Source organism: Aerococcus sp. 150760013-2 (assembly GCF_053627715.1).
Genome location: NZ_JBSEYI010000002.1, coordinates 1 through 57671, shown reverse-complemented (window position 1 = coordinate 57671; position 57671 = coordinate 1). Strand labels below are relative to the sequence as shown.

At 39.7% G+C, this 57671-nt stretch carries 58 protein-coding genes and 1 other annotated feature (1 of these 59 running past the window's edge); of the genes, 14 read left to right on the top strand and 44 right to left on the bottom strand.

The genetic code is table 11. The annotated features are described in order from the left end of the window. A protein-coding gene (locus ACUW85_RS01525; RefSeq protein WP_182023053.1) for an ATP-dependent Clp protease ATP-binding subunit crosses the window boundary here: on the top strand, nucleotides 1–898 show its 3' end. Its footprint begins 1337 nt before the window's first position; the window shows 898 of its 2235 coding nt (coding positions 1338–2235); the start codon falls outside the window, past its left edge; its stop codon occupies nucleotides 896–898. A gap of 70 nt (nucleotides 899–968) precedes the next feature. Here the strand turns inward: ACUW85_RS01525 and ACUW85_RS01520 are convergent, their stop codons facing one another. Then, nucleotides 969–1985 carry a YeiH family protein gene (locus tag ACUW85_RS01520; protein WP_165696180.1) on the bottom strand — a complete coding sequence of 339 codons (1017 nt, stop codon included), beginning with the start codon at nucleotides 1983–1985 and terminating at the stop codon, nucleotides 969–971. A 109-nt stretch (nucleotides 1986–2094) separates the two neighbouring features. On the opposite strand from ACUW85_RS01520, the gene ACUW85_RS01515 reads away from it, so the two are divergent. Next, the gene (locus ACUW85_RS01515; protein WP_048726653.1) at nucleotides 2095–2979 is read left to right on the top strand and encodes a LysR family transcriptional regulator; all 885 of its coding nucleotides are present in this window, start codon (nucleotides 2095–2097) and stop codon (nucleotides 2977–2979) included. Between the two features lie 171 nt (nucleotides 2980–3150). Here the strand turns inward: ACUW85_RS01515 and ACUW85_RS01510 are convergent, their stop codons facing one another. Continuing rightward, nucleotides 3151–4725: a peptide chain release factor 3 gene (locus ACUW85_RS01510; protein WP_048726656.1), complete on the bottom strand. Its 1575-nt coding sequence runs from the start codon at nucleotides 4723–4725 to the stop codon at nucleotides 3151–3153. 230 nt (nucleotides 4726–4955) lie between these two features. Here ACUW85_RS01510 and ACUW85_RS01505 point away from each other — a divergent pair, with 230 nt between their 5' ends. Both ACUW85_RS01505 and ACUW85_RS01500 read left to right on the top strand, forming a co-directional pair. Further along, complete coding sequence (locus ACUW85_RS01505) at nucleotides 4956–5408, top strand: GNAT family N-acetyltransferase (protein ID WP_016897691.1); 453 nt, start codon at nucleotides 4956–4958, stop codon at nucleotides 5406–5408. Between the two features lie 262 nt (nucleotides 5409–5670). Then, on the top strand, nucleotides 5671–5964 hold the full coding sequence (locus tag ACUW85_RS01500; protein ID WP_157850735.1) for a hypothetical protein: 294 nt from the start codon (nucleotides 5671–5673) through the stop codon (nucleotides 5962–5964). A 255-nt stretch (nucleotides 5965–6219) separates the two neighbouring features. Here the strand turns inward: ACUW85_RS01500 and yghU are convergent, their stop codons facing one another. Continuing rightward, nucleotides 6220–7020, bottom strand: coding sequence for a glutathione-dependent disulfide-bond oxidoreductase (gene yghU, locus ACUW85_RS01495; RefSeq protein WP_048726661.1), 801 nt, complete (start codon nucleotides 7018–7020; stop codon nucleotides 6220–6222). Nucleotides 7021–7180: 160 nt separating this feature from the next. On the opposite strand from yghU, the gene ndk reads away from it, so the two are divergent. Next, nucleotides 7181–7594, top strand: coding sequence for a nucleoside-diphosphate kinase (ndk, locus tag ACUW85_RS01490; protein ID WP_048726665.1), 414 nt, complete (start codon nucleotides 7181–7183; stop codon nucleotides 7592–7594). A gap of 93 nt (nucleotides 7595–7687) precedes the next feature. Here the strand turns inward: ndk and ACUW85_RS01485 are convergent, their stop codons facing one another. From ACUW85_RS01485 to ACUW85_RS01460, 6 genes are all read right to left on the bottom strand, one after another. Further along, the gene (locus ACUW85_RS01485) at nucleotides 7688–8176 is read right to left on the bottom strand and encodes a redoxin family protein (RefSeq protein WP_026465418.1); all 489 of its coding nucleotides are present in this window, start codon (nucleotides 8174–8176) and stop codon (nucleotides 7688–7690) included. A gap of 33 nt (nucleotides 8177–8209) precedes the next feature. Then, complete coding sequence (metA, locus tag ACUW85_RS01480) at nucleotides 8210–9154, bottom strand: homoserine O-acetyltransferase MetA (protein ID WP_182023052.1); 945 nt, start codon at nucleotides 9152–9154, stop codon at nucleotides 8210–8212. 95 nt (nucleotides 9155–9249) lie between these two features. Then, nucleotides 9250–9482 (bottom strand) — a binding site (T-box leader). 116 nt (nucleotides 9483–9598) lie between these two features. Further along, the gene (gene mgtE, locus ACUW85_RS01475) at nucleotides 9599–10960 is read right to left on the bottom strand and encodes a magnesium transporter (protein WP_182023081.1); all 1362 of its coding nucleotides are present in this window, start codon (nucleotides 10958–10960) and stop codon (nucleotides 9599–9601) included. A gap of 321 nt (nucleotides 10961–11281) precedes the next feature. Further along, nucleotides 11282–12163, bottom strand: a complete 882-nt coding sequence (locus tag ACUW85_RS01470; protein WP_182023080.1) for an RluA family pseudouridine synthase — start codon at nucleotides 12161–12163, stop codon at nucleotides 11282–11284. Nucleotides 12164–12244: 81 nt separating this feature from the next. Beyond that, nucleotides 12245–13084: an NAD kinase gene (locus ACUW85_RS01465; RefSeq protein WP_182023051.1), complete on the bottom strand. Its 840-nt coding sequence runs from the start codon at nucleotides 13082–13084 to the stop codon at nucleotides 12245–12247. A 92-nt stretch (nucleotides 13085–13176) separates the two neighbouring features. Beyond that, the gene (locus ACUW85_RS01460) at nucleotides 13177–13878 is read right to left on the bottom strand and encodes a GTP pyrophosphokinase (protein ID WP_182023050.1); all 702 of its coding nucleotides are present in this window, start codon (nucleotides 13876–13878) and stop codon (nucleotides 13177–13179) included. Between the two features lie 208 nt (nucleotides 13879–14086). Here ACUW85_RS01460 and ACUW85_RS01455 point away from each other — a divergent pair, with 208 nt between their 5' ends. Together ACUW85_RS01455 and ACUW85_RS01450 are read left to right on the top strand one after the other, a co-directional pair. Then, nucleotides 14087–14677 carry a CYTH domain-containing protein gene (locus ACUW85_RS01455; protein ID WP_048726674.1) on the top strand — a complete coding sequence of 197 codons (591 nt, stop codon included), beginning with the start codon at nucleotides 14087–14089 and terminating at the stop codon, nucleotides 14675–14677. 219 nt (nucleotides 14678–14896) lie between these two features. Continuing rightward, nucleotides 14897–15592, top strand: a complete 696-nt coding sequence (locus ACUW85_RS01450; protein ID WP_149315003.1) for a DsbA family protein — start codon at nucleotides 14897–14899, stop codon at nucleotides 15590–15592. Nucleotides 15593–15713: 121 nt separating this feature from the next. On the opposite strand, the gene pepF is transcribed toward ACUW85_RS01450, so the two are convergent. From pepF to trpS, 3 genes are all read right to left on the bottom strand, one after another. Then, nucleotides 15714–17510, bottom strand: coding sequence for an oligoendopeptidase F (gene pepF, locus ACUW85_RS01445; protein ID WP_048726682.1), 1797 nt, complete (start codon nucleotides 17508–17510; stop codon nucleotides 15714–15716). Nucleotides 17511–17577: 67 nt separating this feature from the next. Then, entirely contained in the window at nucleotides 17578–18675 is a 1098-nt protein-coding gene (locus tag ACUW85_RS01440; RefSeq protein ID WP_048726685.1) for a competence protein CoiA, read from the bottom strand. A gap of 336 nt (nucleotides 18676–19011) precedes the next feature. Beyond that, entirely contained in the window at nucleotides 19012–20007 is a 996-nt protein-coding gene (gene trpS / locus ACUW85_RS01435) for a tryptophan--tRNA ligase (RefSeq protein ID WP_048726689.1), read from the bottom strand. A 214-nt stretch (nucleotides 20008–20221) separates the two neighbouring features. On the opposite strand from trpS, the gene spxA reads away from it, so the two are divergent. Further along, on the top strand, nucleotides 20222–20638 hold the full coding sequence (spxA, locus tag ACUW85_RS01430) for a transcriptional regulator SpxA (RefSeq protein ID WP_016897704.1): 417 nt from the start codon (nucleotides 20222–20224) through the stop codon (nucleotides 20636–20638). Between the two features lie 129 nt (nucleotides 20639–20767). After that, complete coding sequence (locus tag ACUW85_RS01425) at nucleotides 20768–21469, top strand: adaptor protein MecA (protein WP_048726691.1); 702 nt, start codon at nucleotides 20768–20770, stop codon at nucleotides 21467–21469. A gap of 135 nt (nucleotides 21470–21604) precedes the next feature. Here the strand turns inward: ACUW85_RS01425 and ACUW85_RS01420 are convergent, their stop codons facing one another. The 11 genes from ACUW85_RS01420 to ACUW85_RS01370 form a co-directional block, all read right to left on the bottom strand. After that, a complete protein-coding gene (locus ACUW85_RS01420; protein WP_048726694.1) occupies nucleotides 21605–22627 on the bottom strand; it encodes a lipoate--protein ligase in 1023 nt (340 codons plus the stop codon). 58 nt (nucleotides 22628–22685) lie between these two features. Continuing rightward, nucleotides 22686–23225: a GNAT family N-acetyltransferase gene (locus tag ACUW85_RS01415; protein WP_048726700.1), complete on the bottom strand. Its 540-nt coding sequence runs from the start codon at nucleotides 23223–23225 to the stop codon at nucleotides 22686–22688. Nucleotides 23226–23551: 326 nt separating this feature from the next. Then, nucleotides 23552–24466, bottom strand: a complete 915-nt coding sequence (locus ACUW85_RS01410; protein WP_182023049.1) for a MetQ/NlpA family ABC transporter substrate-binding protein — start codon at nucleotides 24464–24466, stop codon at nucleotides 23552–23554. 33 nt (nucleotides 24467–24499) lie between these two features. Continuing rightward, the gene (locus ACUW85_RS01405) at nucleotides 24500–25417 is read right to left on the bottom strand and encodes a MetQ/NlpA family ABC transporter substrate-binding protein (protein ID WP_259345330.1); all 918 of its coding nucleotides are present in this window, start codon (nucleotides 25415–25417) and stop codon (nucleotides 24500–24502) included. A gap of 35 nt (nucleotides 25418–25452) precedes the next feature. Then, nucleotides 25453–26130: a methionine ABC transporter permease gene (locus ACUW85_RS01400; protein ID WP_069285620.1), complete on the bottom strand. Its 678-nt coding sequence runs from the start codon at nucleotides 26128–26130 to the stop codon at nucleotides 25453–25455. After that, nucleotides 26130–27203 (bottom strand): methionine ABC transporter ATP-binding protein, encoded by a 1074-nt coding sequence (locus tag ACUW85_RS01395; RefSeq protein WP_154837014.1) that lies wholly within the window; start codon nucleotides 27201–27203, stop codon nucleotides 26130–26132. The genes ACUW85_RS01400 and ACUW85_RS01395 overlap by 1 nt, the downstream gene beginning before the upstream one ends. 332 nt (nucleotides 27204–27535) lie before the next feature. Beyond that, nucleotides 27536–27895 carry a 50S ribosomal protein L20 gene (gene rplT, locus ACUW85_RS01390; protein WP_048726710.1) on the bottom strand — a complete coding sequence of 120 codons (360 nt, stop codon included), beginning with the start codon at nucleotides 27893–27895 and terminating at the stop codon, nucleotides 27536–27538. A 53-nt stretch (nucleotides 27896–27948) separates the two neighbouring features. After that, nucleotides 27949–28149 carry a 50S ribosomal protein L35 gene (gene rpmI / locus ACUW85_RS01385; RefSeq protein ID WP_003142016.1) on the bottom strand — a complete coding sequence of 67 codons (201 nt, stop codon included), beginning with the start codon at nucleotides 28147–28149 and terminating at the stop codon, nucleotides 27949–27951. A 26-nt stretch (nucleotides 28150–28175) separates the two neighbouring features. Beyond that, nucleotides 28176–28697 carry a translation initiation factor IF-3 gene (gene infC / locus ACUW85_RS01380; RefSeq protein ID WP_081453827.1) on the bottom strand — a complete coding sequence of 174 codons (522 nt, stop codon included), beginning with the start codon at nucleotides 28695–28697 and terminating at the stop codon, nucleotides 28176–28178. Between the two features lie 269 nt (nucleotides 28698–28966). After that, a complete protein-coding gene (locus ACUW85_RS01375) occupies nucleotides 28967–29407 on the bottom strand; it encodes a hypothetical protein (protein WP_182023048.1) in 441 nt (146 codons plus the stop codon). A gap of 97 nt (nucleotides 29408–29504) precedes the next feature. Next, nucleotides 29505–30320: a MetQ/NlpA family ABC transporter substrate-binding protein gene (locus ACUW85_RS01370; RefSeq protein WP_149358383.1), complete on the bottom strand. Its 816-nt coding sequence runs from the start codon at nucleotides 30318–30320 to the stop codon at nucleotides 29505–29507. Between the two features lie 197 nt (nucleotides 30321–30517). Between ACUW85_RS01370 and ACUW85_RS01365 the strand changes: the two genes are divergently transcribed. Continuing rightward, nucleotides 30518–31051: a DNA-3-methyladenine glycosylase I gene (locus ACUW85_RS01365; protein ID WP_149358384.1), complete on the top strand. Its 534-nt coding sequence runs from the start codon at nucleotides 30518–30520 to the stop codon at nucleotides 31049–31051. A gap of 116 nt (nucleotides 31052–31167) precedes the next feature. Beyond that, a complete protein-coding gene (locus ACUW85_RS01360; protein ID WP_048726727.1) occupies nucleotides 31168–32358 on the top strand; it encodes an HAD family hydrolase in 1191 nt (396 codons plus the stop codon). Nucleotides 32359–32678: 320 nt separating this feature from the next. Here ACUW85_RS01360 and thrS read toward each other — a convergent pair whose 3' ends face one another. The 12 genes from thrS to ACUW85_RS01300 form a co-directional block, all read right to left on the bottom strand. After that, entirely contained in the window at nucleotides 32679–34607 is a 1929-nt protein-coding gene (gene thrS / locus ACUW85_RS01355) for a threonine--tRNA ligase (protein WP_182023047.1), read from the bottom strand. A gap of 427 nt (nucleotides 34608–35034) precedes the next feature. Beyond that, nucleotides 35035–35487: an Asp23/Gls24 family envelope stress response protein gene (locus ACUW85_RS01350; protein WP_149315012.1), complete on the bottom strand. Its 453-nt coding sequence runs from the start codon at nucleotides 35485–35487 to the stop codon at nucleotides 35035–35037. A 94-nt stretch (nucleotides 35488–35581) separates the two neighbouring features. Further along, nucleotides 35582–35788, bottom strand: a complete 207-nt coding sequence (locus ACUW85_RS01345) for a DUF2273 domain-containing protein (RefSeq protein WP_059349071.1) — start codon at nucleotides 35786–35788, stop codon at nucleotides 35582–35584. 44 nt (nucleotides 35789–35832) lie between these two features. Beyond that, complete coding sequence (gene amaP / locus ACUW85_RS01340; protein WP_149358385.1) at nucleotides 35833–36405, bottom strand: alkaline shock response membrane anchor protein AmaP; 573 nt, start codon at nucleotides 36403–36405, stop codon at nucleotides 35833–35835. A 109-nt stretch (nucleotides 36406–36514) separates the two neighbouring features. After that, nucleotides 36515–37459, bottom strand: coding sequence for a primosomal protein DnaI (gene dnaI / locus ACUW85_RS01335; RefSeq protein WP_003142001.1), 945 nt, complete (start codon nucleotides 37457–37459; stop codon nucleotides 36515–36517). A 2-nt stretch (nucleotides 37460–37461) separates the two neighbouring features. Beyond that, a complete protein-coding gene (locus ACUW85_RS01330; RefSeq protein ID WP_182023046.1) occupies nucleotides 37462–39012 on the bottom strand; it encodes a DnaD domain protein in 1551 nt (516 codons plus the stop codon). A gap of 22 nt (nucleotides 39013–39034) precedes the next feature. Further along, nucleotides 39035–39547: a transcriptional regulator NrdR gene (gene nrdR, locus ACUW85_RS01325; protein ID WP_016897724.1), complete on the bottom strand. Its 513-nt coding sequence runs from the start codon at nucleotides 39545–39547 to the stop codon at nucleotides 39035–39037. A 79-nt stretch (nucleotides 39548–39626) separates the two neighbouring features. Continuing rightward, nucleotides 39627–40235, bottom strand: coding sequence for a dephospho-CoA kinase (coaE, locus tag ACUW85_RS01320; RefSeq protein WP_182023045.1), 609 nt, complete (start codon nucleotides 40233–40235; stop codon nucleotides 39627–39629). A gap of 18 nt (nucleotides 40236–40253) precedes the next feature. After that, a complete protein-coding gene (gene mutM / locus ACUW85_RS01315; protein ID WP_182023044.1) occupies nucleotides 40254–41108 on the bottom strand; it encodes a DNA-formamidopyrimidine glycosylase in 855 nt (284 codons plus the stop codon). A 172-nt stretch (nucleotides 41109–41280) separates the two neighbouring features. After that, nucleotides 41281–44004, bottom strand: a complete 2724-nt coding sequence (gene polA, locus ACUW85_RS01310; RefSeq protein ID WP_182023079.1) for a DNA polymerase I — start codon at nucleotides 44002–44004, stop codon at nucleotides 41281–41283. Next, complete coding sequence (locus ACUW85_RS01305) at nucleotides 43955–44500, bottom strand: hotdog family protein (RefSeq protein ID WP_149256166.1); 546 nt, start codon at nucleotides 44498–44500, stop codon at nucleotides 43955–43957. The genes polA and ACUW85_RS01305 overlap by 50 nt, the downstream gene beginning before the upstream one ends. Before the next feature lie 199 nt (nucleotides 44501–44699). Then, a complete protein-coding gene (locus ACUW85_RS01300; RefSeq protein WP_220456884.1) occupies nucleotides 44700–45950 on the bottom strand; it encodes an ArgE/DapE family deacylase in 1251 nt (416 codons plus the stop codon). Nucleotides 45951–46232: 282 nt separating this feature from the next. Between ACUW85_RS01300 and ACUW85_RS01295 the strand changes: the two genes are divergently transcribed. Continuing rightward, entirely contained in the window at nucleotides 46233–46904 is a 672-nt protein-coding gene (locus ACUW85_RS01295; RefSeq protein ID WP_149315019.1) for a histidine phosphatase family protein, read from the top strand. 196 nt (nucleotides 46905–47100) lie between these two features. Here ACUW85_RS01295 and ACUW85_RS01290 read toward each other — a convergent pair whose 3' ends face one another. Genes ACUW85_RS01290 through ACUW85_RS01265 form a run of 6 tightly spaced genes read right to left on the bottom strand, consistent with a single transcriptional unit; the run spans nucleotide 47101 to nucleotide 51347 of the window. Next, a complete protein-coding gene (locus tag ACUW85_RS01290; RefSeq protein WP_048726772.1) occupies nucleotides 47101–47634 on the bottom strand; it encodes a dihydrofolate reductase family protein in 534 nt (177 codons plus the stop codon). Nucleotides 47635–47670: 36 nt separating this feature from the next. Continuing rightward, nucleotides 47671–48180 (bottom strand): 2-amino-4-hydroxy-6-hydroxymethyldihydropteridine diphosphokinase, encoded by a 510-nt coding sequence (gene folK / locus ACUW85_RS01285; protein ID WP_048726774.1) that lies wholly within the window; start codon nucleotides 48178–48180, stop codon nucleotides 47671–47673. 2 nt (nucleotides 48181–48182) lie between these two features. Next, complete coding sequence (gene folB / locus ACUW85_RS01280; RefSeq protein WP_182023042.1) at nucleotides 48183–48584, bottom strand: dihydroneopterin aldolase; 402 nt, start codon at nucleotides 48582–48584, stop codon at nucleotides 48183–48185. Between the two features lie 12 nt (nucleotides 48585–48596). Further along, nucleotides 48597–49436 carry a dihydropteroate synthase gene (gene folP / locus ACUW85_RS01275; RefSeq protein ID WP_182023041.1) on the bottom strand — a complete coding sequence of 280 codons (840 nt, stop codon included), beginning with the start codon at nucleotides 49434–49436 and terminating at the stop codon, nucleotides 48597–48599. A gap of 33 nt (nucleotides 49437–49469) precedes the next feature. Further along, the gene (gene folE, locus ACUW85_RS01270) at nucleotides 49470–50027 is read right to left on the bottom strand and encodes a GTP cyclohydrolase I FolE (RefSeq protein WP_310648929.1); all 558 of its coding nucleotides are present in this window, start codon (nucleotides 50025–50027) and stop codon (nucleotides 49470–49472) included. 42 nt (nucleotides 50028–50069) lie between these two features. Next, nucleotides 50070–51347 carry a bifunctional folylpolyglutamate synthase/dihydrofolate synthase gene (locus tag ACUW85_RS01265; RefSeq protein WP_182023039.1) on the bottom strand — a complete coding sequence of 426 codons (1278 nt, stop codon included), beginning with the start codon at nucleotides 51345–51347 and terminating at the stop codon, nucleotides 50070–50072. Nucleotides 51348–51823: 476 nt separating this feature from the next. Between ACUW85_RS01265 and ACUW85_RS01260 the strand changes: the two genes are divergently transcribed. Continuing rightward, on the top strand, nucleotides 51824–52780 hold the full coding sequence (locus tag ACUW85_RS01260; RefSeq protein WP_154836994.1) for a glutathione S-transferase family protein: 957 nt from the start codon (nucleotides 51824–51826) through the stop codon (nucleotides 52778–52780). Nucleotides 52781–52876: 96 nt separating this feature from the next. Here the strand turns inward: ACUW85_RS01260 and ACUW85_RS01255 are convergent, their stop codons facing one another. The 3 genes from ACUW85_RS01255 to ACUW85_RS01245 form a co-directional block, all read right to left on the bottom strand. Further along, on the bottom strand, nucleotides 52877–54157 hold the full coding sequence (locus tag ACUW85_RS01255; RefSeq protein ID WP_154836992.1) for an MFS transporter: 1281 nt from the start codon (nucleotides 54155–54157) through the stop codon (nucleotides 52877–52879). Nucleotides 54158–54512: 355 nt separating this feature from the next. Then, nucleotides 54513–55109, bottom strand: coding sequence for a uracil-DNA glycosylase family protein (locus ACUW85_RS01250; protein WP_059134685.1), 597 nt, complete (start codon nucleotides 55107–55109; stop codon nucleotides 54513–54515). Between the two features lie 115 nt (nucleotides 55110–55224). After that, the gene (locus ACUW85_RS01245; protein ID WP_182023038.1) at nucleotides 55225–57027 is read right to left on the bottom strand and encodes a M3 family oligoendopeptidase; all 1803 of its coding nucleotides are present in this window, start codon (nucleotides 57025–57027) and stop codon (nucleotides 55225–55227) included. A 137-nt stretch (nucleotides 57028–57164) separates the two neighbouring features. Between ACUW85_RS01245 and ACUW85_RS01240 the strand changes: the two genes are divergently transcribed. Further along, nucleotides 57165–57344, top strand: a complete 180-nt coding sequence (locus ACUW85_RS01240) for a hypothetical protein (RefSeq protein ID WP_149358393.1) — start codon at nucleotides 57165–57167, stop codon at nucleotides 57342–57344. The last annotated feature ends 327 nt before the right edge of the window (nucleotides 57345–57671 follow it).

Here is a 57671-nt window from a genome sequence, read left to right as displayed (position 1 = left end):
TGCTAAAGCCATCCGCCGTAATCGCGTTGGTTTGAGCCGTCAAGACCGTCCGATCGGATCTTTCATGTTCGTCGGGCCAACTGGTGTTGGTAAGACTGAATTAGCTCGTCAATTGGCCATCCAATTATTTGGTCGCAAAGAAGCCTTAGTCCGTTTTGATATGTCCGAATACATGGAAAAGCATGCCGTGTCTAAACTGATCGGTTCACCTCCAGGATACGTGGGCTACGATGAAGCTGGCCAATTAACTGAACAAGTACGACGTCAGCCATATTCAATCATCCTATTAGATGAAATTGAAAAAGCCCATCCAGATGTCTTAAATATCTTCCTACAAATTATGGAAGACGGTCGTTTAACAGATGCCCAAGGACGGACTGTATCCTTTAAAGATACCCTAATCATCATGACATCAAATGCCGGTTCAGATAGCGTGGAAGCAAGTGTTGGTTTCGGGGCAAGCAAACAAGGTAAACAACAAAGTATCATGAACAAGATCGGTGACTACTTTAAACCTGAATTCTTGAACCGTTTCGATGCGATTATCGAATTCCAACCGCTAACTAAAGCAGAATTGATTGTGATTGTTGACCTACTATTAGACAACATGAACAACTTATTAGCCAACCAAGACATCCATGTAAATGTTGATGACAAGGTCAAAGAACGGTTAGTTGAACTTGGCTATGATGCAAAACTTGGTGCTCGCCCATTAAGACGTGTCATCCAAAGTCAAATCGAAGACCAAGTTGCTGATACCTATCTAAAAAACAGTGATATTCACGAAATTAATTTCACAACAAATACTGACGACGAAATTGTAGTAAGTGTCAGTGAAAATGAAAATGAAAATAAAAATTCATCAAACTTAGAATCAGACGATAGTACAACTAAATAAACAAAAAAAGGAATTGTGGCTTCATTGCTACAATTCTTTTTTTTTATAAACAATACTTATTCTTTTATCGTTAGAAATGCTTTGTTAGAAATAGAACAACAATGGCAACAACGACAACAAGTGAATCAACTATAAAACCTAGAATCATCGGCTTAGGACCAATTTTTTTAATATCTTTAAAGCTAGTCGTTAATCCAATTGCAGATAAGGCCATGATCATGCTGAATTTTGATGCACTAGAAATAGATGGCGCAATCGCATTCGGTATAATGCCAATGCTTCGCAAAGCCACAACGACTAGAAATAAAATGATGAAATACGGAAATATTTTTCGTAAATCGACAGGTGTATGGGATTCTGTTCCCTGTGCCTTATTTTCTAGCCGTTCATTAATAACAGAGAAAATTAGCACATATGGGATGATGAATAGCGTACGTGTTAGTTTTACAATAACCGCTACGTTCCCACCAAGTTGTGAGAAAGCATAACCAGCAGCTACTACAGAAGAGGTATCATTCACCGCAGTACCAATCCAATGACCATACCCTGTATCAGACATCCCCAGCGCAATCCCTATCCATGGAAAAATAATTACTGTAATAATATCAAAGATAAAGGTAGCAGAAATTGCATAAGTAATATCTTCATGTTTCGCCTTTATAACAGGTCCAACCGCTGCAACCGCTGATCCTCCGCAGATTGCTGTACTCACTGCTAATAAGTTTGTTAGCTTCCAATTTATCCCAAAAAACTTACCAATCAAGTTACCTACACCAAAGGCTGTCAACATTGTAAATATCATTAAAAAAAGTGCATATTTTCCAACATCCCACACTTCAGCAAAGTTCAGATTCACGCCCATCAAAATAATTCCTAATCGTAAGATTTTCTTTGATGAAAAAGTAACCCCTGAATATAGCTGTTGATGTTTCATGAAGAAAGGATTTAATGCCATCCCAACTAGCAGAGCCATCACAGTCGCACCAATGATATCACCTGGTAATAAGCTACTCAGCACTATGGCTATCACTGCAACTAAGGCACTAAGTGATAAGCCTGGTATTAAATTTTTTCCTTTTTCTATCATAATTCTCCTCCAAATCATTATTCATATCTTGAATATAGCATACGGTTTCCATAAAATATAATTATCATATTTTATATTTACATAAATAATTATTATAAGGATGGTGGATATGCTAGATAATCGTTTACAAACTTTTTTAACCCTTTGTGAGCAAGGGAGTTTTACTAAAACGGCTGAAATCTTAAACATGACTCAACCTGCTGTTTCTCAGCATATACAATATTTAGAACACTACTATCAAATCATTTTAATAGCTGAAAAAGGCAAAAACTTCTCGCTTACTGAAGAAGGTAAAGCTCTTCAACAATATATCAAGTTATTAAAAGCAAATGCTGAACGTATATTGCCACTGCTCCACCGTGTAAAAGATAAGGTTTATCCTCTACACTTTGGTGCAACCCTAACCATTGGTGAATATACTATGCCGCCCATTCTACATCAGATATTTGAAGAAAAACCTGCTACAAATATTTCAATGTTTGTTGAAAACACCCATATTCTACAAGAGATGCTTTGGGACGGTAAGATTGACTTCGCTCTATTAGAGGGCCATTTCAACCAGCAGGAATTTGAACATAAGTTGATTTCAAATGAAGAGTTTATCGCTATCTGTTCGCCTGAAAATATCCTAGCAAAAAAAGCCATTCTTTTAGAAGATTTGCTTGATCAGCAACTTATTTTACGGGAGCCAGGGAGTGGTACACGTGATATTTTAGAACAAGCTTTATATAACCAGAATCTTCATGTTGACGACTTTATTGGTAGAACTCAAATCACAAATATGAATGTCATTAAAGCTTTATGCCATCAAAATATGGGTATCACCTTTATGTACCGTGAAGCTGTGAAAGAAGAATTAGCAACTGGTTATCTTGTTGAAATTCCATTAGTAAACTTTAATATTCAACATCCCTTTAATTTCGTTTACTTAAAGGATGTACCTGACAAACAGCAAATCGAATCTTGGTTTGAAACAATTATGCGTCTAAGATAGTCTTAGTCTTCTATACTCAACAACAATAACAGGCGATATCTATAAATAAATATATGTCATGAGCTATACACGTTACAAACTAAATAAAAAAAGCCACTAAATGATCACAACATAAATTGTCATCGTTTAGTGGTTTTATATTGCTCTTTTCTTGCTATTGAAAACTATTTATTACAGTAAAGTTTCTAAATGCACATCCGGATACTTACCTTGGAACCAGTTCACGGCAAAGTTGTTTTCAAATAGGAAAACAGGATTACCATGGATATCCTTACATAGTAAGTTACGGCTTGAGGACATCTTCGGATCCAACTCTTCTTCAGAAATCCAACGGGCGATTTTATTGCCCATTGGTGACATGTCAACTTCTGAGTTGTATTCATTTAATAAGCGGTATTGGAAAACTTCGAATTGTAGTTGCCCAACAGCACCAATAATATACTCTTCTGAATGCCATGTTCTATAAAGTTGGATGGCACCCTCTTGGACTAATTGTTGCATCCCTTTATGGAATGATTTTTGTTTCATGACATTTTTAGGTGATACTTTCATGAATAATTCCGGTGTAAATTGTGGTAGTGGTGGGAATGATACGGCCTTTTTGCCTGTATAAATGGTATCACCGATTTGGAAGTTCCCTGTATCATACAAACCAATGATATCGCCGGCTACAGCTTTTTCAACGTTCTCTCTTGAATCGGCCATAAATTGGGTTGTATTGTTCAATTTGATTTTCTTGCCAGTACGCGTTACTTTAACATCCATTCCCTCTTCAAAGGCACCTGACACGATACGAACAAAGGCAATCCGGTCACGGTGACGAGGGTCCATGTTGGCTTGGATTTTAAAGATAAAACCAGTTAACTCAGCATCTGTTGGTTCAATTTCTTCCCCTTCTTCAACAGTAGCTACTGCAGAAGGTGCTGGCGCGAAATCAACGAAGGCATCTAGGAAGGTTTGTACACCAAATCCTGTTAAGGCAGATCCAAAGAATACAGGTGTTAATTCACCGGCATCAATGGCTTCTGCATCAAAACCGTTACCAGCTTCACGCATTAATTCTGCGTTTTCCAAGGCTTCGGTATAAATAGATGATTCTTTAAATTTAAAGTCGCCTTCAACTTCACCGTCTTCGTTCAATGGTAGGAAGTCGTTACCACCATTTTCTTCCGGATGGGTTAATTCAACACGGTTGTTGTAGAAATCATATAAACCAAGGAATTGTTTCCCCATACCCATTGGCCAGTTCATTGCATAGGCATCGATGTCTAACACTTCTTCAAGTTCAGCAACTAAGTCCATCGGTTCACGGCCATCACGGTCTAATTTGTTCATGAAGGTGAAAATTGGAATTCCACGCATACGACAAACTTGGAATAATTTCTTAGTTTGAGGCTCGATCCCTTTACCTGAGTCAATTACCATCACGGCCGCATCTACAGCCATCAAAGTACGGTAAGTATCCTCAGAGAAGTCCTCATGTCCTGGGGTATCCACTAGGTTGATTTGGTAACCATCGTAATCTACCTGCATCACTGAAGAGGTAACGGAAATCCCACGTTGTTGCTCAATTTTCATCCAGTCAGACTTGGCGAATTTACCTGATTTTTTCCCTTTAACAGTACCCGCTTGACGGATAGCACCTGAGTATAATAATAATTGTTCTGTAATCGTCGTTTTACCAGCATCCGGGTGGGAAATGATGGCAAAGGTACGGCGTTTTGCTACTTCTTGCGTTAAGTTCATCCTCTTCATCCTTTTTCATTTTTATTATTGATTATGTCTTTCTAATTTGTTGGGCGTATGATTTATATAGCGTGCTAAGCTAAACACACCTCCTGAAATATGCCTTTCTATAATACCACAGACATCAAGTAATTTAAAATTGCAAATCACATAATAATTATTCCCGCTTATGTTATAATGAGTCTATCATTTTTAGCACTAAATTCATTTTTTATTGAAGGAGAAATGGCATGAAGACCGTTTGGACCAATGATATCAATTCAGAGCCCTATAGGGACGCTTTAAAAGTTAGAAAAGAAGTCTTCGTAGACGAACAAGGTATCGATATTGACGAAGAAATCGATAAATACGAAGCAGATTGCTTACATATGGTTGGCTACAATAGCGATAATGAACCCGTTTATACAGCGCGGTTACTCGCCTTAACACCGAATGCAGCCAAATTACAACGTGTAGCAATTGCTCAAAAATATCGTGGCCAAGGATTAGGCCGTGAGTTGATGGCCGTTGTTGAAGCGAAGGCCTTAGAGGAACATTTCTCACAAATCATTTTAGGTGCACAAGAGCATGTAACAGGTTTCTACGAAGCGCTTGGCTATGAAAACATGGATACACCCAAATATATGGACGCAGGCATCATGCATGTCGATATGGAAAAAAGTATCGGTCACGTCAACGAATGACTACTAGACTAAAATAACCCAGCAAAAAGCTGCACCCCTTTGTTAATAAACAGGCGCAGCTTTTTCTGTGTGTCAATTTAAAGGTTAATCCATTTTGCCGAAATGCGCCCCGTTAACTTGCTAACATTTGATACCTACAATTGTATACAGTAAATTTAAGTCAAATTAGTCGGGCCTTTTTTCAAATGAAAATGCGCACTCTCCCTCAGTTGTTTCATCGAAGGATGGTTGTATGCAAATAAACGAACAGGTCCCCTTGTCGATGAGAATCCAGAAAAGTCTTAAAGAATATTTGATTGATTACCTGATCATTATCATTCTACTGGTGATCGTGGCAGTCATTTGTATCATTATCTACGCTGTGATGAGTGGCATCGCTGAAGTTAGCCTCCTTCAATCCAACTTGTTATCCTTCTTTACTAGTGTCTTACCAGTTGTGTTGATTTTCACTTATATGGATTATACAGGTGGTAGTTTCGGCAAAAAGAAAGCCTATATCAAGTTAGTGTTTCAGCAAAAAAACAGTCGCCAAATGCACTGCCTCGAAATATCGTGAAGTTCATCCCTTGGCAACTAGGCCATATGGCGACTATTTCAGAGATATTTTCTAATTACGAATCGCTATCCAACCAAATACTAACGCCCCTATTTCTTGACCCGCTTTTCCTGATTATGGCTATGCGAATCTTCCGTCCAATCAGCCGCCATATTGGGGACTTGATTGCGGGCACTCAAGTAAAATTTGTATAATAACAAAACCCTGTAAAGTCAGATTTCGGTCTAACGATACAGTTTTTTTTTCGTGTCTATTCTACGCTTGGTCTAATGGTTTGTATTCTGCTGCCAAACCACGTTTAACTGCTGGGCGTTCATTGATTCTATTGGCCCATTCAACCACGTTTTTGTATGATTCAGCATCCAAGAATTCTTTAGACCCTTCATATAATTCACCAAGGACTAAACGGCCATACCATGACCAGATTGCGATATCCGCAATCGTATATTCATCACCCGCGATAAAGTCGCGTTCAGCCAATGTTTGATCTAGTAAATCTAAATGACGTTTGGTTTCCATTGTAAAACGGTCAATTGGGTATTTTAATTTTTCAGGTGCGTAACTAAAAAAGTGACCAAAACCACCACCAACATAAGGACCAGCACCGATTTGCCAGAATAACCAGTTCAAGGTTTCTGTACGCCCGTGGATATCTTTAGGTATTAAGTGACCAAATTTTTCAGCTAAATAAAGTAAGATAGAACCTGATTCAAAAACGTTCAAGGCAGGTTCTTGACTTTGGTCTACTAAAGCTGGAATTTTAGAGTTTGGATTGATATCAACAAAATCTGAACCAAATTGATCCCCGTTTCCAATATGAATTAAGAATAGGTCATATTCAGTATTTGACACGCCCAAGTCTTTTAATTCTTCTAGTAGAATAGTAATTTTAATCCCGTTTGGTGTACCCAAAGAATACAACTGTAAATCAGCCTCTCCAACAGGCAGTGTTTGTTCAAAACGGCTACCTGCAGTTGGACGGTTACCACCTAGATTCTTGATTTCTTCAGCTTCATTTTCCCATGTCCATACATTTGGTACAATATACTCGCTCATTTAATCGCTCCTTTTTTAATCCTTACTTGCTTACCTAAATATACCACTGCCCATGTAGTAAAGTTAAATCATTCGCTCATTGAAAGGGTTAAAAATCCGTAAATTACTGGTAAATTTCAGGGAGTTACTTATAATAGTAAATTAAAGGAGGCTTTTCATTATGCCTGAACAAAAAACTTTTATTATGTTGAAACCAGATGTCTTAAAACGCGGCTTGATGGGTGCCATTATCTCGCGTATCGAAGATCAAGATTATTTTATTGAGCGCGCCCAGGTCATGGAATTAGATAAACAAATGGTGGCCCACCACTATGCCCACTTATTGAATGAGGATTTTTACCCTGAGCTTGAATCTTATATGCTTTCTGGCCCAGTCTTTGCTATGGTGGTTACCGGCGATAACGTCATTGATGGGATGCGGAAAATCATAGGTACTACCGACCCACGCGATGCAGCGCCTCATACCATTCGCGCTGATTTCGCCAGAAATGTGACTGAAAATGCCATTCACGGTTCAGACACAGAAGAAAATGCGGCCATTGAAATTACCCGTTTCTTCAATTCATACGAATAGAAAATACACAAAAAGAGTCTACAACAGCCTGCAATCCCCATTATTATATTGGGCATTAGCAAGTTGGTGAGTGCTCTTTTTTCAAATCGTCATTTAAATCAGCTGGTCAGCGGCAGCAAGTACGGCGTCATAATTGGGTTCGTCTCGCATGTCCGCAACGATTTCGATGTATTGGATTTGATTGGCGTCATCTACCAATAGGACGGTCCGTGCCAGTTTACCATTCTCAACCATTTCAAGTCCTGAGGCTTTGGCAAAATGGCCCGCCTGGTCAGAAAGGTAAGTCATGTCGACATTGTTGGCCTGGCACCAGTTAGTGATATCTGCAGGGTCGTTAAAAGAAATGGTCAAAATCGGATAATTCTTTTCTTTAGCTAGCGCTGCGAAACGGTTGGTTTGAATGTCACAAGTCTTAGTATTGATATCTGGGACAATGGAAATGACGGTTAACTCTTTGATATAGTTGCCCAATTGAACCACTTCTTTATCGCGGTTGTATAGGTCGACTAAGGGTAATTGGTCGCCTTTTTGTAAGGGTTGGCCCGCTAAATGAATGATCTGGTCGCCTCTTTTGATTTGCATCATTTTTCTCCTTCATTTTAATTAGAAAAGCGATTAAACGTTCTTTTTGCCTTGCCAAGAGTCACTAATTTGTTCAATGACAAATGGCGTTACTTGGTAAACATAGTAGTTTAACCAGTTGGCATATATGGTATTGGCTGCTGTCCGCCACTTCAATTTCGGCGTCTTTTCTGGGTTATTGCCAGGATAGTAGTTGACTGGCATTTCAATTGGCTTACCAGCTTCAACGTCACGCTCGTATTCCTTGCCTAAGGTTTCGGCGTCATATTCCGCATGGCCAAAGATAAATACAAAACGCGAATCAGTGGACTGAGCAATTGAAACCCCTGTTTCTTCTGAACCAGCTAGAATTTCTAAGTTTGGTGCCTGTTCAAAAGATTCAGTTGGCACAGTCGTGTGGCGAGAATGTGGCATATAGAAAAGTTCATCCATACCTCGTACTAAAGATACCTTTTTATCTCTCAACTCTTGCTCGTAAATACCAAATAGTTTTTTGTCTAAAGGTTGTTTACCGATGCTGTAATGGTGGTAAAGGGCTGCTTGGGCGCCCCAACAAATATGCAAGGTTGAGAAAACATGATTATTTGACCATTCCATAATGGATACCAATTCGTCCCAGTAATTCACTTTCTCGAAATCTAGGTGCTCAACCGGCGCGCCAGTAATGATCATCCCATCAAAGTAGCGGTCCTTAATTTGGTCAAAGGTTCGGTAGAATTCTTTTAGATGGTTTTCTGAAATATGGGCCGCTTGGTGTGACTGCATGTGGATAAAGGTCACGTTCACTTGCAGGGGTGAGTTACTTAATAACCGCAGCAACTGCTCTTCCGTCGCTTCTTTAGTCGGCATTAAGTTCACAATAACCACTTCTAAAGTACGAAAGTCCTGCATGGTTGCACGACGTTCATCCATAACAAAAATATTCTCTTGGGTTAATTTTTGTAATGCTGGTAAATCTTGAACAACTTTAATTGGCATTGATATTCCCTCCATTTTATCATCCTAGCTTCATCATGCTAGCTAAGCGATTCTTCACTTTACATAAAAAAAGTCCTTATAATACAACACAGTATTATAAGGACGTCTGAAACGTGGTACCACCTTACTTTGCGAACACTCGGCTCGCCTCATTCGTACAATCATACGAAGATAGGTTATCGACTATCAATCGCAAGTGCTAAAGGTAAGTACATTCTACACTCGTCACTCCCAGACCATTTTCAAAGGAAATACTTACACCTACTCTCACCAACCGTAGATTCTCTGAGCAAAGATTTCCATTTACTTATCTTTTCAATGTGATTCATTTTTATGTTTATCATCAAGTTCTTATATTTCTATAAGCAAATATTAAAACAATCTACTCAAACTGTCAACCGTTACCGGTTCTCCCTATTACTTATTTGTGATAATTAATTGCATTTACACTAAAAATTGGAGGAATTGTGAGGCGATTGAAAAATAAATTAATACTGACGTTAAATCGGACAGGGTTGTAATAAAGGGCCCTGATGCAACCGCAGGGTCAAAACCAAGCTTATCCATCAAAATAGGAATCAATGATCCAGCTAAGTTAGCCACTGTAATCGCCGCTAACATGGAGACACCAATTACCCCACCTAATACAAAATTGCTTTGCCAGATACCGACAACCGTCATTATGACTAATCCTGTCACGGTACCCGAAATTAATCCTGTCATAATTTCACGTAAAATCATTGACCCCATAGTAGAGGCCTCATCTTCTGGTGTCGCCAATTTACGAACCGCAACCGCTAAGGACTGTGTCCCCGCATTCCCTGAAGTACCCGTAATCAATGTAATAAATAAGGATAAAGTCGCTACTTCAGAAATCATGCCTTCATATTGGCTGATCAAAGTAGAAGTTCCCATTCCTAGAAATAGCAAGGTAATCAACCACGGCAGACGTGATTTCGCTGAATTCCAGGGGGATGAATATTGCTCGTCCACGTCTACCCCGGCCAAACCAGAGTAGTCTTGCATGGCTTCATCATTCAAGACGTCGATAACGTCATCGACGGTTACGATACCAATCAATTCCCCTGTTTCTTCAACAACGGGCACCGCTAGGAAATCGTAGTCTTGAATGGTACGGGCAACATTGATTTGGTCTTCATTAACATCTACCGATACAACACGATCAGACATTAACTCATTAACCATCACATTACCATCATTCACGATCAAGTCACGAAGAGATAGTACTCCGACTAAACGGTTATCATCATCCACAACATATAGGTAATAGATTGTTTCAGCATTTGCTGCTTTAGCACGCAACATCGTCATCGCTGATTTAACAGTTTGATTGGTTGTAATCGACACGAATTCAGTGGTCATAATTGACCCTACAGTCTCATCTGCATAATGCATCAACACTTTAATATCATCTGCCGCCGCTTTTGGCATTAAATGCATGTAAGTCCGTACTTTTTCAACATTTAATTCATTTAAAATATCTACTGCATTATCGGTATACATGTAGGAAAGAACATCAGCTGCATATTTATCATCCATATCATATAGGAAGGTCAAAATACGGTCGTGATCGTCTTCATCAATAATATCGTAAACTTCAGCTAGTTCTTGTGGCGCTAAATAATCATGCAATTTCACCCGCTCAGCTGGATCCAAAGTCAGGTAAATCTGTGCTTGATCATATGTATGGTTTTTGAAGAATTCTTCTCTAAACCGGTCTTGGTCATTATGATGCAGTGCCTCTATAATACTTTCATAGATTTCCTCATCAGTAGGCTGACTCATCTCAAAGATTTCCACTTCTTCGTTTTCTGTTTCTCGATTATCTAAGACTTGTTTATTTTCATCGCGACTCATATTCTCACCCCTATGTCATTTTTTTTGATATGTTGTCATTTTGATTGAGGCTGTAACACAGCTATCACACTTGCTGTTTGTATCTAACAAACAGCATAATATCGGGCGCCAAAAGTCAAACTCTTCCGATACTTCCCAAAATACGCCGATCACTTGCAGTAATTGTTCGGCTTTTGGTCCAGTCCGTTGAGTCTGAACGACTTTTGTCACACCATCTATTTTAACACATGCCAACCATTGTAATATAACCTATAGGTCAAAGCAAGCAGAAATATCTTCCGGCAAAGGTGCCTGGATTTCAACCATTTCACCGGAAAATTGGTGTTTAAATTTTAGGGACCGACAATGCAAGGCTTGTCTTTGAATGCCATGGTCCATTTGACCACCGTACAAGTCGTCTCCAATAAGTGGTGCATCATTAAAAGCAAAATGCACCCGTATTTGATGGGTGCGTCCAGTATGTAACTGTACTTTATAGACTTTTAAGGCGCCCACTTGTTCAGCTAGCCAATACTCTGTTAAAGCTGATTGTCCTGATTCGTGAACCCGTCGTTCAATGATTGACCGCGGACTTCTAGCAATCGGATCATCAATAAAACCATGGTCAAGGTCAGATACTTTTTTATCCGAAACAGCTAGATAGGTCTTTTCGATGCCTTTTTGCTGCATTTGCTGATCAATTAAGCCATGGGCAAAAGCGTGCTTCGCAAATAACATGACCCCACTCGTATCCCGGTCCAACCGCGTCACCACATGGATGACCTGGTTGTCATAATCCTGACGCTGGTAATAGGCCTTTAAAATATTAGCCATTGACCCCTGAGGATTGTATTGGGACGGAATAGAGGTGTAGCCAGCCGGTTTGTTGACGGCGATATAATGGTCATCTTCAAACAAAATATCAATCGGTAGATGAATGGCCTCGATGATTTCTTGCTTCCCCTCATTCGGCAAAATGACCGTCACTTTATCGCCGACGGTCAATTGGTGACGGACATTCTCTTCTTGTCCGTTTACTAAAATTTGTCCTCCATGAAACTTGATTCGGGACAATAGTCGCCTAGAAATCCCCCTGTGTTTCAAAAAGGTACGTGTTAACAAAGCTTCCTCCGCTTGCCATTCAAATACCATCATAAAAATTGTCACCTTTCATTTACGCTGCTTTATTTGTTACTTTAATCTATTGCTTTTTACATACCAAATGCTGAAAAACTAATTTTCTTCCTTTGTGAGTTTGCGCTTTGGATAGTCGTTGATGCCGATAAATGAGTTTTCTACTCTATCCCAGAAGTGCATGTGACGGTAACGAGCAAAATGCACGCGTTCCTTGGCTACACGGTAAGTAATTTTTTCAACATCATTCAATGGCATATTCAAGTGGTCTAAAGACAAGAATACGCCAGTCATGGCATGTTCTTTGGCCGGTTTTAAGACAATCCACTCATCTTTAGCGATCAATAAGGGACTGGCTAAAGACCGGTACACGCGGTTATTAATTGAAGCAATCTCCGTCATTTGAATGGTATCTAAACGCGGGTGGACAACGGCCCCACCTAAGGATTTATTTAACCCTGTTGAACCAGTTGGCGTTGAAATACACAAACCGTCTCCTTTAAAGAATTCAAATTTTTCTTCTTTAATGAAAATCTCGCACGTCATTGTCCCCTCATACCGTCTAATGGCAGACTCATTCAAAGCAATGTGCTGGACCACTTGGCCATCACTGTATTCAATTTCGACTTCTAGTAAGGGATAAGACACACTTTCACCTGAATCATTACTTAAGGCTGCAAGGAACTCAGGCAATTCACTCTCTAGCCAATCTGTATAAAAACCTAAGTGCCCCGTATGTAAACCAACAAAACGAACAGAGTCTAACTGGTCCGCATAAGTATGGAAGGTTTTTAGCAAGGTGCCATCTCCACCAACGGAAATAGCTAATTCAGGATTTACATCATCCAATTCAAAGCCTGAACTTGCACAAGATGCATAAATCATATCGCGAATTTTTTTAGAACTTTCAGTGTCACTGTATCGTACTGCCACTCTCATCTACATACCCTCCACAATTGATTTAGTCACCGTTACATTTACATCTTCATTCCCATTGCAACTTGATTCGAATATTTTAATTAATCGTCAAATTATAGCGGGCGTTTATGTTTGTCTTCTATTTGATCTTCTACTGGATTAGGGAATTCCCTCTTCTGTCTACTATTTGACCCAGTCGTTTGAAAATACTTCTGGGCTTCCTTAATTTCTTCACGAATTTCAGACATTTCCTCGTCTAAACGAAAGGCTGCTTCAGCTGCTCTTTCAAGCCTTTGATGCAATTCTAATGGATAATCGCCCGCATACTTGTAATTCAATGAGTGCTCAATCGTCGCCCAAAAGTTCATCGCTAAAGTCCGCACTTGTATTTCAACAAGAATCGAATCTGTCCCCGTAATTCTTTCAATCGGATAAGCAATGACAATATGGTATGATCGATACCCACTTGCCTTCTTATGACTAATATAATCACGTTCAACAATAATGTCAAAATCTTCACGCTGGTGAAGGATTTCAACAATTTGATAAATATCTTCCACAAACTGACACATGATGCGAATACCACCGATATCTTCAATCACGGTTTCAATATTATGTGCGTTTAGGTCTGATACTTCTCTAAATTCAGCTTTTCTTAAAATACTGTCAGGTCTCTTTACCCGGCCAGTAACAAATTCGATTGGCGAATGAATATTTGCTTCTTCAAACTCCGTACGAATACCCTTAAATTTAACTTTTAACTCCTCGACAGCCTGTCGATACGGCGCAAGAAAACTATGCCAATCTTCCACCATCTGGTCACCCACTTTATTTAATCTACTTGCATACACATCCTGTATATTCTATCACAAAAACCATTAATTTATAACAAGAAACTCAAAGATAGCAAGTCACCTTTGTCGTTTTATTCGCCTAAAATGCATGGTACCGCCAACCCCTTTTATTGTAAAAATTAGGTATATCTTGATATACTTAAGGCGGATAAAGAAAAGAGGCGATCCAATGGCAAAAAATTTAGAAATAGAATACAAAAATATTTTAAGTCAAGCAGAGTACCAGGAATTGTTTAACCACTATAATTTCGCGGAAACTGCCCCCTTAACCCAAGAGAATATCTATTTTGATACTGCCGATGGTGAATTGCGTAAACGACATATTGGTTTACGAGTGCGTATAACGGATGCTTATGTCCATTTAACAATGAAACAACCTGTTAAAGACCATCAGAAATTGGAAACAACTGAAAAATTGTCCCTTATCGATGGCGAATCTATTAAAGAATCTGGAAAATTAAGTCATGGCGGTGAGGTTGCTGATTTCCTAGCAACAATTGATATTGCACTTGATGACTTAGTCATTATCGGGCGATTTAAAACTATCAGACACCAACAAGTGGTTGAAGGTCAAGATATGGTGCTGGACCACTGTTTTTTCCAAGATTACGAGGATTATGAACTTGAAGTTGAAACAAGTAATCCAGAAACTGGTCTCCTTTTTTATCAAAATTTATTGCAAAAATTTCAAATTCCGCAACGACCAATTAAACAAAAAATCGTGCGTATGAATCAATCAAAAGCTGATTCCTTACGCTAAATTCAGTTATGCTATCAATCTATTACCTATAAGAAGCTAATGAAATTCTCTTAGCCTAAACAAATAGATTGCAGTTTTAAAGTTGGCCTGTTAGAATTGGTGAATAGTTGAGAACTCGATGTGATTAGATAGTTAGTTAAAACTAATCAATAGACAAGTTAAATAAACAAATGAAATTAAACATGATTGTTTTAAAAAATATGAGTAAAGGAGTAGAGTATGGCACAAAAGATTGTTCAAACAAATAGCAGTAAAAAAACCACGCCAGGCGCCTGTAAGCACAACCATGTGTTTGAAGTTTTTTTATTTGTTAACCCGTTCGGTGACACTTGTTTAAATTGCGAAGAAGAAGTGTTAAAATTTGTACAACAAACGGATAAGAAAGTTTACTTCCGTTTTATCACAACATCAGATATGCAGACCTTTAACAACTACATTAAAGAACTAGATAAACCTTTATCTTTAGCTGATCGTAACAGCTTGTATCTTGCACATCAAGAAGTCTGTAAGGGCTACAAGGCTGCTCTACTACAGGGGAAGAAAGTTGGTCGTGAATACTTGATGAAGATTCAAGATTACTTCGGTCGCCAAGGCAACCCTTACTCACACGAAAAAATGCTAGAAATCGCGCAATCTAACCGTCTTGATACGAACATGTGGTTGCAAGATATCCATTCAGACCTTACTCAAGAAAGCATTGTTGCTGATGCTAAGTTGGCTCGCCAAATGCAAATTTCAGCCAACCCTACTGTTGTTGTATTTGATAATATCAATTACAAATATGGCTTTAAACTTGAAGAGAATATCACTCTTGAAAACTTAGAATACCTAACGGATCAAATGATGGTACCCTCTGAAGAAGCTATGGATCAAGAAATGAGCCAAAAGCCAATATTGACTTGTATTAAAAAATAAAATATCCAAAAGAGGTCGGAAATTTCCGACCTCTTTTTTCGTTTCGTCATTCAGGAATTGAAATCTTAAAACAGCAAGTAAAAAGGACTGCAGTCAATGCTACAGCCCCTTCAATCTATTTCTATTTGTTTAATAAGTCTTTTAATTCAGCTAATCTTTGCTCGAATTGGGCAAAGGTTTCTTCGATATAAGTGGCATTGGTCATATCGATACCCGCTTTTTGCATAACATTAATTGGGAAATCAGATGAACCTGATTTCAGGTAAGTTAAGTACTTGTCAACGGCACCCTCTTCACCTTCTACTAAACGTTTAGCCAATGTGTTGGCAGCAGAGAATCCTGTTGCATATTGGTAAACATAGTAGTTCATGTAGAAGTGAGGAATACGAGACCATTCTAAAGCGATTGTTTTATCCTCTCCGATTGACGGACCGTAGTAGGCCTTGTTTAATTCGAAGTAGTTTTCACTTAAGAAGTCTGCTGTTAAAGGTTGTCCGTTTGCATCTGATTCATGCATGAATTTTTCAAATTCAGCAAACTGAGTTTGACGGAAGATTGTCCCTTTTACCCCATCAAGATAGTGGTTCAAGATATAGATTTGTGCATCCTTATCTTCAATCGTATCCAGTAAATATGAAGTTAATAAATTTTCGTTTGTCGTAGAGGCAATTTCTGCTACGAAAATTGAGTAATCACCATATACGTATGGTTGGTTACTTCTAGTGTAATAAGAGTGCATTGAGTGACCTAACTCATGAACTAATGTATACAAGTCATTCAGTGAATCTTGCCAGTTTAGTAAGATATATGGGTTGGTATCATATGCACCTGATGAGTATGCTCCTGAACGCTTACCTTCATTCTCATAAACATCGATCCATTTCTCATCAAAGGCTTTGGCCAAGTCTTTCAAGTATTGGTCACCTAAAGGCGCTAAAGCTTTAAAGGTAATCTCTTTAGCTTCTTCGTAAGTAAATTTCACCGGTGCATCACCTGTTAATGGTGTATACATATCCCACATTTGTAAGTCATCAAGACCTAGCATGTCTTTTCTTAAGGCAACATATTCATGTAATAGATTTGTATTCTTTCTTACTGTATCGACTAATGTGTCATAAACACTTTCTGGAATATTGTTGTTGTCTAAAGCTTTTTGACGTGCTGAATCGTAGTGACGAATTTTAGCCGTATAATTATGTCCTTTAATATTACCTGACATCAATGAAGCGTTGGTATTTTTAACCCCTTCATAAGTTGCATAAAGTTGTTTAAAGGCATTTTCTCGAACAGAACGGTCTGCACTTTCTAGTAGGACACCGTATGAACCGTGAGAAAGGGTAACATCATTGCCCTCTTCATCTTTGACTTTACCGAATTTTAAGTCGGCATTGTTTAAAAGTGAGAAAGTTGTTGAAGAGACACCAAAGATTTCGCTAGCACCAGCAAGTAAAGCCTCTTCACTTGGTGATAAGACATGCGCCTTCTTCGCAAATAACTCACGGAAGAAGTGACCATATTCAGAGTGGTCTTCCAAAGTTTTTTGTACATCTTCAGATACTGCTAATACTTCTGGTTCAAACCAAGAGATCTTTTCACTAACTTGAGCAAGTAAGGCACCTGCTTGACTGTTGTAAGTTAGGTACTTGTTGTCTCCTGTATCTTGGTCATGTTTTAAATGTGCATAAACGTATAGGGATTCCAATTCACGGCTCACCGCTAATAAGGCCTCTAATACGGTTACCACTTGGTCAGCGCCTTGATCTAGAGTGCCTTTATAGTCTTGAAAAGCATCTGCTTTTTTTGGGAATCCACTTAAAGCATTCTCAAAAGCTCGATCATCTGGGAAGATACTAGTTAAGTCCCATTGAAACGCACTGTCTACTTCATTTCTAGGTTTTACTTCAAAAATTTTTGCCATAATATACCTCCGTTTTTTAATAGTATTTTCATTTTAACACACGAAGGTTGGTTTCTACATTAATATGCTAGCTATTTTCGTAATTAGCAAACAGCCACATCAGCCATGAAATAATGATTTCTTTGGTAAATAATGGATGTTCAATGACCAGCTGATTATCGAATAGTACATTGGCGAATTGGGCAAAATGAGTCCGCTCAAAATCTGGGTCATTCTTTTGATAAATGGCTACATACGCTAGAATAATGGCCCAGTCAGCCACTTTTGAAAACATTGCGGTTGCCTGGTAGGTATATAAATCCGCTGGTGCTTCTTGTAAGTAAACTTGTCGTTGGTAAATGATTTCTAGAATTTTTTGTTGATTAGCTGTTGGACTAACAAGAACTTTCTTAATAAACTTGGCTAAATCTTTTGGGGCTGGACTAATTATGGGATGGTCTTTGCCAAATAATAAACTGGTCAAAAAGTCCCCCTTTTCATAGGTGAAATGGTCATTGAAGTAGTTGATATAGCGTTCAATTGACATCCGAATTTGCGTTTGCCCTTGACCGTATAGGTTGACGGTCAATAAAACTACTTTACCTGAGGCCTCATGCCAAAAAGGCAGATAAAAACCAAACTCGTAATCATACCGTAAAAAGGGACGGACGGCATTCAAAGTCTTAGAAGTGGGTCCTTTGTGGTTGTTATCAAAAATGCTATGATAAGTAGATTGGTAGCCTAATAACCATAGAACACGACAATCTACATCCTGATAATCCGCTTGGCGTTTGAAGACATCTTCAGCAGAAATTGGGGCATACTGTAATTCGATGGCTAGGTTATTACTAACCTTGACTTGCTCGGGCACATAAATATCGGCCCGTCTCACTTGCTTTTCAACTGCATACTCTATATAACCTTCTATATCAACCGTCTTTAATTTGCCATGAATAATGGTCTTTTGGTCAAAATGAATGTCTGATTCATTCACCTTATGATGGTCCTTAATAGTCTTAGCATAGTGAGCAAAATGAGGTCTCGTATCTTTCCCCTTCTTTAAGTAAACAGCCCTCTTACACTGGCTGCAATAATAACTTTCTGTTGTCGGTACTTTTTGACCGTTTTCGTCAATCAGATCTACTGCGAAGACAAATGATTCGTCTTCTTTTTGTGCAAATTTCATCCCTCAGCCCCCTATCGCTTAATTATATACGCCGTAAATATTCAAAAGCGCCGGCCTATTTTTCAAAATAGAAAAAACAAGCTAGGTGAGGTCCTAACTTTGGGAAAATTGGCGGTTATTTAATGAGCTTGTTCGGAGGTTAATTTGCGGTTTAGCCCACTCTTCGCAATCATATTTTATAAGGGTTTACACGTTTAAGCTTTTTGGCAAAATGAACTGTCCCGGTCTATTTTTCATGAAAAAAGTGTGTTGCTAGCCAACAACTTGGTTGGTTGGCTAACACCACACTATGAAAGTTGTTTATTTGAATTGGTAAATTTGATTAGCTTCGTCGGCTTATCTAAATCCGATTGCTTTTTCCATGGCAGCCAGTGTTTCATTGGCTACTTCATTGGCTTTCTTGGCACCATCTGCTAAAATGTCATCTAATTCAGATGAAGCCATCAATTTTGCGTGACGTTCTTGCATTGGTTCAAGGATAGAAATCACGACATCCGCTAAGTCTTGCTTGAATTTACCGTAACCAGCACCTTGGTACTCAGCGACGATGTCATCAATTGGACGGTTGGCGAATGAAGAATAAATCGTTAACAAGTTAGATACGCCGGCTTTATTTTCTTTATCGTAAGAAATTTCACCAGAAGAATCTGTCATTGCAGATTTAATTTTCTTGGTAATTGTTTTTGGATCATCCAATAATGATACGAATGACTTTTTGTTATCGTCTGATTTACTCATTTTCTTGGTTGGTTCTTGCAAGCTCATAATACGGCCACCTTCTTTAGGTGCGTAAAATTCAGGCATTGTTAGAATTGGTCTTTCCTTCTTACCTGTATAACGATTGTTAAAGCGTTCAACAAAGTTTCTTGTTAATTCAAGATGTTGTTTTTGATCATCCCCAACAGGTACTAAATCTGTTTGGTATAAAATGATGTCTGCAACCATTAATGGTGGATAAGTTAATAGACCTGCTGAAACAGATGCTTGTTTAGCTGATTTATCTTTGAATTGTGTCATACGCTCTAGTTCACCTAAGGCTGTATTACATTGAACAATCCAAGCAGCTTGTGCATGGGCCGGTACTTGGCTTTGAATAAAGATCGTCGCTTTTTCTGGGTCAATCCCTAAAGCAATATATAAGGCAGCTAGTGAACGTGTGTTTTTACGTAACTCCTCAGGATCTTGCGCTACTGTAATGGCATGTTGGTTTACGACACAGTAATAGGCTTCAAAGTTATTTTGTAATTCGATAAATTGCTTCATAGCACCAACATAATTACCGATTGTTGGCGTTCCGCTTGGTTGTACACCAGAAAAAATACGTTTTGTCATCTAAATATCCCCTCACTTAAATTCTACTCTAGTATAGCATATTTTTACTGTCTTGTTAGTATCCGCCTTGTTCGAATGACTAGATGATATCTCTATAATAACTTATCTTTGATACGTCAAGATTGGTTAAAAAACCATAGAAATTTCACAAACTCTGTGTTATACTGTATATATGTTAGTTAAGAATTGTTTTTCATACAAAGGAGAGATACACATGGTTAAATTATACATATCACCAAGTTGTACTTCATGTCGCAAAGCTCGAGCATGGTTAGAAGAACATGAAATTCCTTACACCGAAAGAAACATCTTTTCAGAACCATTAACAGAAGATGAAATCAAAGCCATCTTACGCATGACAGAGGAAGGTACTGAAGAAATCATTTCAACTCGATCAAAAGCATTCCAAGAATTAAATGTTGATCTTGATGAAATTCCGTTGAACGATTTATTTGAATTAATCCAAAATAATCCTGGTTTATTACGACGCCCTATTATTTTAGATGATAAACGTTTACAAGTTGGTTATAACGAAGATGAAATTCGTCGTTTCTTACCAAGAAGCGTTCGTAAACTTGAATTACAACAAGCGTTGGCCTCTTACGAAGAACAAGAAGCACACGCAAATTAAATTTTAAAACAAGATAATATGATGGAAAGAGTGCAAATTTCTGTACTCTTTTTATTTTCTCAAACTAAATTACTTTAACTTTCGCATCAATTAGTTTACACTACTTATTAATAGATTGGGGTGATTACGATGGAAATGGAGTATATTAACGAAAATACTATCCGCGTGTTTATAGATACTGATGATTTAATTGAGCGAGGCATCTCGTTTATGGATATCATGAGCAATCAAAACGAAGTTGAGCATTTTTTCATGAGTATCCTTGAAGAGGTCGATGTGTCCCAGAAATTCCAACACACTGAAGCGATCACTTTCCAAGTAATGCCAAAAAGAAACGGTATCGATTTGTATATCAGTAAAGGTTTTGGCGATGACAATGAAGAAGATAGTGCTTTCCAGCAATTAATGGAAACAATTGGCGAGCTTGAAGATGAAGATAAAGAAAATGCAAATGAACGTCAAAACGTCTTAGATGACCTCGCTAACCAAGAGGCAGACGAGAAGAAAAAAGCAGCGAGTGCTGAAACAGAGGAACCTCGTGTTCCTAGAGAAATCACTTTAGTCTTCCGGATTTTTGAAGATTTCCTAGCTTTCGCGCGTGACTTTAAAGATGAATTTGCACAAGTAGACTTATACGTTTATAACGAATCTTACTTTGCCTTGATTAAATTTGAAGCAAACGAATTAACAGATGATGAAATTGAAGATTTAATTTCATTCGCCGAAGAATACGCTGAAGTATCCGCATTGAATGCTGGATTAGTCCGTGAACGCGGTCATGAAATTGCCAGAGGCAACGCGAGTGTCCAAATTCGTCGCGCATTTGGCTAAGACAAAACCATAGAATTCATAAACCAGTTACCCAAATCGGTTGGCTGGTTTTTTTGTGGCAAAATTTGCCTTCAATCAAAAAGACAAGGATCCATTTGAATCCTCGCCCCTTCTTACTTATGTTATTTTCTATTTTTATAATGAAGCTAAGTCAGCTAATTCTTCAGCTGTGACGTTACCAAAGTAGTTTTTAATGTTAATGCTGTTAAAAATATCGATTAAATTTTCACGGCTATATTCTTGCCCAATCAAGGCATTTTCAACGTCAGTAATTTCCCCTAAACCAAAGAAGTCACCGTAGATTTTACATGCTATAATTTTACCTTTTGAAATGTTAAATTGGAATTCGATTTGGCCAGCAGGCGTTCTTTCATCTCTGATGATTTCAAAGTCCGGGTTTTCTCCGTAGTTCCAGTCATCATTATTGGTATATTGTTGACGAAAGTCTTCAATCCATGCCCAGTCATCATCAGTTAAGACATATTCCTGGATGTCTTCAAGATTTTCAACATCGAATATATTACGTAATAAAGCTGTTCTAAAGTCGAATAGAGTCATATTTTGAGCGTTAGCATCCATATGGGGTTTGATATTGGTTACACGAGAACGGATTGATTTAACCCCTTTCGCCTTTAATTTAGCGGCTTTAGGTTTCAATACTTTCGTTGTTTCATCAATATTGACATCAAACATCAAAGTGCCATGTGCTGTCATTCGATTATTTTTAGAATACATGGCATTACCAGAGAATTTTTGGTCACCGATTACAAGGTCATTACGCCCTCTAAGTTCAGCGCCTTCAACACCCATTTTGCCAAGAGATTCAATGATAGGCTCGGTGAATTTCTTAAAGTCCCTAAATGAGTTGCCGTCATCATTAGTGATGAAACAGAAGCAAATGTTGCCTAAATCGTGGTATACTGCCCCTCCACCTGAAAAACGGCGGACAACGTGGATATTGTGTTCTTTCACATAAGGTTCATTAATCTCAGCATGGGTATTTTGATTCTTACCAATAATAATCGAAGGTTCATTGATATAGAAAAGCAAGATGGGTTCATCTAACTTCTTCTCGTTCAATAGAAAATATTCAATCGCCAAGTTAATAGTGGGGTCAAAAATTTCTTCCCCGTTACGTTCATTTTTTACATAATACATAACTTACTACCTCTCAATCCTAGACTATATTTTGAAATGTTATATCTACTATTTTAGTCTAAATTTGGGATAAATCAAATTCGTAAGCGTAGCGCGGACTACCTGATGGCATATAAAGTAGGCCTGTTCTAACAAAACCGTTACGTTTCAAGGTTTTCTGCATCATGACATTGTCTGGATGTGTATCAATTCGTAATGAGGCAATGTTATTGACTACCCCCATTTTTTTGATATCTAAAAACATTTGTCTAGTGACTTTACGACCACGTAAATGTTGGGAAACCATGACACGGTGAATCGCCAGATAAGGGCCCTCTATAGTCCATTCGCCTTTAGCAAGGTTTTCTTCGTATAGTTCATCGTAAGTATCCAAAACACAGAAGCCTGCAATCCCTGTGGTATCGCGTTGCTCCCAGACAAAGCCTTGGTCATGCCTTATCGCATCTAATAGAATTTCGCTGGATATTGATCCCTTTTGCCATTGATCTATGTTATTCATTGCAAGTAAAGCAATCGCATCTTCAAGCATCCCAGTTAATTGCGCCATATCGCCCTCAACTGATCCGCGAAGAGCTAGTCCCATATTAATATGACTCATTCATGTCTTCTCCTAAGTTAATTTTTTACTTTGAATAAATTCAACTTATTTTATCAGAATGAATCTTTAAATCATAGATAGAATATCACTAAAAACCTATAATGAAATAAATTTAATTTTCCAATAATTGCTATATAAAAAGCACAGGTTCCGCTAACAATTGGGTTCTTCCTGTGCTTACTTTGTCGCTATAAAACTGTATTTGCAAATTATTCAGCTAGTTGGCTTTGAAAGACCACTTAATATAAAAACGTGGAAAACAGGTGGTTAACCCATTTTCCACGTTTCATTATTTCTAAAGAAGTGCTTATCACCGAATAAATTTTCTAATTGGTTTGTTCTAACACGTTAGCAAATTCACCTGCAACATCATCACTATCTGACCACGCCGGTTTGTCAGCACCTAATGTTACTTCATCCATTACGGCAGCCGTTTCTTCAGATTGGTAAGCTTCCACGATTTTTTGGAAGTCTTCATTATCTGCATCTTCAGCTCTGATGACAATCGCATTTTTGTATTGTGCGCCAACATTATCTAAGTTGTCGGTATCAACAAAAATGGCATCGTCAGAAGGATTCAATCCAGCATCCACTGCATAGTTTGTATTTGAAACCACTAAGTCAGCATCCGCAAGAGATCGCGGAACCTGTGCTGCATCCACTTCAGTAATGTTTAAGTTTTTATCGTTGGCAGTAATATCACTCACTGTAGGTGAAATTCCTGCAGCTTCATCTAATTCAATCAGACCAGCTAAGGCCAACAATTGTAAGGCACGACCACCATTTGTCACATCATTTGGAATGACAACTGAAGCACCGCCTGCTAAATCATCAATATTTTCAACCACAGCTGAGTAGGCACCCATTGGTGAAATGAAAGTATAACCAATCGGTTGTAAGTCAGCATCATTTGCATTCACATAGTCAGCTATGAAAGCTAAATGCTGGAAGGCATTTAAATCTAGTGACCCATCTGCAAGTGCATTATTGGGGGTTGTATATTCAGAAAATTCTTCAATATTCAGTTGAATACCTTCACCTTCTAAACGACTTGCTACGTCATCCCAAACATCGTGGGCTGCAGAACCCACAACACCAATCGTATATTCAGAAGTTTCTTCTGTGTTGGCTGCTTCACTTGAGGCTGATGAATCTGATTCAGTAGACCCACCATTACCACAAGCGGCTAAAGCGAACACTGACGCCAATAAAGTAGCTGAAAATTTCACTTTCTTATTCATCCAATTTCCTCCTCCCAATACAAATCGAATTGGTTATTCAGCTGGCTCGCTTTGGTTTACAACATCTTCAAAGTCAGCTGCGATGTCATCGTTGTCTGTCCAAGCTGGTTGGTCAGCGCCTGATGTTACTTCGTCAATTTTAGCTGCAGTTTCGTCAGATTGGTAAGCTTCCACAATTGTTTGGATATCTTCATTTTCCGCATCTTCAGATCTTACAACAACAGCATTTTTGTATTGCGCACCTAAAGAACCTAAGTCATCAGTATCTAAGAAAATTGAATCTTCCTCAGGTACTAAACCGGCATCTACTGCGTAGTTAGTGTTGGCAACTACTAAGTCAGCATCAGCAAGTGAACGAGGTACTTGAGCTGCGTCAACTTCAGTAATTTCAATGTTTTTAGGGTTAGCAGTGATGTCTTCAACACTTGGTGTAATACCAGCAGCATCATCCACTTCAAGTACGCCTGCTAATTCTAATAATAATAAGGCACGACCAGCGTTAGTCACGTCGTTAGGGATAACAACTGTACCACCATCAGCTAAATCATCGATGCTTTCTAATGATTCTGAGTAAGCACCCATTGGAGAGATATATGTATAACCAACTGGTTGTAAGTCAGCATTGTTTGATGCCACAAATTCAGCTAAGTAAGCTAAATGTTGGAAGGCATTTAAATCTAATGAACCATCTACTAAAGCAGTGTTTGGTGTTACGTAGTCAGTAAAGGTTTCAACATTTAAGGTGATGTCTTCATCTGCTACACGTTCAGCAACGTCTTCCCATACTAAACGTTCAGTATCACCAACGACACCAACAGTGTATTCTGCTTGTTCTTCAGTTGCAGAATTTGATGCAGCTGAATCACTTTCGTTACCGGTTGTACCACAAGCAGCTAAAGCAATGATTGAAGCAAAGATTGTTGCAGATAATTTTAATTTGTTATTCATCATAATTCTCCTCCAAAATTTGATTAGTGACAGATTTTTTAGTGCTCTACTTTTTTCACCAAGCGATCAGCGATAGCTTGAGAGATAAAGACAATAATTAGGATAATGATTGTAGAAATAATCGTTACATCTGTTTGGAATCGGTTATATCCGCGTGTGATAGCCAAGTTACCAAGACCACCACCACCGATAGTTCCGGCCATAGCTGTTAATCCAATCACATTGATAATTGACAATGCAGATACACGGATAATACCTGGTAAGGCTTCTTTTAAGTAAACTCTGAAGACAATATCTCCAGTAGACAAGCCCATCGCTTGTGCCGCTTCGATCACGCCTGGGTTAACTTCAACCAAGGCATTTTGAATCTGACGGGCATAGAATGGCACAGTAGCTACGACTAATGGCACGATTACTGCAGTTGTACCGATTGAAGTACCAGCGATGAGTCTAGTGATATTAACTAGTAAGGCAATCATAATAACGAATGGAATAGACCGGAAAATATTCACAAACTTGTCTAAGACACCGTAAACGGCAGCGTTGGCTTTTAATCCTTTAGGTTGGGTTAAGACTAACCAAACACCTAATCCAAGACCAAGAACAAATCCCAGTCCTGCAGTCCAAAGTGTCATATAAAGTGTTTCAATTGTTGCTTCTAGAAATTCATCAGGAATACTTGCTGCATTTGGTAAGATACTTTCGATAAAATTCATTATGCATCAACCTCCTCTTGAATATAGTGGTCGCCTTCGACTTTGTATTCTTCTAAAGTGATACCTTCGTAAGTAATAAAATCAATAGCTTCTTGTACGTTTGCATCTTCACCACTTAGGCTTAGTAATAAGGTACCCACTGGAATATTTTGTAAGATTTCAATGTTACCGAATAAGATGTTCGCTTTCACTTGGAATTGTTCTGTTAATTTTGAAATTAACGGATCTCCAGTTGAAGCACCTGAGAAGGTCACCCGGATTACGCGGTCAGCTGGGTGAATATTCAATAATTCTGGTTTGCTTAAAACTTCTTGAATGCCCTTTTCAATTGGAGACGCAGACTCGATAAAGTCTTTGGTCAATTTTTGTTGTGGATTTCTAAAGATATTGAAAATCGTATCTTGTTCAACAACCGCACCATGCTCCATTACCGCCACACGGTTACATATTTCTTTGATTACGTGCATTTCGTGGGTAATGATAACAATTGTTAGGTTTAAACGTTCATTCAATTCTTTCAATAATTCAAGGATTGATGAAGTTGTTTTGGGGTCTAAGGCAGAAGTCGCCTCGTCACATAACAAGACATCTGGATCATTAGCCAAGGCTCTCGCAATCGCTACACGTTGTTTCTGTCCCCCGGATAGTTGGCTTGGGTAAGCATCTTTACGGTCAGCTAATCCAACTAATTCCAACAACTCATGTACTTTCTGTTTCTTCTCTTCCTTAGATAATTTAGAATCCTTCAATGGGAAAAAGACATTGCCCTCAACCGTTCTCGCATTCATTAAATTAAAGTGTTGGAAGATCATCCCAATTTTCTTACGAGAAGCACGTAATTCTGCTTCTGATAAGGCATTAATTTCTTTATCATTTACAATTACTTGCCCAGAAGTTACTGGTTGCAAGCGGTTGATAGTACGAACCAGTGTGGATTTACCAGCACCAGAGTAACCAATCACGCCAAATATTTCGCCCTCAGCGATTGAAATATTGACATCTTTTACTGCATCAACGGTACCATTTGGTGTATCAAATTTTACCGCGACGTCTTTTAAGTCGATAATTGACATCTGCTTCACCTCTACATTAACTTATAAATTTTTCCTTTTTACGCTATCGCTTCATTCTATCATAAGATGACTTACTTTAGTTTAATCTTGATTGAAACCGCCACTAGGCAATAGCATTTTCTATCATCCTCTAATATTCATGATTCATTTTTTGAAAAATGGACCACGGCTCTTTCTAACATATATTTTACCAAGTGTTAGGTGTTTTGGATAATACGAATATTTCATAACCCTTGATAGTATAAATAGAACACCAAAATATTTTGAGCTCATAAACAAAAAAGTCCAGTAGACACTCGCTAAAAGCTAGTGCTACGTGGACTTTGATTGATTTATTTGTTTAAAGCTGTTTTCGCTTGTTCGCAGATAGCTGCAAATGCATCAGCATCGTTAACTGCTAATTCAGCTAACATTTTACGGTTCATGTCGATGTTAGCAACTTTTAAGCCGTTGATTAATGTGCTGTAGCTCATTCCGTTCATACGAGCAGCTGCATTAATACGTGTAATCCATAAACGACGGAAGTCACGTTTCTTTTGACGACGGTCACGGTATGCGTAAGTATGAGATTTCATTACAGCTTGTTTAGCTGTTTTGTATAATTTAGACTTCGCACCGAAGTAACCTTTTGCTAACTTAAGATATTTTTTACGACGACGACGTGTTACTGTTCCACCTTTAACTCGAGCCATTTAATTTCCTCCTTTTGGTACTGTCCAGTCCGTGACTGAACGCTTAGATAATCTTATTTGTAAGTGTCCATCATTTGTGAGATACGTTTAATATCTGTTGAATGAACTGTAGTCGCTTGTTTATGTTGACGACGTTGTTTTTTAGTTTTACCGTGGAAACGGTGAGAACGCTCTGAATGACTACGTTTTAGTTTACCTGAAGCAGTCTTTTTGAAACGTTTAACTGAAGCGCGGTGAGTTTTTTGTTTTGGCATGTTTTTTCCTCCTAAAAAGTGTTCAATTATTTGTCAGCAGTTGGTGCCATTTGAAGGAACATTGAACGTCCTTCCATTTTTGGTCTTTGTTCAACTTCTGCAACATCTTTAAGCTCTTCTGCAAAGCGTTCTAGCACTTCGCGACCGATTTCTTTGTGCGTAATAGCACGTCCACGGAAACGAATTGAAGCTTTCACTTTGTCACCTTTTTCAAGGAACTTGCGAGCTTGACGCAATTTTGTATCGAAATCATTTTGTTCAATCGTAGGAGATAAACGTACTTCCTTCAGACTGACTTGTTTTTGATTTTGACGTTGTTCACGCTCTTTCCGTTGTTGCTCATAACGGTATTTACCGTAATCCATGATGCGGGCAACTGGTGGTTTTGCGTTTGGTGATACTAGTACTAAGTCAAGTTCAACTTGTTCAGCTTTATCTAAAGCCTCGTCTTTACTTAACACACCTAATTGTTCACCTTCAGAATCAATTACACGAAGTTCACGTGCACGGATATTTTCATTTACGAACATATCTTTTGCGATAGTAATACACCTCCATTGATGCTGTATAAAAAGAAATTTTTCTGCAAGATTGCATAAATCTGTATGAAAGAGAAATTTCACATAGAAAAAACGACGGATAGCACAATCACTACCCGTCGTATTAAGCACACAGATCGAGTCTGTGTGAACTGAATATCTATCAACCCGAGGACGTAACTTGTCAACTCAGGTGAGAAACGGGTGTTTCTGCTTCTTTTCTCAACTCCAATAGCATAACACCCTGCAATCTCTTTGTCAATCATTTCTCTCAAATTTTATACTTTAGTCAGCTCGCGGATTGGTTGCCCTTTTTCATCGTAGATAAAGTCCTTGACCCGCTGGCCATTCCCCATTGCAACAAGTAGCAGGTCACGATAAGGTTCTGCTAATTCTTCAAATAGGAAGGTTTCCTCATCTAATTGCGCCAGTTTCCGTTTACTGTCAATCTCACCAGGACTTCTCCACTTACATTTAGTCGATGGTAACTTGTCCAAATGCCGTTTCTCAATACGATAGTAGTAATTGTCATCACCATATGTAATTTCTAGGGCACCTGAATTGGTCCGTCGTTTATTCACATCGGTATACTTTTCTTGATGAAGTGTCCACCAGCTTTGAATCCCCTCAAAGGCCGCTTCTTCGCTAGCATATGATCCATGTTCCTTTCGAACACCATCGCGTCGATTTTCCCAGTAGTTTGTGTAAACTTCCACCATGTACATCACTCCTATTCTCTTGATACCCCTATCATATAGGAAACGGTCTATCGATGTAAACGCTTTCTATAAATATTCACACTTTCTTTCGGATTTCTTAATCTGGAATGATCCAATAAGTTTCATCTGAATTATTATTGATTTCTTCTATTTGCGATTGAAAATCGTCCGAATTATAGATATCCACGACTGCTTGCACCCAATCTTCTTCCGCTGTTTCAGGAGTGGAAACTACAGCTTGCAGTAACAAGTCTTCCCGCACATCCTCCGCTAATAACATAGTTGAGAAGTCAACGCCCGCGTCATAAGCGATTGAGCCTGGAATAATGGCGTAGGCTAAATCTTCCAAGGTTCTTGGGATTGACGCTGATTGCATTGGTACAATTTCAATGCCCGCCGTATTTTCTGAGATGTCATCAACCGTTAAACTTTCTAGGTTGGCATCCTCATTTAATTTGATCCAGCCCGCTTTCCGCAAAACGAGTAAAGCTCTCGTATAATTTGATGGGTCATCCGGGATACCCACACGGTCCCCGTTTGAGACAGCAGCCAAATCATCCTTTGTACCTGGGAACAAACCTGTTGGCACAGTCGGTACCGGTGTCACAGCCGTTAGTTCTGCACCCGCTTCTTCATTGAAGTTGGCTAAATACAAGGAATGTTGGTCAACATTTAAGTCTGCTGACCCTTCTTGTAAGGCAACATCCGCTGACCGCAAATCCGTAAACTCAATTTCTTCAACTGTATAGCCTTCTTCTTCTAACTTAGGGGCCACTTGGTCTATAAATAACTCGCTATAAGGACCGGGTGACGTCGCGACTCGAATAGTAGTGTCCTCACTACTATCACTAGAACACGCTGCAAGCACCATGGCCGATAAACCCAACAACCCCAACTTCACAAAATGCTTCATAATACTCTTCCCCCATATCAAATTATTTTCTTTTCACAACTTCATTATATTGAAGGATTCAAGATATTGATAATACCTTACTTTAATCAAGAGTAATCGTTTATAACGAACCCAACTATTATAATTGGATTAAATTTGCTATAATTTGGACACACTAAGAAATCCTAGTGAAACTTGCAAGGTGAAGGAGTTTTTTCATGGTCATACGCTGTCAATTTGCCAATACCCCAAACATGATTGCTTACCATGATGAGGAATGGGGTCAAGATAAACCCACTAGTCAGGAAGTCTTTGAGGCCCTGTGCTTAGAATCCATGCAAGCTGGTTTATCCTGGGCTATTATCCTGAAAAAACGGCCAGCACTAAGAGCAGCTTTTGCTGATTTTGACCTGGAGGCCTTGGCCAAGTTTGATGAAGCTGATGTTGACCGGCTTATGCTTGATGAAGGGATCATTCGTCACCGCCAAAAAATCCAAGCTATGATAAATAACGCCAAGTGTGCGCTAGCAATCGAGGAGGATACTCATTTCCCAAGTTTTAGAGATTTCATCTACCAAACAGCAAAACAATTGGTGGTCGAATTTGACGGAAAAGAAGACGAAATCAATAAAGCGCTGATGAAATTACTGAAGAAACGCGGGTTTAAATTTGTCGGGCCAACCACAATCGAATCATTTCTAGAGACGATTGGTGTCTATAACCACCACGACCCAGAGTGTGACTTCAGGTAAAGATTTCATTTACTTAATTATGACTTAGATTTTACATGAAATTATTACGCTTACTTTATAATGTGATGTAAGTTAGTGATAAATCAATTTATTTATAAACATGCGAGGAGATTTTTATGCCATTAAATATCAACCAACAAAAATGGGACCCCTTTGTTATCCAACGTCTGAATACAGTGATTCGTGAATCAGCTTCAGAAGCAATTGTAAGCAAGCAAGATACTGAATACGCTATATTTGATTTTGACAACACTACAATCATGCATGATATTGAAGACCATCTGATGATGTATATGATTGATCACTTGGCCTACAAGATGACACCAGATGAATTCTATGACGTCTTAACTACAGGCCCAATGAATTTCAACCAACCTATTTTCCCGAATTCAAAAAATATGGCAACTTATATTGATTTGGCGGACGACATCATCGCCCAATACCAATTCTTATATACCGACTATATCGCCCTAGACGAGAACGAACGCTTGCCACTAGAACAAGTGAAGGAATGGACCCAATTCAACGAATTTGCAGCGAAATTGCGTTTGTTCTACCAACTAGCAGGTAGTGAATTCCGAAGAACCCCAGGCGAAAACTCTCCGATTTACTGGTTTAAAGGCTATACTGTTGAAGAATTTAAAGCCCTATCTGTAGCTGTATTCCAAGATGCTTTGAATAAACCAATCGCCCTACGCCGACTATTTTCTAGCCCACATATTAAGAGCAAGGTCGGAAAAGTAGAAGCCTCTTTCGAACAAGGGATTCGAATCCCAGATGAAATCTTACATTTATGGCAAGTGCTTAAAGACAACAACATCACCATCTATGTCATTTCCGCTAGTCCAATTGACTTGGTTCGTTCAGTGGTCACTGAAGCACCTTTCAACTTAGACGCAAGCCAAGTTTTCGGCCAGTGCTACGACGTGGATGAAAATGGCATTATGGATTCACGTCTAGAAGAAGGCACCTTTATCACTAAGGGCTTGGGAAAAGTAGAAGTGATTAAAAACTTCATGGTAGCTGATCACGGCAAGCAACCAGCTATGGTATTTGGCGACTCTATGGGTGACTACCCAATGATGACGCAATTACCTTTCGTGAAGTTAGCGGTATTATTCAACCGTTATTCTAGTGACCAAACCCAACAATTAATCGTTAAAGGGATCAACATTTACCGTCAAGACGACGCCAAATTGGTAATCCAAGGACGCGATGAAAATAAAGGAACCTTACGCCCAAGTATGGCAACCATTCCATTAGGTCACTTAGAGCCCGTATTACAAGCCGGGGAATTATATTTATAGAAATAGCAGTGAGATTGGGTGAAAATTCAATCTCTCTTTTTATTTGTGCATAGTAAAAAACGCCAATAACAAGTGTTATTGGCGTTTTTTTACCTTTATATCAGTAGGGCGTCGACTCTCTAACCCTGTTTAGTCGGGTGCGCTCGACCATCTCAAGTCCACTTCAGAATAGTTGTTGAGCTTAGCGGTCTCGCTTACACCCTTTAGTCGGGTTCGTCCCTCCAGAAAGGACTGCGTTTCAGATGAAGTTATAGCTGACTGTGTCATCTACTGTCTTCATCTTCCAACGGTTCCTTTCTTAGCGTCGGGGCTCGCACCCTTTATTTATATTCTTTGATGTCTTGTTCTAATTGCGCTAAGAATTCATCAAACGGCATTGATAGTGTTTCTTTTGAACCATAGCGACGTACTGTTACTGTGTTTTCAGCGATTTCGTTGTCACCAAATACCAATTGGTATGGAATTTTAAGGGTTTGTGCTTCACGAATCTTGTAACCCATTTTTTCGTTACGATTATCCACTTCAACACGCATACCAGCAGCCTTCATTCGACGACGGATTTCTTCAACATGGTCACCATGTGCGTCATCGTTAACTGGGATTAATTTCGCTTGAACTGGTGCTAACCAAGTTGGGAAGGCACCTTTGTATTCTTCGATTAGGTAAGCTACGAAACGCTCCATTGTTGAAACGACACCACGGTGGATAACCACTGGACGGTGCGTATCTTGACCGTCTTGGCCAACGTAAGTTAGGTCAAAGCGTTCTGGTAATAAGAAGTCTAATTGAACAGTAGACATTGTTTCTTCGTTACCTAAAGCAGTTTTCATTTGAACATCTAATTTAGGTCCATAGAACGCTGCTTCACCAATGGCTTCAAAATATTCTAAACCTAAGTCATCCATTGTTTCTTTTAGCATTGCTTGTGCTTTTTCCCACATTTCGTCATCATCAAAGTATTTATCCGTATTCTCTGGATCACGGTAAGATAAACGGAAGCGGTAGTCTGTAATATTAAAGTCATCATAGACTTGTTTGATTAATTGCAGTACTCGCGTAAATTCTTCTTTGATTTGGTCTGGACGTACAAAGATATGCGCATCATTTAAAGTCATTTCACGTACACGTTGTAAACCAGATAAAGCGCCTGACTTTTCATAACGGTGCATCATACCTAATTCCGCAATCCGAATTGGGAATTCACGATAAGAGTGAATATCATTTTTATAAACCATCATGTGATGTGGGCAGTTCATTGGACGTAAAACTAATTGTTCACCGTCACCCATATCCATTGGTGGGTACATATCTTCATGGTAGTGGTCCCAGTGTCCAGAAGTTTTATAAAATTCAACATCTGCCATAATTGGTGTATACACATGCTCATAACCTAGTGATTCTTCTTTATCAACGATGTAACGTTCGATAATACGACGAACAGTTGCACCTTTTGGTAACCAGAACGGTAAACCAGAACCAACTTCAGGATTTACCATGAAGATATCTAATTCTTTTCCTAATTTACGATGGTCACGTTCTTTAGCTTCCTCACGTTGTTTGATGAATTCTTTCAAGTCACGTTTCTCGAAGAATGCTGTACCGTAAACACGTTGCATCATTTTGTTATCTGAGTTACCTCTCCAGTATGCACCGGCAACAGATAATAGTTTGAATTCTTTAATGTAACCAGTTGATGGTACATGGATTCCACGACAAAGGTCAGTGAATTCACCTTGTGAGTATACTGTTAACGTTTCATCTTCTGGTAAATCTGCGATGATTTCCAATTTATATTCATCATCCGCAAAGATTTCATTTGCTTCAACACGTGTCACTTCACGACGTTCAATTGGATAATTCTCTTTTACAATTTTAGCCATTTCAGCTTCAATTACTGGTAGATCTTCTTCAGTAATTTGTTTTTCTTGGTCCGTATCATAATAATAGCCTGTTTCAATGGCTGGACCGACACCAAATTTAATGCCTGGATACAAACGTTTCATCGCTTGTGCCATCAAATGAGCAGTTGAGTGACGTAAGATACCTAAAGCATCTTCATGTTTAGGGTCAACGATTTCAATCGCGCCACCTTCATTAATTGGGGCATTTAAGTCCACCAATTCACCGTCAATTTTAGCCGCTAATGCGCGTTTTGCTAATGAGTTACTAATTGATGCAGCAACGTCACGACCAGTCACACCTGCATCGAATGATTTTTTAGCCCCATCTGGGAATACTAAGTCAATCATGTTTTTCCTCCTTTTTCCTTTTGAAAAATAAAAAAGCCCCATCCTAGCCTAAAAGACTAGAATGGGACGCTAATAAACAATATGCGTGGTTCCACCCAAGTTCGATAATGTATGCAGGGCATACCTTATCCTCAATTGCTGATAATGGGGGCAACCCGTACACCTTATCACATGTGCATAATGCCATCTGTTTCGGTGCTATCTAAAGAGTGGTTCGCTATATGATCTTGCAAGTTTCTCACTAACCAACTTGTCCCTAATGTCCAATCCTAAAGCTTGTCTCTTATCATCGATATAGTTATCTGATTTCAAAATAAGTATAAGCATCGAGCCTATAATTGTCAAACAAAATTCATAAGAAACCGTTTCACATAGGCGATTTCAAAGAAAAAGAGACGAGTGTAAATTCGCCTCCTGTAGGTGAAAATTATTGTACGCGTGAACCGTCAGTGTATTGACCACTTTGGTTTGCTTGACGACGTTGTTGCTCAGCTGCACGTTTTTGTTCATTTTGGTCACGTTCATACTCAGCTCGTGTTAACACGTCGTTTACGTTCATGTTCACTTCAACAACCGTTAAACCGGTCATTTGTTGAACGTTTTCTTTCACTGCTTTAGTCACTTTGTCAAAAGCGGCTGGAATATCTTTGCCATATTCAGCAATCACTTCAAGGTCTAAAGCTACTTCTTTTTTACCAACTTCTGCGCTAACACCTTTAGTTTCGTCTTCGCCGTTTGAGAAGAAGTTCATAATTCCTGAAGTAAAGTTGCCTTTTAACTCTAAAATACCATCAATGTTTTGAACTGTATAAAAAGCAATTTTTTCCAATACACGGTTTTCAAAAGTTAAATCATTTGTGTGTTTTACGTTTTCTGACATGTAAAATACCCCATTTCTTTTATTATTAAATTATATAACCAATAAGTTTTAATCATCATAGCAAATTTATCTACTTAACTCAAACGATATGACGCTAAAAATTGAAAAATGAGAACCAGCTTTCTAAGTCAATTTGACCATCAAAATATGCCCCTGCAATGTATCCAATTACTGAGAATACTAGGATAAATAAGGCAGGTCCAAAACCTAACCACATCCACAGTAAACCAAAAATGAAAGCAATCAGTCCGCCAATAATACGATTTCTATATGGATACCAACTACGTGGTGGTTGTTTCATATGCTCTGTGCCCCCTATCAAAATTCGGTCCTATTTGACCAAGATTATCTAACGCGCGCCTGGTTTTGACCGCGACTTTGTTGGCTTACCTGGCTCGCATCATACGGTGCGGCAGATACTTTTACATTTTGAATATTTGTCCCTAAAACGCGTTCTGCACCAAGTCTTGCTTTTTCTTCGATTTGATCAGAAATCGCTTGAACTGCTTGGTTTTTATCTGTAGCGTAATCAACAGTGACTTTAGTATTTTCTGGTTTGCGTCCAAATTTCACTGTCACATTTTTATTAGACGCTTCTTTCACATCTAATAACTCTTGGTGTACCGCATGTACAACTGTATCACGGTTTACTTTCACCTCACCAAAATCATTAGCTACTTTCAAGGTACGTGATTTTGCTGGTGCGACCAATGCCCAAATTAAAGCAACCGCAAAATAAATAAATGCAAGTGCCAATAGCACAATGACCGTATTCACTAATATTTGATTAGACACAATATATTGGTCAACAAAGTCACTTACGTATGGTATTGGATAAATGACTGCAGCTGTTGCCACTACCGCTAATAAAACTAAGAGTGAAAATAGGATTTGAAGGAACTTTCTTAATCCACCCATTCACTCACCTCCTTCATCTAGCTTCTATATATGATATAAGTATAGCTTATCATTTTAAAGTTAAGTGTACAAATATTTTGCTGTGAAAATGGCAATAAAAAAGAAGGTATTAACCGTTACGACGGTCTCTACCTCCAACTGTAATTTCTTCACTTAAATACTTGATTCTTTCCATGATACGAGCTGATTTTGCCACATCTACCCCTTCTCTAGTCGTCGTTAGAAATTCTTCCAACTCAGCCATTGAGAAATTAGAGGTAAAGAAAGTCGATAACTGCTCTTGCATCCGGTATTGCAAAATAACACCCAGCACATCATCGCGGACCCATTCACTATTAGATTCAGCACCAATATCATCTAACACTAGCACTTGCGCCTGCTTGATTTCATTGACTCTTTGGTCAACAGTATTGGTCCGGATACGTGATTTCAGATCTACTAACAATTCCGGGTAATGTACCAAGGTAGATTTGACCCCATGCTCAGCCAAAGTATTTACTAAAGCAGCCAGGATATGGGTTTTCCCAACCCCAAATTGCCCATGTAGGTACAAACCCTTATGATAGGCATTTGGCTTACTGGTATAGGCTGAAATAAATTGTAGACTCTTTTGAATCGCTTCAAATCGGTCTTGATAGTCATCTTTCGTCATCTTTTCAAAAGAAGCTGACCGCAGACTTTTCGGCATAGAGACCATAGTCACCCGCTTGTTCAATTCTTCGGCCTCTTGTTGTTGGATAAAGGCTTCAGTTGGATGATAATCCACATCGATAAAGTTCACGTTCATAATCAAATTTGGCGCATATTGGACGAATTTCTTTTGGCCCAAAGCATCGTTACCATTCTCGCGCGCAAACTCATATAATTTTGAAAATGATTTCTTCACGATTTCATCTTCAAAGGTTAACTGATGTTTGGCAAGAAAAGCCTGGACATCTGGATCACTTTGAACAATGCCTTCGATTTTTGCTTGTCGCTCTTTGAACATGGGGTTGCGGTTGAACTGCTGTTTTAATGAGTCCCCCACATTTTTCATTTGGTTGTTGTCAGCCATACTTACTCACCTTCTTTTTGATTTAATGAATGCAGTAATTGTTGAATTTCTGCTTCTTGCGCACTTAAGGATGCCTTATTTTCTTGCTTGACTGCCGTGTCTTGCTTAGGCCCTTCTTGGTCACCTGCCTTTGGCGCCACCACTGGTTTTTGATATTTATCCTGTCTTGAATCAGGGTCTAACCATTTTGGTTTAACTGACTGCTTCTGCGTCTGATAACGACCTTTAGCCATCCGGTTTTTTTGTCGTTTTTCATAATTTTCAGCACTCTTCTGTTTACGTTGCTTCAAGTATAACATGGCTTCTTCAGGCTCAACCACCTTGTTTTGACGCCAGTCATCAGCAACACTCTCTAGGTATGAGCGCGTCAGCCGGTTCTGTTCCAACTCAATCAAACAGAATTGCACCATTACATTTAAGGTCGCCGGCTGAATTACTTCTGACTGGATTAACTCAGTAATGGCGTTCCCCTCGGACTTAGTGAGATAGCCGCTCTTTTGTTCCTTAATTGATTTGGCAAAGGCAATTGGTGGATAAGACCTAGCCAATTTAGAAAATGACAACTCTTCTTTTGAGAGCCCTTTCCCTAGCCATTGTTGATCAGCTTGATCTGCCTGCTGGCGACCTTTGGCCTCTGAAACTGTAATCCGGTCCGTTAAACCGCTACTAGTCCCTTGTGTAGATGCCTTTGCTGGCTGAACATTGCTTATACCTGTTTGACTGCTCGATTTGTCTAAAGCCAGGCGCTGCAACTTGCGTACGTCAATCGTATTGGTCCTTAGATCAGTCGCTGATAAGGCCAATTCTTTCAAGTCCACCTCATCAAAACCATAGAGTTGATGTAAGGATACAAACATCTCGTTCACTTCAGCTGTAATAGCTTTTTCAGAGATGAATGACGATTGCAGCAACTCTTTTAAGGTGTTCATATCTAAGGTTGAACTAGTGATTGTAGTTGCCTTGGTTTGACTATTTTTAGCTACCAACTTATCCTCAATCTCATCCGAAATGGGATAGTATTGACTTGGTAATCGGTAGACATCTTGGAAAGTAGCAGTCACTTCCGTCCAATCTCCTGATTTCAAGTCTACTGGCATTTTGATTGAAAACTTGTCTAGCATCAATTGATAGCGGTCTTGACCCAACCGGCCCATTAAAAGACTAGACATAATCGGGTCAGAGAAAATGTGCTTAGAATCCAAAGGTGCTTGCAATTGATAAATCGTCGTCACATCATCTTGATTTTGATGACTACTTATTTCAAAAACTTGTAATAAGCCAATTGCTTCAAGTTGCCGTCTGGCCTTCACGTATTGCTCCTTACCAGCCACCATTTGTTCCATCAAATCGAAGTGGCGCAAAGGGATTGAGGCAAAGTCAGACAGTTGAATATTGGCATATAAAGTCTGGTAAAAGGCGTAAGCAGTGCCGCCAATAATGGGTTGGTATAGATGAAGTAGGACTTGCTGGTCAATATCTGAAATCCAGTGGGGTTGGGTAATTTGAACAAGCCCTTTTGGATCTAAATTTTGCCATGGGTATGTCACTGGCATTACCCTCCCTTCTATGAAATATTTAGTCTTCTACATGATCTTGGTTTGATTCTTCAGGTTTCGCATCGCCTTCACCCTGGTCATTCCGCCCTCTTAACCGTTCGATTTCTCTTAGGAAAACAGTCGGATCCTCAAATTGTCGGTATACGCTAGCATAACGAATATAAGCCACTTCATCAATATCTGGTAAAGCCGCCATCAATAATTCCCCAATTTCAGAAGCTGGTACCTCATTTTGGCTACGAGACCGCAGCTCAGATTCAACATCATTGGCTAACTGTTCAAGTTGGTCAGCTGATACAGGACGCTTTTCAGCAGAGCGGATCAGGCCACGCAAAACTTTCTCATGAGAAAACTCTTCTCTAGTTCCGTCACGTTTAACGACTAATAAGGGTGTTCGTTCGATGCGCTCGAAAGTGGTAAAACGGGCGCCACAGTCTAAGCACTCTCGACGTCGACGAATAGAGGTATTATTCTCCGCTGGTCGACTATCAATTACTTTTAAATTGGTTGAAGCACAATTTGGACATTGCATATATTTGACACCTCTGCTTTCAATTTTAATATACTTGAATAATTGCTCGATTTATTATAGCACAAAGGCTATTAAACCACTATTTTAGCGGTTGAAAGCCAGAGATGCCGACCCATGCATCCAATTGTTGTTCAGTATCTGTAATAGACCCCGAATTATCAATCACCACATCCGCCATCATGGCTTTTCGTTCAATGGACATTTGACTAGTCATTCGTTGAAACGCCTCAACTGAAGTTAAGTTATCCCGCTGTATTAACCGGTCTAACTGAATGGTTTCTGACACATAAATAACCATCACCTGGTCACATGCATCCACGAAATCTCCTTCAAATAATAAAGGAATGTCCATGACAATCAGTTCATGTCCTTCCGCTTCATACTTGTTTTTTTGACTGTTTAACCAGTCGCGAATAGGTTGATGTAACAATTCATTCAGCTTCTCTCGTTCCTTATCATCTGAGAAGATAATTTGGCCTAGTTTCTTACGGTCTAAAACCCCATTTGGAAAGACAATATCCTCTCCAAAATGCGCTTTAACCGCTTCTAAGCCTGGTTGTCCTGGTTCAACAACCACCCGCGCCCCGTAATCTGCATCGATGACTGGAAACCCGGCTTTCTTAAAAAATTTACTTGCTGTTGATTTACCTGTGGCAATACTGCCGGTTAGTCCTAAAATATGACTCATAGTGCCTCCGTTCTACGTTTAAATAGATGATGTAATGTATTTCACTGCAAGGTGAATGCGCTGGCAATGTGGACAAAAATGCGTCCCTCTTTTAACCACGCTAATTTTCTCAATCTCAGTGCCGCATCGTGGACAGGGTTGGCCCTTTTTCCCATAGACCTTTAAATAATCGGCAAAACGACCATTCTCACCAAAGGTATTGGTATAGGTTCGAATCGTTGTCCCACCAACTTCAATGGCTGACGCCATAATCCTACGACTCTCAGAAATAATGGTTTGTATTTCCTCGTCGTATAATGATCTAGCGTTTTGTTCAGGGTGGATTTTCGCTGCAAATAAGATTTCATCTGCATAAATATTGCCAATTCCCGCAATAACCCCTTGGTCTAACAACACTGCCTTGATGGGTCTGGTTGTCTTATCAAAACGCTTTTGCAGATAGTCAACAGTTAAATCTTTTGGCTCAGGACCTAATTTCAACTTGGCAATTTCCGCTTCAGTATCCGCCTTTTCAACCATATGAATCCGGCCAAACTTCCGAACATCTCGGTAACGAAGGTCATGACCGTCAGTCAGATGACAAATAACATGGGTATATTGGTCTACCGGGCTATCCGTTGGCTCATATAGGTATTTGCCTTCCATCCGTAAATGGGCAACCCATGTTACATCAGTCCAATAGAAAAGTAAAAATTTTCCTACTCGACCTACTTTCTCTAATTGCTGGCCTGGCATCCGGCTCTCAAAGGCCTCCACGCCACCTTCTGCTTGAATAATTCTTGGCCAAGTCACTGTCACAGACGATACTGTCTTACCAATAACAATTTCTTCTAGACCGCGTCGAACCGTTTCCACTTCGGGCATTTCTGGCATCACTACACCACTTTCTAATTTCTCTTCTTCATACCATTCTAATGCAAAACCTGCCTATTGAAAAGACAAGTAGGAGGTAAAGCTTGCAAGATATCTGTCATCCTTATCCATTTTATTCCATAGGCTAGAAAAGAGGTGCCAGTCTGTTTTAAACTGCACCTCTTTTTATTCATTATTTAGCTTCATACCAAGTTGCACCGTAATTAGATTCAATTTCTAATGGCACATCTAGTTGGGCTGCTGACCCCATGACTTCCGTCACTAATTTTTCTAGTGTATCAATTTCATCTTTCGGCACTTCAAAGACCAACTCATCGTGGATTTGTAACAATAGATTGGCTTGTAACTTATGTTCTTTTAACGCTTCATCCATCTTCACCATGGCTATCTTAATGATATCCGCCGCTGTCCCTTGAATTGGCGTATTCATGGCATTACGTTCAGCAAATGAACGTACGTTAAAGTTCTTCGACTTCAAATCAGGTAGGTAGCGACGACGGTTGAATAGGGTTTCTACATAACCATCTTCTTTGGCTTTCTCTACAACATCCTTCATGTAAGCTTGAACACCTGGATAGTTTTCCAAGTAAGTATCAATAAAGTTCTTAGCTTCTGGGCGAGAGATATTCAAGTTTTGGCTCAAACCATAGTCAGAAATTCCATAGACAATCCCGAAGTTTACCGCCTTGGCATTTCGTCTCATGTTAGACGTCACCTCATCTTTAGCCACATTGTACACTTTCATAGCTGTTGAAGTATGGATATCTTCTTGGTTGTTGAAGGCTTCCTGCATATGCTTGTCACCAGAAATATGGGCTAGCACCCGTAATTCAATTTGTGAGTAGTCACTTGAAAAAATAACCCAGTCTTCGTGACTTGGCACAAAGGCTTTACGAATGCTCCGACCTTCTTCAGAACGAATTGGAATATTTTGTAAGTTTGGATCAGCTGATGATAAACGACCTGTTGATGTTAAGGTTTGTTGGAAACGAGAGTGAATTTTACCATCCTCGTGGATAAACTCTTGTAACCCTTCAACATAAGTCGATTGCAATTTATTCAATTGACGGTAGTTTAAAATCAAGTCGATAATTGGTGCTTGGCCAGCCAATTTTTCCAAAACATCCTGGGCTGTTGAATAACCAGTCTTCGTTTTCTTAATCACCGGTAAGCCCATTTCTTCAAATAGGATAACCCCTAATTGCTTAGGTGAATTCACATTGAATTCGTGGCCTGCTTCTTTCCAGATATTGGCTTCAAGACCGTCAATAATCTCTTGGAATTCAGCCTGCATAGTGACTAATTGTTGTTTATCCACTGAAATCCCTAAAATTTCAAGGTTTGCCAATACTAAAGCCAATGGTAACTCCATTCTTTGGTACAAGTCATCCATTTGGTTGGCTTCTAATTGCGGGCGAATGGTTTCTTGTAAACGTGCGATAATATGCACTTTACGGGCAATATGTTCGTACATGGTTTCAGCTTCTTCAGGAACGCCTCGTTTAGCCCCTTTGCCATAAATAGACTCATCATAAGACAAGTCATCCATATCAAATTCCCGTGCCACTTCAGCTAAGTCGTTAGAGTTATCGCGGGCATGTAATAAATACGACCCAATTAAGACATCATCCACAACCCCTGCAAAGTCGATGCCTACATAGTCCAGCATGACCTTTGTTCGTTTGGCATCAAAGACTACTTTTGTGACTTGCTCATCCGACAACCATGATTTAAATAAATCAGCCTGTAGTAAGCTAGCATCTCCAGTAAAGATTTCACTACCGTTCGTCCATGCAACAGCCACAACCTCTGAATCATGGTAGTTTTTACTCAAGTTTTCAAGGTAAATCGCATACCCATCCGCTGCAGCAACACTTGGGAAATGGTCCACTGTTAAATCCTCAGCAGATGCCACATGGGTATAGGTAACCTCTTCCCAATCTTCTGTCAACAAGTCCGCCTGGTCTGAGTTTTCCAATAAACGAGACATAAAGCCATTAAAGTTCATATCCTTGTAAAATGACATCAGCGGTTCAAGCTGTTTGCCTTTATAAGGTAACTCAGCTAATTCAATTTTCACGGGTGCATCCAGTTCAATCCGCGCCAACTTTTTAGACAGAATCGCATTGTCTTTTTCGTTGATCAGATTTTCTTTACGCTTCGATTTCTTCATATCGTCAATTTGCTCATACATCGCTTCCATTGACCCATATTCATGTAATAATTTTAGGGCTGTCTTTTCACCAATCCCTGATACACCAGGGTAGTTATCTGAAGAATCGCCCATTAACCCCTTCATATCAATGATTTGTTCAGGCGTAATCCCCATATCTTCCATAATCGAAGCTGGCGTATAAGATGCTAATTCAGATACCCCTTTTTTGGTGATATCTACTCGGACATTGTCACGTGCCAATTGCGTCAAATCCTTGTCCCCAGAAATCACGACAACATCAAATTCTTCAGGGTCTACTTTAGTCGCAAAAGTCCCGATAATGTCGTCTGCCTCATAGTTAGTCAACTCATAATGCGCAACCCCAAAGGCATCTAGGAGCACATTGAAAAATGGCATCTGCTCTCTAAACTCAGATGGTGTTGATTGACGCCCACCTTTATATTCATCAAAGAATTCGTTTCTAAAAGTCGTTTTACCTGCGTCCCACGCCACCAAGGCATGCGTCGGCTGTTCTTTTTCCAAGATATTATTCATCATTTCATGAAAAGCAAACAAGGCATTGGTATGCATACCATTCTTGTTTACGAATGAATCGATATTATGGATGGCAAAGAAAGAACGAAAAGCCAGAGATGACCCGTCAAATAGGACGAGCTTCTTCTTTTCTTTATTAGTACTCAATTGAGTCGCCTCCTGAAATTCGTTGGAATACACCTGCATCAATCGTTTCAGCGTCATTTTGTAGGTGCTCTTGTGGTGGTAAAACTGTCAACATAGCATCTAATACACGGTCGTCGTCAGTCGCATTGGTAAATTTTCCAATACAGTGAATTGTCACAAATTGTTTTAGTTCTTCTACGCGAATAACTTCAAATTCAAAAGTAATGATTGAATTGTGTGGAATAGAGTGAATAATATTGATGTTCATTTCAACTAAACGTGACCCGGGTCCAGGGAAATTCATCGATACTGTACGCGTAATAATCCCCATTAAGGCGATTGGTGGTACAACAACCTCGCCTGGAGTAAGGCCTGCTTTATGTGACGTCTGTTGTAGGTATGCGGGGTTCGAGTCTGAGGTAACCCCCATGTATAACAAGACATCTCGCTCTCTAATCGATTCAGTTACACGGAAAGTGTCGCCAACTTTGATTGCTTGAAGGGTTTTACCCATTTCAGCTTGTTCTTGAGTCTCTTCTAAATTATGTTCTACCATATTCAATACACCCCTAGGCTTATTTTATGATCATGTCATTTCCAACGATTATTTGTTGCGAAAAAATGCAACAGTCTCTTTCATATTTTATCAAAGAAAATGGATATATGCGACAAATACAATAGTATGGTGGTAGATACCATTGTACCGGCTACATAAAAAAGCTATGACCAGAATGTCATAGCTTTTTTAACCAATTTTATTTGTTTTCTAAATAAGTGGCTAACAAGTCAATGTATAAGTTGACGAATGTTAGATACTCGTCCTTGTCCACGTATTCATCAATTTGATGTGATGTTGTTGATCCTGGGCCAAAGATGATGATTGGGTAGCCTGCTGGTTTGTTAGCAACAAAGTTTGCCCCATCCGTACCACCTGTCATTGGCACAACTTCCAAGTCTTGGTTTAGGTAAGTAGCACCTAATGATTTGGTTAATTGGACCAAGTCTGAATTAACCCCGCCATTTAGTGGTTTTAAGTCTAGGGTTAATTGTAGGTCGAAGTCAGCCCCTTTATCCAAGAATTCTTGGTAAACTTCAGAAAATACACCTTTAACTGCTTCGTTGTCGAATTCAGGTACCGTACGGATGTTGAAGACAACTTCTGCGTTGTCAGGAATGGTATTCACTTGGTCACCACCACGGAATACAGTCACGTTAAAGGTTGGCTGTTTCAATAATTGGTCTAATTCTTGGTTACCAGCGTCGTCACCTTCAACTGCCCCGTATAAATTCAATACTGGTGAGAAGTCTAATTGACCAAAGCTGATATCTTTTGTTGCTTCCTTGAACGCCTCTTTAAATGCTAAGGCAAAGTCCATCAATGGGTCAATGGCGTTGATGCCGCCACGTGGTCTAGATGAATGAACAGATTTACCGCGTGATGACACCACAAAGTTCATTGAACCCTTGTGAGATGGGTGAATCATCCCTGTTGTTGGTTCACCAATCACGATAGCATCAATATCAGATACATAACCTGCTTCTTCTAGTTGGATTGAACCGACAGCCCCATTTTCCTCGTTGTAAGTCGCTAACAGGCGTAAAGTACCGCGTTCTAATAGTCCTTGTTCTTTAATTTCGATCATAGCAATCACTAAGGCAGCCAATCCGCCTTTCATATCTGTAGATCCACGGCCGAATAGTTTCCCGTCACGCTCAGTCAATGTGTAAGGATCAGACGTCCAAGCCTCCGCATTCCCGGCAGAAACTACATCCATATGACCAGAAATAGCTAATACTGGCGAACCAGATCCGATTTCAGCTACCAAGTTGGCACGACCAGGAATCCCTGTTGGAATCACCTTAGAATCGATTCCATACTCGCTTAGTAGGGTTGCAAGATAATTAGCCACATCTTCCTCATTACGGTCCACCGTCTCGATAGCCACAATATCGCTTAAAATTTTAATTTTCTCTTCATCAGTAAATACTTTAGCTACTTTTGTCAAAAAAACACTCCTCATTTTTTGCCAATTTCTATGGCATTCATCTCTACTTTTCATTTTAGCACGAATTTTTGGACACAAATAATAAATTGCCTACGAGATTTCAATCAGGGGTGTTCGCTTTTATTGAACTAAGTATGCGAATAAATCTCTCAACTGATTGAATCAAGATTTGGGTTAATAAGATCATATATCATCATTATTATGGAAATCGTTTTCATAAATCGTTTATTATGCTAGAATAAAGTTAACATCAAATTCCAAAACATGAGAGGAGTGAATATTATGGCAGCTATCCATTATTACTTTGTCCGTCATGGTGAAACGACGGCCAATGCAGACCAACGCGTCCAAGGATGGGCAGATTCACCAGTTACACGTGTCGGCATGCGTGTAGTCGACCAAGTAGCTGATACCCTAGCAGATGTCCCATTTGATTTAGCTTATACAAGTGATCTAGACCGGTGTATTGAAACAGGTGAGCGCATCTTAATGAAACAAGAAAATGATATCCAACTATTCCCAGTTGAAGGCTTTAGAGAGTACAACTTTGGTGGTTTAGAAGATCAAGATATCGAGAAAGTATGGCCAAAATCCATTAGTCAATTAGTGGACGACATGCGGATTAACCAAATCCCTTCAACCCAATACGTGCCACTAATTATTGAAAATCTTGTGGACCGAGACGAAGAAGGCAATTCAGAAGACTTTATCACCTTCTGGAACCGGATCGAAGAAGCTATGTTGGATATCCATGACGACGCCCTAGAAGTAAGTATGGAAACCCAAAAGAAAGACATCCACGTCTTAATCGTCAGCCATGACATGCCCATTCGCTTCTTCCTACATGAAGTCCTACCAGAATTCGACCTAAAAGAAGAATTAGAATACGGCCATTATGCCCATGTCGTTTATACCAAAGGTGCCTACGAACTAGAAGAATTTAACCAAGTGTAACTGTTATGCAATTCATTTCATAAAAATTAAAAAGGTGTGGTTTACTATTGAACCATACCTTTTAATTTTTGGATAAATAAACAAATTATAGCGTCAAAACAATTATTAAAATATATCTTCCTAATATTGATACAGTAGAAATGTGTATTTAACCTTCTTCACTTCTAAAACAAACAAAATAATTATTCGTATTTATTTAACGTCTGTGATAAATATGGATGGTTAATCCACCCATCACATCAACTTGGTCTAGTTGTAAAGGTATACTTTCATCTAATTCATAAAATAAAGGTTTACCTTTACCTAAAATAATCGGTACGGTCCCAATAATGTACTCATCTATCGCATTAGCTACCATAAATGGCTTCAATACAATTCCCCCGCCATATAGGTAAATATGATGGCCTTGCTTTTTCTTAGCCATCATTAATTTCACTATTTGGCCTGGTCTAACAAAATGGATATTACCTTCATTAGGGCGTTTTTCATTTGTAACCACGTAAATCGTTTTACTCGGGAAATCTGTTGCAAAACCAATTTTATAGGATTGATGTCCCATTACAATAATGTCATACATATCAAAAAAGGCTTCGAGTGAATACGGGGAATCACTCGTTGAGATGTCTTTTAAGTGAGGACCTGGTATACCTTCAATAAAATCAAACTGATCATCTAAGTCAGCGATATACCCATCTACACTCTGTACAATACTTAAGGCAATTTTACCCATGATTTCCCCTTCCTAATAAGCATTTATTTTCAATGGTTATAAATCTAATGAGAATCCTGAAATCCGGACATCATCTTTTTCAGCTTGTGGTAGTTGATCGCGTAAACTAGCAACTGTTTGTCCTAAAATGGGTACCTGCCAAGATCCAACAATATCAGCAGCCGGACATAAGACAAAAGCCCGTTCATGCATACGCGGATGCGGTACTAGTAAGTCTGATGTGTCAATAATCTCTTCATCGATGAGCAAGATATCCACATCGATAGTACGAGGGCCATTTTTAATGGTCCGAACTCGTTTTTGGTCTTGTTCAATGCTTTGACAAAAAGCCAATAAATCAGCTGCTGTTAAATCAGTTTGGATATGCATAACCATATTCAAAAAGTCCTCTTGATCAAGGTAGCCTTTGGGGACTGTTTCATAGATTGGCGAAGTTGCCACTACTTTAATCTCTTCATTTTGCTTAAAGGCCGCCACTGCATTTTTCAAGTGGTCAAGTCGTGGTTGAATGTTAGACCCTAAAGCGATTAATACATCCGATTGCATCCTTATTTCACCTCATTTATTTGGTCAAACCATGCCCGGTCTCGTTGAATTTCAATGGCTACACTGTCATAAATCCCGCGAATGGGTGGATCAGGTTTCACCACTTTGATGTTCACTTCTTCAACGAGTGGAAAGTCCCCTAAAATCCGCATGGCTAACTTGTGGGCTAATCGTTCCAATAATTTAGCAGGGGCTTCATGTACGACAACATCTTCTATAACCGTATAGACATCGGCGTAGGAAACTGAATCATACATATCATCTGATTGGCCAGCTGGCGCCAAGTCTACCGCTAGAACTGCATCCACATTAAACCGTTGTCCTAAGGCCGTTTCTTCAGCCAACAAGCCGTGGTTGGCGTAAAATTGCAGGTTATTCAAATAAATTTTATCCCTTGTAGCCATCAGAACCCCTCCTTAAATACTCACTGGGTCAATTTGTCCGCGTTTGATCGCATCTGCCACCGCTGCAGCTTCCTTGTTGACTTTCACATTGTGGACCCGAACCATATCAGCCCCCGATAAGATCCCTGAAACCGTTGTGGCTGCGGTCGCTACGTCGCGTTCATTAGCTGGCACATCCACTAATTTACCCAAGAATCCTTTTCTTGAAGTAGCCAAAAGGACAGGCATATTGAAGCTAGCTAATTCTTGTAAGCCTTGGATTGCCAACAAGTTGTCGTCCGCCGTTTTGGCGAAACCAACACCAGGGTCAAGAATCAGCTGGTCGTCACGCATGCCTTGAGCACGGGCAATATCAACAGCGTTTTGTAGGTCAGCTTTCATCTCTTTCATGATATCGCTATAAGCCTGGTATTCTTCCCGGTTATGCATCAAAATTAAAGGCGCATCAAAGTCAGCGCAAACTTTGGCAATTGCTGGTTCACGGGTCGCAGCCCACTGGTCGTTAATAATATCTGCACCTGCTGCAAGAGCTTGACTGGCTACTTCAGCCTTCCAAGTATCTACTGAAATCAAGACATCCGAAACTTGACGAATAGCTTGAACTGCTGGAACAACCCGGTTAATTTCTTCTTCAAGGGTAACTGGGACGTGGCCAGGACGGGTAGATTCGCCGCCCACATCAATAATATCTACCCCTTCAGCGACCATTCTTTCTACTTGGGCAATCATGTCGTCAGTGGCAACATAGGCTCCGCCATCTGAAAATGAATCAGGGGTCACATTTAAAATGCCCATGATCCAAGTGTGGTCGCTTGGGAAATTGAAGGTTTTATTTAATCGTTTAATATACATCTCGTCACAAACTTTCTATGTTCACTGCATCCACTATAAATTCATCATATCTAAAACTTCTTGACGGCGACCGCGGTCAGTATAAGCACCACGGGTTGCGTAAGTGACTGTCTTAGCACCTGGTTTCTTGATGCCCCGTAAAGTCATGCACATGTGTTCCGCTTCTAACACAACAAATACGCCTTCTGCACCTAATTCTTCCGCTAATACGTCCGCTACTTGGTTGGTTAACCGTTCTTGTAATTGCGGTCTCAAAGCAAAATCTTCGACAATCCGTGCCAATTTAGATAGGCCGATAACCTGTCCGTCTTTAGGAATATAGGCTACATGCGCTTGCCCAATCACTGGTAATAGATGGTGTTCACATGTTGAGTGGAAGGGAATATCCTTTACCAATACAAATTCTGATGCTGATTCAGAAAAGGTTTTTTCTGTGTGGATTCTCGGCTCTCTGTTTAGCCCGTCAAATACTTCCGCATACATTTTGGCTACCCGTTCTGGCGTTTCAACAAGTCCTTCACGGTCCGGGTTTTCGCCCACTGCAAGCAATATCTCCCGTACTGCCTTTTCAATTCTTTCCATATCCATTATTGTCACCTTTTCCTATTTAATATTGAAAACTCTTTATCATGCTTATAGCCGATTTTTGATGGTGTCCCGTAAATAGCCCACAAAGTAGAAAGACCCAAATATACATAAGAGGTCCTCCTCCTTTAAATCCCCTTCCGCAATTTCTAAGGCTGCCTGGTCTGAATCCGCAAACTCAACCTCGGTGCCAGATGCTTTGATCATAGCTGCCAATTGGTCACCAGCTAAAGCCCGGTTTGAATGCGGAGTTACGGTAATGATTTTTTGAAAAATGGGGGCAATGACCTCAACCACATGGGCCACGTCCTTGTCCGCTAACATGCCCATAATAGCTACTCTTTTGCCCACTTTTGAAGATGGGTAATGGGTTAAAATCGCCTCTTTTAAGGATAAAATCCCGTCCATATTGTGAGACCCATCGATGATGATTGTAGGCTCCGATGCTACTATTTCAAAGCGGGCTGGCCAAATAACAGTCGCAAGTCCTTTTTCAATGGCCTGGTCAGAAATGACGATCCCTTGTCCTTTCAAAACTTGGATAATTTCAATGGCTAGGGCTGCATTATTCACCTGATAAGGGGCTTGTAGGTTAAGCGTATATTTGCGTCCTTTATATTTAAATGACTGTAATCCGTGCTCGTCGATACTTAGCGGTTCTATATCCCCTGGCTTGACTTCATGTATAGGCACTTGAAGGCGGTCAGCTTGTTGTGTGATGGCCCTTTTCGCCTCATCAACTTGCGGATATAATACCAAGGGCACACCTGCTTTCAAGATGCCGGCCTTCTCACCTGCGATTTCAGCTAGTGTGTCGCCGAGGATTTTCTGGTGGTCCAGGGCAATTTTCGTGATGGCCGTGACCAGTGGTTGGTTGATGATATTGGTAGCGTCCAATCTACCGCCCAAGCCAACTTCTAAGACGACAAAATCTACCTGATTTGCCTCAAAGGTCAACCAAGCGAGTCCGGTAAAGACTTCAAACTCGGTGTAATATTCATCCGGTCCTAATGCTGCCGTCATCCGGTCAACTTGTGACATGAGCTGGGTGTCAGTGATTTGTTGGCCATTGATTTGAATGCGCTCGTTGAAGTCGACTAGAGACGGGGAAGTGAATAAGCCAACCTTGTAGCCAGCTGCTTGTAGGATAGTGGCCACCATTTTGGCGGTTGACCCTTTGCCGTTTGTCCCAGCGATATGAATGGTTGGGAGTTGATTTTCTGGATGGTTAAAGTGCGCCATTAACTGTTTCATCGACGCTAATCCTAACACCATTTCGCCGGCGGGTGCTAGGGGCAACTTTGCTTGAAGTGATTCGTAACGCAATGGATAAGCCTCTTTTCGTGATCTATTATGAGTAGAAGACCTTTAAACCGTCTTCTAAAACGTCTATAGGTAGGATTTAGCAGATGGATGCACCATTTAACACCAACAACATTCGGTATTTTCTTAAAACATATGCCCCGACCTGCCATAGCCATACCTAGTCCCATTAAGTATAGCTAACTTTTAATTGTTAGTCATCAAGGATTACTCAAAAAAACATAGTTCGTGTTTGAAGCGATGCCTATGCGTTAGAAGGGAGCCGAATATTACGCCCAATGTTGGATGGTTCCACCGCAAGTAGCGTTCTGCAGGGCAGACAGGTGATGCTAGAGCAAGCGGATGCAGAAGGCCTTCCATTAATAGCAGTATCCTCTCTCCCCTCAACCCCTATCACTTGAGAAATAGAGTCAACTATATTACAATAAGACATATATTAATTTGAAATCGAATTATTATTTCTAAAAGGAGATGAATGCATGGGATTATTAGTAGACGGCGTTTGGAAGGACCAATGGTATGACACAGAGTCAACAGGTGGTCGTTTCGTCCGCAAAGACTCACAATTCAGAAACTGGATCACAACTGACGGTGCACCAGGTCCTTCAGGTGAAGGTGGCTTTAAAGCAGAAGCAGGACGCTACCACTTATACGTTTCACTAGCGTGTCCATGGGCTAGCCGTACCTTAATGTTGCGTAAATTAAAAGGCTTAGAAGACCTTATTTCTATTTCTATCGTGAACCCAATCATGTTGGAGAACGGCTGGACATTTGCACCAGACCAAGGTGTAATTCCTGACCCCATTCTAAATGCTGACTTCTTACACCAAGTCTATACACACGCAGATCCTAATTACACAGGCCGTGTAACAGTACCTGTTTTATACGACAAGGAAAAAGATACCATCGTCAACAACGAGTCATCTGATATTATGTTGATGTTGAACTCAGCCTTTGACGAAATAGGTGCCATTGAAGGTGACTACTACCCTGAAGAATTGCGCGACCAAATCAAAGAAATGGATGACTTTGTCTATCCAAACATCAACAACGGTGTTTATAAAGCTGGTTTTGCGACAGATCAAGCGGTTTATGAAGAAGAAGTTGGTCATGTATTTGATGCCCTAGAAAAATTAGACGGTATCCTAGCTGACAAAAAATTCTTATTAGGTGACAAATTAACAACATCTGACATCCGCTTGTTCCCAACATTAATCCGTTTCGAGCATGTCTACTACGGTCACTTCAAGTGCAATATCAAACACTTAACTGACTTTGAAAATGTATGGCGTTATACGCGTGAAATCTACAACATGGCAGGTATTTCTGACACAGTTGATTTCTACCACATCCAACACCACTACTATGGTAGCCACCCGACAATTAACCCGAATGGCATTATTCCAGCGGGGCCAGCAATCTCTTTAGACATCTAAGATGACTGCAAACAATTAAATAAGCCAATACGAAAAAACTGGTGGTCACTATTAAAAAGTGATCACCAGTTTTTCCTTTTGTTATGAGCAGGTTACCTATCCTTTTACCCCGTCTTCTTTAACGCCTAGTAATAAGGCACCCCCGATAATAAAGAGGATAATTAAACCAAAGACCCCATTCAAGGAATTACCCGTCATTTGGGTGATAATCCCTAATAAGGTTGTCCCGATAATGGAAGAGAATTTTCCGAAAACATTATAGATGCCGAAGAATTCATTCGTTTTGCCTTCTGGTACTAATTTTCCAAACATCGAACGTGACAAGGCTTGTAAGCCACCTTGAGCTGTCCCAACCATACAAGCTAGTATAAAAAAATCAGTCGCTGTTTCCATACTTAAGGCATAGATACAGATAATGATATAAGTCACAATCCCTACATAGATAATTTTCTTATCTCCGAATCGTTTGGCCAGCTGCCCGTATAATACTGTGAATGGAAAGGCCACAATTTGAACGATCAATAAAACCACTACAAGGACTGTCGCTTCAATCCCTAAGTCAGTTGCTACAGCCGTTGCCATTGAAATAATCGTCCCTACCCCGTCGATATATAAGAAATAAGCCAATAGGAATATAAATAACTGACGGTATTGGGCCATGTCTTTGATGGTATCTTTCACCCGTTTAAAGGAATCGCGAATGGGGCTTGGACTTGGGTTGATCCAAGATTTTTGTTGGACATTTTGCCAATAAGGAATAGTAAAGGCAAACCACCAAATAGCGGTTAATACAAAGGCTGCTCTGGTTAACCAATCTAGGGTAAACGGCATAGCATCAATATTTAACATAAAAACTAAATAGAATAAGAATGGTACACAAGACCCGATATAGCCCATACCGTAACCCATTGAAGATACGCGAGACATCCGGGTTTTAACCGTTACATCAAGCAGTGAAGCATCATAAAAGACATTTGACGATGAAAAACCGATATTGGATAAAACATATAAAATTAATAAGATTAACCAAGCCATTCCCCAAGTCCCACCTGGTGTAAAAGCCATCAACAATATAGAAATAATACCTAACAAGGTCCCCATCGTAAACAAGGGCTTTCTAAAACCTCGGTATTCAGCGATAGACCCTAAAATCGGTGCCATCAAGCCTACTAAGGCCGTTCCGATAGAATTGGCATAAGACAAGTAGGCGGTTGAATCTGCGTCCGCAACTCCCGCCCCTTCTGCGATTGCCTTATAAAACAAGGGAAATAATGTTGCTGTGATAACTAAGGAATAAGCTGAATTCCCTGTATCCTGTAAAACCCACGACCATTCTTCTTTGGTGTAACCCCAAAATTTTTTACCTATCTCTGCCATGACTTGCCTCCGTATTTTTATTTTTGTTGATGGTAGTTGTAAACCGCTAATTCAACAATTAAGTCATAAGGAATTTCTGAATCATAGGAAAATTGTAAGGTCCCTTGCCTGACCTAAGATCTGCCCCCTTGTCCTCAAAAGTAACAATCGTTTTCGGGAAGGGATAAATCCCAAGGTAAAACTTGTTGCTCCCGTAGTGGGTAACCATCTCCTTATCAAAAAGGGTTTGCATGCCATAGGAAATTTTCTCCTGACAAGCTGGCAATGCCGACGCTAGCTTATGTCATAACTTCATTAAAATGGCTTGGACATCATCTGCAATATAGTCATCGATTGCTAGTACCTGGTCAATTACCTAGTCCTCCTTGATATACGTCTGTATCATCTCTTTAAAATCAGGTAGTACATCTGTTTCAAACCAAGGATTCTTCTTCATCCACCTTTGGTTTAAAGGGGACGGATGGACCAGGGGAAAATATTCTGGTAAATAGTCCTTGTAATGTCTAACTGTTTCGGTCAGGTTTTTCTGCCGGTCTTTTCCCAAATAGTGTTTCTGTGAATAATTACCAATCAAGATAATGGTTTCTATATTGGGCATTTCCTTTAGAATTTGCGGATGAAACTTGTCTGCGAATCCCTTTCTTGGTGGTTTGTCCCCCGTTTTGGCCTTGCCTGGATAATAGAAATCCATGGGTAATTGGGCAATCAAATCAGTTTCATAGAATAGTTCCCTAGAAATCCCCATCCAATTTCTTAACCGGTCTCCCGACTGGTCATTCCAGAAAATTTGTGTCTCCTCTACCTTCTTACCAGGTGCTTGGCCGATAATGGCAATCCTGGCATTTTTTGAAGCATAGAAAACAGGTTTAATCCCACGGTCGGTATAGTCCTTGTTATAAGGATCGGCAATAATCTCTTGTTTGATTTCGTCAAAAATGGTTGATTTAGTCATAAAAATCACTACTCCTTATTAGGTCAATTATAGCACGCAAAGTTTGTGCATATTGTAAAAAGCAGGTAAAGGAAATATATCCCTACCTGCTTTAGCAACTTGTTTATATATTCCATTAAACTAAATCTTCCGATTCAGCCAAGAATTCTTTCACGTCTGCTGCCGCTAAATCGATGGCAGCTTGCCAGAAATCTGGCTTAGTTAGGTCAGCGCCTAAATGTTTCATGGCCAATTCTTCAGTGGTCATCCGTCCTGTATCTTTCAATAAGGCGATGTAACGCTCTTCAAATCCTTCCGGTGCTTTCAAGTATTCCGCATAGATTCCTAAGCTAAACATGTAGCCGAATGTATATGGGAAGTTGTAGAATGGCACGTCATCGATGAAGAAGTGCAACTTACTAGCCCAGAAATGTGGGTGTAGGTCATTAATGGCCCCACCAAAAGCTTCTTTTTGGGCTTGGGTCATCAATTCATTCAAGCGACTTTCTGATACAAAACCGTCTTGGCGCTCAGTATAAAAGGCTGTTTCAAATAAGAAACGAGACCGGATGTTCATAAACATAGCAATGGCATTTTCCATTTTCGCGTTCAATAATTGTAGGCGCTCAGACTTACTTTTGGCCTGTTTTAAATTGGCGTTGGCCACAATTGTTTCAGCGAATGTCGACGCTGTTTCAGCCACATTCATAGCATAAGCTTGGTTAGACGGTGCTTCACTAGTTAACACATCAGAGTGGAAGGCGTGACCTAATTCGTGGGCCAAGGTTGATGTATCGTTTCTTGAGCCTGTAAAGGTCATAAAGATACGGGTTTCATCTTCGTTGATGGTTTCAGTACAGTAACCACCTGGACGCTTGCCGGGACGGTCTTCTGCTTCAATCCACCGCTTGTCTATAGCTGATTGGGCGAAGTCCGCTAGCTTGTCCCCAAAGGTTCTGAAGTTTTCCACCACAAAGTCTGCCGCCTCATCGTAAGTAAAGGTCGTTGGTTTAGTGTCCTCGAAATCTAATGGCGCATCAACATCTTGCCAGTTCAACTCGTCTAAACCAAGCAAAGCCTTTTTCCGGTTTAAAAATTGGACAAAGGTATCTTTATTGGCTGCAACAGCTTGCCACATAGCTTCCACAGTTTCCGCTTTGATACGGTTATTTTCTAGAGGCTCCTCCATGAAATTATTGTATCCATGCGCTTTTTGAGTGGTTAACCGGTAGCCAGCTAAGTGGTTTAAGACATCAGCGAAGACTGGACCGTATTGAGCAAAGGTCTCTTCCCAAGAAGCGAAAATTTTCGCCCGGTTTTCAGGATTTGGGTCAGCGTACATGTTGTTCATGGCCTGTCCCACTGAATAATCGTGGTGGCCGTCGTCTAAATCGACTGAAATCGTCATCACTGAAGCCGTCGTAGAATAGGTATTTGACCAACCAGATAAACCGTCGATTTGTAATTCAGATAAAAGAGCTTCCGCTTGATCATCTAATAAGCGTTTCGCATCGCGGCGGTCTTCCTCAAGGGTGAACGCAATTTCAGCCAAGCGAGGTTCCGCTAAAAAGTCCTGAAATGCGGCATCGCTTAGGGTCGCCAATTGTTTGTCTAACCCTTTGCGGGCAATCTCATAAGCTTGGTTTAAAGTCGCCACCTTATTAATTGCTGCCGAAGCGGCCTCGTCACGCATGTCTGCGTCAGATGCCATTTGGGCGTAGGTAATTAAAGTAGTGAAGTGGTTTAAGTATTGGTCAGCTTGATCAATAATACCCGCAAAAGTTGCTGGTGCGCCTGTTGTATTGATATCAAATGCTTGCATGTCTTTGATTAAGGCATCTCGTTTTTGGACTAGGGTTTCTAGTGCCTCTTGAAAGGCATTCCCTGTCACTCCGCCTTGATACATGGCGTCTAAATCCCAAGTGTCATTATATTTCATTTAAAAACCCTCTCCTCTTGCTTTGTTTTCGCTATCATTATTCTTTCCTATTTTACTCTTGATTGCAGTTTGATTCAAATCATTCAGAATATACAGTACACATAGACCTTCGACCTTCAATTTAGGCAAGCAAAAAAATGTTGATTGGGGACAAGCGGTTACTACGAGATAAGATTTTGTACCAGTACGAAATCTTTAACCTCCAGCGGTTAACCTCAGAAGTGGATAACGGCAATCAACCGGATCGGGTAAATGCCCAGTTGGAAAAATTCGCCTATGAAGTCATGCCTTATATTAAGAAACATACGAAAAACTAAGTAAAAAGGTCGCGAAAAACGGTTCTATAATAAATAGTGTTGGTGAGATTCAATTGAGTCTCATCGGCACTATTTTTGTGTACGCAAAAAGAAGGACATGATATCCTTATTTCAAGTAAACCTCGACGAATACTGAAAGAAGGAAAATCCATGTCCCATATAACTATTATAAAACAACTTTGCGGAATTCTCGACAATAATATTCAAATTGGTGTACCAGAGGGAATGACTATGCTTCCAACTGAAAAGTATCAAGATGTGAATTATATAGTCGTTGAAGGCGTCTTAACCTACAAGCCTAAGGCTTGTATCCAATGTGGTGTAAAG

Coding starts and splice junctions, on each gene's coding strand:
- ACUW85_RS01520 (WP_165696180.1), bottom strand. CDS start 1,985: ATGATAGAAAAAGGAAAAAATTTAATACCAGGCTTATCACTTAGTGCC.
- ACUW85_RS01515 (WP_048726653.1), top strand. CDS start 2,095: ATGCTAGATAATCGTTTACAAACTTTTTTAACCCTTTGTGAGCAAGGG.
- ACUW85_RS01510 (WP_048726656.1), bottom strand. CDS start 4,725: ATGAACTTAACGCAAGAAGTAGCAAAACGCCGTACCTTTGCCATCATT.
- ACUW85_RS01505 (WP_016897691.1), top strand. CDS start 4,956: ATGAAGACCGTTTGGACCAATGATATCAATTCAGAGCCCTATAGGGAC.
- ACUW85_RS01500 (WP_157850735.1), top strand. CDS start 5,671: ATGAGAATCCAGAAAAGTCTTAAAGAATATTTGATTGATTACCTGATC.
- yghU (WP_048726661.1), bottom strand. CDS start 7,020: ATGAGCGAGTATATTGTACCAAATGTATGGACATGGGAAAATGAAGCT.
- ndk (WP_048726665.1), top strand. CDS start 7,181: ATGCCTGAACAAAAAACTTTTATTATGTTGAAACCAGATGTCTTAAAA.
- ACUW85_RS01485 (WP_026465418.1), bottom strand. CDS start 8,176: ATGCAAATCAAAAGAGGCGACCAGATCATTCATTTAGCGGGCCAACCC.
- metA (WP_182023052.1), bottom strand. CDS start 9,154: ATGCCAATTAAAGTTGTTCAAGATTTACCAGCATTACAAAAATTAACC.
- mgtE (WP_182023081.1), bottom strand. CDS start 10,960: ATGAGTCAGCCTACTGATGAGGAAATCTATGAAAGTATTATAGAGGCA.
- ACUW85_RS01470 (WP_182023080.1), bottom strand. CDS start 12,163: ATGGTATTTGAATGGCAAGCGGAGGAAGCTTTGTTAACACGTACCTTT.
- ACUW85_RS01465 (WP_182023051.1), bottom strand. CDS start 13,084: ATGAGAGTGGCAGTACGATACAGTGACACTGAAAGTTCTAAAAAAATT.
- ACUW85_RS01460 (WP_182023050.1), bottom strand. CDS start 13,878: ATGGTGGAAGATTGGCATAGTTTTCTTGCGCCGTATCGACAGGCTGTC.
- ACUW85_RS01455 (WP_048726674.1), top strand. CDS start 14,087: ATGGCAAAAAATTTAGAAATAGAATACAAAAATATTTTAAGTCAAGCA.
- ACUW85_RS01450 (WP_149315003.1), top strand. CDS start 14,897: ATGGCACAAAAGATTGTTCAAACAAATAGCAGTAAAAAAACCACGCCA.
- pepF (WP_048726682.1), bottom strand. CDS start 17,510: ATGGCAAAAATTTTTGAAGTAAAACCTAGAAATGAAGTAGACAGTGCG.
- ACUW85_RS01440 (WP_048726685.1), bottom strand. CDS start 18,675: ATGAAATTTGCACAAAAAGAAGACGAATCATTTGTCTTCGCAGTAGAT.
- trpS (WP_048726689.1), bottom strand. CDS start 20,007: ATGACAAAACGTATTTTTTCTGGTGTACAACCAAGCGGAACGCCAACA.
- spxA (WP_016897704.1), top strand. CDS start 20,222: ATGGTTAAATTATACATATCACCAAGTTGTACTTCATGTCGCAAAGCT.
- ACUW85_RS01425 (WP_048726691.1), top strand. CDS start 20,768: ATGGAAATGGAGTATATTAACGAAAATACTATCCGCGTGTTTATAGAT.
- ACUW85_RS01420 (WP_048726694.1), bottom strand. CDS start 22,627: ATGTATTATGTAAAAAATGAACGTAACGGGGAAGAAATTTTTGACCCC.
- ACUW85_RS01415 (WP_048726700.1), bottom strand. CDS start 23,225: ATGAGTCATATTAATATGGGACTAGCTCTTCGCGGATCAGTTGAGGGC.
- ACUW85_RS01410 (WP_182023049.1), bottom strand. CDS start 24,466: ATGAATAAGAAAGTGAAATTTTCAGCTACTTTATTGGCGTCAGTGTTC.
- ACUW85_RS01405 (WP_259345330.1), bottom strand. CDS start 25,417: ATGATGAATAACAAATTAAAATTATCTGCAACAATCTTTGCTTCAATC.
- ACUW85_RS01400 (WP_069285620.1), bottom strand. CDS start 26,130: ATGAATTTTATCGAAAGTATCTTACCAAATGCAGCAAGTATTCCTGAT.
- ACUW85_RS01395 (WP_154837014.1), bottom strand. CDS start 27,203: ATGTCAATTATCGACTTAAAAGACGTCGCGGTAAAATTTGATACACCA.
- rplT (WP_048726710.1), bottom strand. CDS start 27,895: ATGGCTCGAGTTAAAGGTGGAACAGTAACACGTCGTCGTCGTAAAAAA.
- rpmI (WP_003142016.1), bottom strand. CDS start 28,149: ATGCCAAAACAAAAAACTCACCGCGCTTCAGTTAAACGTTTCAAAAAG.
- ACUW85_RS01375 (WP_182023048.1), bottom strand. CDS start 29,407: ATGGTGGAAGTTTACACAAACTACTGGGAAAATCGACGCGATGGTGTT.
- ACUW85_RS01370 (WP_149358383.1), bottom strand. CDS start 30,320: ATGAAGCATTTTGTGAAGTTGGGGTTGTTGGGTTTATCGGCCATGGTG.
- ACUW85_RS01365 (WP_149358384.1), top strand. CDS start 30,518: ATGGTCATACGCTGTCAATTTGCCAATACCCCAAACATGATTGCTTAC.
- ACUW85_RS01360 (WP_048726727.1), top strand. CDS start 31,168: ATGCCATTAAATATCAACCAACAAAAATGGGACCCCTTTGTTATCCAA.
- thrS (WP_182023047.1), bottom strand. CDS start 34,607: ATGATTGACTTAGTATTCCCAGATGGGGCTAAAAAATCATTCGATGCA.
- ACUW85_RS01350 (WP_149315012.1), bottom strand. CDS start 35,487: ATGTCAGAAAACGTAAAACACACAAATGATTTAACTTTTGAAAACCGT.
- ACUW85_RS01345 (WP_059349071.1), bottom strand. CDS start 35,788: ATGAAACAACCACCACGTAGTTGGTATCCATATAGAAATCGTATTATT.
- amaP (WP_149358385.1), bottom strand. CDS start 36,405: ATGGGTGGATTAAGAAAGTTCCTTCAAATCCTATTTTCACTCTTAGTT.
- dnaI (WP_003142001.1), bottom strand. CDS start 37,459: ATGGCTGACAACAACCAAATGAAAAATGTGGGGGACTCATTAAAACAG.
- ACUW85_RS01330 (WP_182023046.1), bottom strand. CDS start 39,012: ATGCCAGTGACATACCCATGGCAAAATTTAGATCCAAAAGGGCTTGTT.
- nrdR (WP_016897724.1), bottom strand. CDS start 39,547: ATGCAATGTCCAAATTGTGCTTCAACCAATTTAAAAGTAATTGATAGT.
- coaE (WP_182023045.1), bottom strand. CDS start 40,235: ATGAGTCATATTTTAGGACTAACCGGCAGTATTGCCACAGGTAAATCA.
- mutM (WP_182023044.1), bottom strand. CDS start 41,108: ATGCCAGAAATGCCCGAAGTGGAAACGGTTCGACGCGGTCTAGAAGAA.
- polA (WP_182023079.1), bottom strand. CDS start 44,004: ATGCAGGTGTATTCCAACGAATTTCAGGAGGCGACTCAATTGAGTACT.
- ACUW85_RS01305 (WP_149256166.1), bottom strand. CDS start 44,500: ATGGTAGAACATAATTTAGAAGAGACTCAAGAACAAGCTGAAATGGGT.
- ACUW85_RS01295 (WP_149315019.1), top strand. CDS start 46,233: ATGGCAGCTATCCATTATTACTTTGTCCGTCATGGTGAAACGACGGCC.
- ACUW85_RS01290 (WP_048726772.1), bottom strand. CDS start 47,634: ATGGGTAAAATTGCCTTAAGTATTGTACAGAGTGTAGATGGGTATATC.
- folK (WP_048726774.1), bottom strand. CDS start 48,180: ATGCAATCGGATGTATTAATCGCTTTAGGGTCTAACATTCAACCACGA.
- folB (WP_182023042.1), bottom strand. CDS start 48,584: ATGGCTACAAGGGATAAAATTTATTTGAATAACCTGCAATTTTACGCC.
- folP (WP_182023041.1), bottom strand. CDS start 49,436: ATGTATATTAAACGATTAAATAAAACCTTCAATTTCCCAAGCGACCAC.
- ACUW85_RS01260 (WP_154836994.1), top strand. CDS start 51,824: ATGGGATTATTAGTAGACGGCGTTTGGAAGGACCAATGGTATGACACA.
- ACUW85_RS01255 (WP_154836992.1), bottom strand. CDS start 54,157: ATGGCAGAGATAGGTAAAAAATTTTGGGGTTACACCAAAGAAGAATGG.
- ACUW85_RS01250 (WP_059134685.1), bottom strand. CDS start 55,109: ATGACTAAATCAACCATTTTTGACGAAATCAAACAAGAGATTATTGCC.
- ACUW85_RS01245 (WP_182023038.1), bottom strand. CDS start 57,027: ATGAAATATAATGACACTTGGGATTTAGACGCCATGTATCAAGGCGGA.
- ACUW85_RS01240 (WP_149358393.1), top strand. CDS start 57,165: ATGTTGATTGGGGACAAGCGGTTACTACGAGATAAGATTTTGTACCAG.